General features: G+C 60.5%; 53 protein-coding genes and 1 riboswitch (2 of these 54 cut by a window edge). Of the genes, 47 read left to right on the forward strand and 6 right to left on the reverse strand.

Annotation, left to right across the window (positions count from 1 at the left end; genetic code table 11):
• On the forward strand, positions 1-182 hold the final stretch of the coding sequence (locus N2601_RS27925; protein WP_104827616.1) for an aspartate/glutamate racemase family protein. It extends 562 nt beyond the left edge of the window; only the last 182 of its 744 coding nucleotides appear in the window; the start codon falls outside the window, past its left edge; it ends in the stop codon at positions 180-182.
• 79 nt (positions 183-261) lie between these two features.
• Here the strand turns inward: N2601_RS27925 and N2601_RS27930 are convergent, their stop codons facing one another.
• Positions 262-1344, reverse strand: a complete 1083-nt coding sequence (locus tag N2601_RS27930) for a LacI family DNA-binding transcriptional regulator (RefSeq protein WP_104827617.1) — start codon at positions 1342-1344, stop codon at positions 262-264.
• A 219-nt stretch (positions 1345-1563) separates the two neighbouring features.
• On the opposite strand from N2601_RS27930, the gene N2601_RS27935 reads away from it, so the two are divergent.
• From N2601_RS27935 to N2601_RS27960, 6 genes are all read left to right on the forward strand, one after another.
• Positions 1564-2517, forward strand: coding sequence for a sugar phosphate isomerase/epimerase family protein (locus N2601_RS27935; protein WP_104827618.1), 954 nt, complete (start codon positions 1564-1566; stop codon positions 2515-2517).
• A 59-nt stretch (positions 2518-2576) separates the two neighbouring features.
• Positions 2577-3812, forward strand: a complete 1236-nt coding sequence (locus N2601_RS27940; protein WP_104827619.1) for an ABC transporter substrate-binding protein — start codon at positions 2577-2579, stop codon at positions 3810-3812.
• A gap of 82 nt (positions 3813-3894) precedes the next feature.
• On the forward strand, positions 3895-4782 hold the full coding sequence (locus tag N2601_RS27945; RefSeq protein WP_104827620.1) for a carbohydrate ABC transporter permease: 888 nt from the start codon (positions 3895-3897) through the stop codon (positions 4780-4782).
• Positions 4782-5666 (forward strand): carbohydrate ABC transporter permease, encoded by an 885-nt coding sequence (locus N2601_RS27950; RefSeq protein WP_104827621.1) that lies wholly within the window; start codon positions 4782-4784, stop codon positions 5664-5666. The genes N2601_RS27945 and N2601_RS27950 overlap by 1 nt, the downstream gene beginning before the upstream one ends.
• Before the next feature lie 4 nt (positions 5667-5670).
• Entirely contained in the window at positions 5671-6753 is a 1083-nt protein-coding gene (locus N2601_RS27955; protein ID WP_104827622.1) for an ABC transporter ATP-binding protein, read from the forward strand.
• Between the two features lie 30 nt (positions 6754-6783).
• On the forward strand, positions 6784-8436 hold the full coding sequence (locus N2601_RS27960; RefSeq protein ID WP_104827623.1) for a GMC oxidoreductase: 1653 nt from the start codon (positions 6784-6786) through the stop codon (positions 8434-8436).
• A 20-nt stretch (positions 8437-8456) separates the two neighbouring features.
• Here the strand turns inward: N2601_RS27960 and N2601_RS27965 are convergent, their stop codons facing one another.
• On the reverse strand, positions 8457-9356 hold the full coding sequence (locus N2601_RS27965; RefSeq protein ID WP_104827986.1) for a LysR family transcriptional regulator: 900 nt from the start codon (positions 9354-9356) through the stop codon (positions 8457-8459).
• 116 nt (positions 9357-9472) lie between these two features.
• Between N2601_RS27965 and N2601_RS27970 the strand changes: the two genes are divergently transcribed.
• The 11 genes from N2601_RS27970 to N2601_RS28020 all read left to right on the forward strand — a co-directional run bounded on the left by N2601_RS27970 (position 9473) and on the right by N2601_RS28020 (position 20422).
• Positions 9473-9982, forward strand: a complete 510-nt coding sequence (locus N2601_RS27970) for a polyketide cyclase (protein WP_104827987.1) — start codon at positions 9473-9475, stop codon at positions 9980-9982.
• A 26-nt stretch (positions 9983-10008) separates the two neighbouring features.
• Complete coding sequence (locus N2601_RS27975) at positions 10009-10140, forward strand: hypothetical protein (RefSeq protein WP_260304416.1); 132 nt, start codon at positions 10009-10011, stop codon at positions 10138-10140.
• Between the two features lie 187 nt (positions 10141-10327).
• Entirely contained in the window at positions 10328-11962 is a 1635-nt protein-coding gene (locus N2601_RS27980) for an arylsulfatase (RefSeq protein WP_104827624.1), read from the forward strand.
• Between the two features lie 67 nt (positions 11963-12029).
• Complete coding sequence (locus N2601_RS27985; protein WP_104827988.1) at positions 12030-13007, forward strand: AAA family ATPase; 978 nt, start codon at positions 12030-12032, stop codon at positions 13005-13007.
• A gap of 9 nt (positions 13008-13016) precedes the next feature.
• Positions 13017-13967, forward strand: a complete 951-nt coding sequence (locus N2601_RS27990; RefSeq protein WP_104827625.1) for a DUF58 domain-containing protein — start codon at positions 13017-13019, stop codon at positions 13965-13967.
• A gap of 2 nt (positions 13968-13969) precedes the next feature.
• The gene (locus N2601_RS27995; protein ID WP_104827626.1) at positions 13970-14485 is read left to right on the forward strand and encodes a DUF4381 domain-containing protein; all 516 of its coding nucleotides are present in this window, start codon (positions 13970-13972) and stop codon (positions 14483-14485) included.
• The gene (locus N2601_RS28000) at positions 14472-15461 is read left to right on the forward strand and encodes a vWA domain-containing protein (protein ID WP_260304417.1); all 990 of its coding nucleotides are present in this window, start codon (positions 14472-14474) and stop codon (positions 15459-15461) included. The genes N2601_RS27995 and N2601_RS28000 overlap by 14 nt, the downstream gene beginning before the upstream one ends.
• Entirely contained in the window at positions 15458-17014 is a 1557-nt protein-coding gene (locus tag N2601_RS28005; RefSeq protein ID WP_104827628.1) for a VWA domain-containing protein, read from the forward strand. The genes N2601_RS28000 and N2601_RS28005 overlap by 4 nt, the downstream gene beginning before the upstream one ends.
• Positions 17011-18348: a BatD family protein gene (locus N2601_RS28010; protein WP_104827629.1), complete on the forward strand. Its 1338-nt coding sequence runs from the start codon at positions 17011-17013 to the stop codon at positions 18346-18348. Before N2601_RS28005 ends, N2601_RS28010 begins: the two co-directional genes overlap by 4 nt.
• An 84-nt stretch (positions 18349-18432) precedes the next feature.
• Positions 18433-19398 (forward strand): formylglycine-generating enzyme family protein, encoded by a 966-nt coding sequence (locus N2601_RS28015; RefSeq protein WP_104827630.1) that lies wholly within the window; start codon positions 18433-18435, stop codon positions 19396-19398.
• Positions 19399-19411: 13 nt separating this feature from the next.
• Positions 19412-20422, forward strand: a complete 1011-nt coding sequence (locus N2601_RS28020; RefSeq protein WP_104827631.1) for an HAD family hydrolase — start codon at positions 19412-19414, stop codon at positions 20420-20422.
• Positions 20423-20671: 249 nt separating this feature from the next.
• Here the strand turns inward: N2601_RS28020 and N2601_RS28025 are convergent, their stop codons facing one another.
• Positions 20672-22414, reverse strand: a complete 1743-nt coding sequence (locus N2601_RS28025; protein WP_104827633.1) for a hypothetical protein — start codon at positions 22412-22414, stop codon at positions 20672-20674.
• 127 nt (positions 22415-22541) lie between these two features.
• Positions 22542-22841, reverse strand: a complete 300-nt coding sequence (locus N2601_RS28030; RefSeq protein WP_104827634.1) for a hypothetical protein — start codon at positions 22839-22841, stop codon at positions 22542-22544.
• A 187-nt stretch (positions 22842-23028) separates the two neighbouring features.
• On the opposite strand from N2601_RS28030, the gene N2601_RS28035 reads away from it, so the two are divergent.
• Both N2601_RS28035 and N2601_RS28040 read left to right on the forward strand, forming a co-directional pair.
• Positions 23029-24987, forward strand: coding sequence for a mechanosensitive ion channel family protein (locus N2601_RS28035; protein ID WP_245464129.1), 1959 nt, complete (start codon positions 23029-23031; stop codon positions 24985-24987).
• 436 nt (positions 24988-25423) lie between these two features.
• Complete coding sequence (locus N2601_RS28040; protein ID WP_104827635.1) at positions 25424-26053, forward strand: hypothetical protein; 630 nt, start codon at positions 25424-25426, stop codon at positions 26051-26053.
• Positions 26054-26060: 7 nt separating this feature from the next.
• On the opposite strand, the gene N2601_RS28045 is transcribed toward N2601_RS28040, so the two are convergent.
• The gene (locus tag N2601_RS28045; protein ID WP_104827636.1) at positions 26061-26768 is read right to left on the reverse strand and encodes a GntR family transcriptional regulator; all 708 of its coding nucleotides are present in this window, start codon (positions 26766-26768) and stop codon (positions 26061-26063) included.
• 310 nt (positions 26769-27078) lie between these two features.
• On the opposite strand from N2601_RS28045, the gene N2601_RS28050 reads away from it, so the two are divergent.
• From N2601_RS28050 to N2601_RS28160, 23 genes are all read left to right on the forward strand, one after another.
• On the forward strand, positions 27079-28206 hold the full coding sequence (locus N2601_RS28050; protein WP_104827637.1) for a BMP family ABC transporter substrate-binding protein: 1128 nt from the start codon (positions 27079-27081) through the stop codon (positions 28204-28206).
• A gap of 20 nt (positions 28207-28226) precedes the next feature.
• On the forward strand, positions 28227-29357 hold the full coding sequence (locus N2601_RS28055) for an ABC transporter permease (RefSeq protein ID WP_104827638.1): 1131 nt from the start codon (positions 28227-28229) through the stop codon (positions 29355-29357).
• Positions 29357-30283, forward strand: coding sequence for an ABC transporter permease (locus tag N2601_RS28060; RefSeq protein WP_104827990.1), 927 nt, complete (start codon positions 29357-29359; stop codon positions 30281-30283). Before N2601_RS28055 ends, N2601_RS28060 begins: the two co-directional genes overlap by 1 nt.
• Positions 30284-30295: 12 nt before the next feature.
• Complete coding sequence (gene biuH / locus N2601_RS28065) at positions 30296-31009, forward strand: biuret amidohydrolase (RefSeq protein WP_104827639.1); 714 nt, start codon at positions 30296-30298, stop codon at positions 31007-31009.
• A complete protein-coding gene (locus N2601_RS28070; RefSeq protein ID WP_104827640.1) occupies positions 31006-32556 on the forward strand; it encodes an ABC transporter ATP-binding protein in 1551 nt (516 codons plus the stop codon). Before biuH ends, N2601_RS28070 begins: the two co-directional genes overlap by 4 nt.
• Entirely contained in the window at positions 32556-33224 is a 669-nt protein-coding gene (locus tag N2601_RS28075) for a cysteine hydrolase family protein (RefSeq protein ID WP_104827641.1), read from the forward strand. The genes N2601_RS28070 and N2601_RS28075 overlap by 1 nt, the downstream gene beginning before the upstream one ends.
• Entirely contained in the window at positions 33217-33570 is a 354-nt protein-coding gene (locus N2601_RS28080; RefSeq protein ID WP_104827642.1) for a cupin domain-containing protein, read from the forward strand. The genes N2601_RS28075 and N2601_RS28080 overlap by 8 nt, the downstream gene beginning before the upstream one ends.
• A 246-nt stretch (positions 33571-33816) precedes the next feature.
• Positions 33817-33930, forward strand: a riboswitch (guanidine-I (ykkC/yxkD leader).
• 75 nt (positions 33931-34005) lie between these two features.
• Positions 34006-35079: a putative urea ABC transporter substrate-binding protein gene (locus N2601_RS28085; protein ID WP_104827991.1), complete on the forward strand. Its 1074-nt coding sequence runs from the start codon at positions 34006-34008 to the stop codon at positions 35077-35079.
• Between the two features lie 60 nt (positions 35080-35139).
• On the forward strand, positions 35140-35958 hold the full coding sequence (locus N2601_RS28090; protein ID WP_260304419.1) for an ABC transporter permease: 819 nt from the start codon (positions 35140-35142) through the stop codon (positions 35956-35958).
• The gene (locus N2601_RS28095) at positions 35955-36776 is read left to right on the forward strand and encodes an ABC transporter ATP-binding protein (protein WP_104827645.1); all 822 of its coding nucleotides are present in this window, start codon (positions 35955-35957) and stop codon (positions 36774-36776) included. Before N2601_RS28090 ends, N2601_RS28095 begins: the two co-directional genes overlap by 4 nt.
• Positions 36777-36778: 2 nt before the next feature.
• Positions 36779-37597 (forward strand): urea amidolyase associated protein UAAP1, encoded by an 819-nt coding sequence (locus N2601_RS28100; RefSeq protein ID WP_104827646.1) that lies wholly within the window; start codon positions 36779-36781, stop codon positions 37595-37597.
• Positions 37598-37614: 17 nt separating this feature from the next.
• Positions 37615-38265 carry an urea amidolyase associated protein UAAP2 gene (locus tag N2601_RS28105; protein ID WP_104827647.1) on the forward strand — a complete coding sequence of 217 codons (651 nt, stop codon included), beginning with the start codon at positions 37615-37617 and terminating at the stop codon, positions 38263-38265.
• Position 38266: 1 nt separating this feature from the next.
• Complete coding sequence (uca, locus tag N2601_RS28110) at positions 38267-41803, forward strand: urea carboxylase (protein ID WP_104827648.1); 3537 nt, start codon at positions 38267-38269, stop codon at positions 41801-41803.
• Positions 41803-43614 carry an allophanate hydrolase gene (atzF, locus tag N2601_RS28115; RefSeq protein WP_104827649.1) on the forward strand — a complete coding sequence of 604 codons (1812 nt, stop codon included), beginning with the start codon at positions 41803-41805 and terminating at the stop codon, positions 43612-43614. The genes uca and atzF overlap by 1 nt, the downstream gene beginning before the upstream one ends.
• A gap of 345 nt (positions 43615-43959) precedes the next feature.
• A complete protein-coding gene (locus N2601_RS28120; protein WP_445945021.1) occupies positions 43960-44211 on the forward strand; it encodes an acylphosphatase in 252 nt (83 codons plus the stop codon).
• Between the two features lie 138 nt (positions 44212-44349).
• Positions 44350-44994 carry a Rieske (2Fe-2S) protein gene (locus tag N2601_RS28125; protein WP_104827652.1) on the forward strand — a complete coding sequence of 215 codons (645 nt, stop codon included), beginning with the start codon at positions 44350-44352 and terminating at the stop codon, positions 44992-44994.
• A complete protein-coding gene (locus tag N2601_RS28130) occupies positions 44991-45836 on the forward strand; it encodes an aromatic ring-hydroxylating oxygenase subunit alpha (protein ID WP_104827653.1) in 846 nt (281 codons plus the stop codon). Before N2601_RS28125 ends, N2601_RS28130 begins: the two co-directional genes overlap by 4 nt.
• Complete coding sequence (locus N2601_RS28135) at positions 45833-46486, forward strand: glutathione S-transferase family protein (RefSeq protein WP_104827654.1); 654 nt, start codon at positions 45833-45835, stop codon at positions 46484-46486. Before N2601_RS28130 ends, N2601_RS28135 begins: the two co-directional genes overlap by 4 nt.
• Positions 46487-46493: 7 nt before the next feature.
• Positions 46494-47873, forward strand: a complete 1380-nt coding sequence (locus N2601_RS28140; RefSeq protein ID WP_104827655.1) for an amidohydrolase — start codon at positions 46494-46496, stop codon at positions 47871-47873.
• A 22-nt stretch (positions 47874-47895) separates the two neighbouring features.
• Positions 47896-48996, forward strand: a complete 1101-nt coding sequence (locus N2601_RS28145) for a BMP family ABC transporter substrate-binding protein (protein WP_104827656.1) — start codon at positions 47896-47898, stop codon at positions 48994-48996.
• Between the two features lie 7 nt (positions 48997-49003).
• Positions 49004-50527, forward strand: coding sequence for an ABC transporter ATP-binding protein (locus tag N2601_RS28150; protein ID WP_104827657.1), 1524 nt, complete (start codon positions 49004-49006; stop codon positions 50525-50527).
• A complete protein-coding gene (locus N2601_RS28155; RefSeq protein ID WP_104827658.1) occupies positions 50524-51624 on the forward strand; it encodes an ABC transporter permease in 1101 nt (366 codons plus the stop codon). Before N2601_RS28150 ends, N2601_RS28155 begins: the two co-directional genes overlap by 4 nt.
• Positions 51621-52532: an ABC transporter permease gene (locus N2601_RS28160; RefSeq protein WP_104827659.1), complete on the forward strand. Its 912-nt coding sequence runs from the start codon at positions 51621-51623 to the stop codon at positions 52530-52532. The genes N2601_RS28155 and N2601_RS28160 overlap by 4 nt, the downstream gene beginning before the upstream one ends.
• 303 nt (positions 52533-52835) lie before the next feature.
• Here N2601_RS28160 and N2601_RS28165 read toward each other — a convergent pair whose 3' ends face one another.
• Positions 52836-53765: a LysR family transcriptional regulator gene (locus tag N2601_RS28165; RefSeq protein ID WP_104827660.1), complete on the reverse strand. Its 930-nt coding sequence runs from the start codon at positions 53763-53765 to the stop codon at positions 52836-52838.
• A gap of 98 nt (positions 53766-53863) precedes the next feature.
• Here N2601_RS28165 and N2601_RS28170 point away from each other — a divergent pair, with 98 nt between their 5' ends.
• The 4 genes from N2601_RS28170 to N2601_RS28185 form a co-directional block, all read left to right on the forward strand.
• Positions 53864-55039 (forward strand): acyl-CoA dehydrogenase, encoded by a 1176-nt coding sequence (locus N2601_RS28170; protein ID WP_104827661.1) that lies wholly within the window; start codon positions 53864-53866, stop codon positions 55037-55039.
• A gap of 22 nt (positions 55040-55061) precedes the next feature.
• Positions 55062-56234, forward strand: coding sequence for a CaiB/BaiF CoA transferase family protein (locus tag N2601_RS28175; protein WP_104827662.1), 1173 nt, complete (start codon positions 55062-55064; stop codon positions 56232-56234).
• Entirely contained in the window at positions 56231-56980 is a 750-nt protein-coding gene (locus tag N2601_RS28180; RefSeq protein WP_260304421.1) for an electron transfer flavoprotein subunit beta/FixA family protein, read from the forward strand. Before N2601_RS28175 ends, N2601_RS28180 begins: the two co-directional genes overlap by 4 nt.
• Positions 56981-57058: 78 nt before the next feature.
• Positions 57059-57671, forward strand: partial view of an electron transfer flavoprotein subunit alpha/FixB family protein gene (locus N2601_RS28185; RefSeq protein WP_104827664.1) — the 5' portion only. The gene runs 323 nt beyond the window's last position; only the first 613 of its 936 coding nucleotides appear in the window; it begins with the start codon at positions 57059-57061; its stop codon lies off the right edge, out of view.

A 57671-nucleotide genomic window follows, 5' to 3' on the forward strand; every position in this document is an offset into this window, starting at 1 on the left:
ACGAGTTGCAGGCGATCTACGGCGTCCCGGTGATCGACGGCGTCGCGGCGGCGGTGAAACAGGCGGAAGCACTGGTGTCGCTCGGCCTCTCCACCAGCAAACGCGGCTCCTATGCCTCGCCGCTGCCGAAGCCCTTTAGCGGCGCGATGAGCGATTTCGCGCCAAGGAAACTAGCTGTCTGAAGGCCGGCACGAAGATCATGCCCTGCTCGCTCAATCAGTAAAGTAGAGCGGCAGTTTCTCACCAACAAAGCGCAATGCGTTATTTTCCGATGCAGCTCTTTGGCGGAGCCATACTCTCGCGCGGGATCAGCCTGCTGCGGATGACAACACGCCTGTCCCGCTCCTTCTTTTCCTGTCCGATGGCATCAAGCAGGCGCGCCACGGCAACCTGTCCCATCTCCTCGAATGGCTGTTCGATCGTCGAGAGCGGCGGAAAGCAAAACTCGCATACCGGTGCGCCATCGAAAGAAACCACCGACAGATCCTCGGGAATTCGCAACCCCGTGTGCTGTATGCGACTGATGAAAGAAATCGCCATGTCATCGCTTGTCGCAATCACCGCTGTCGGCTTGTCCGTCAGCCGCGCGAAGTCGGCCGCCGCCTGAATGCCGATCTTGAAGCCTTCCTGGTAGTCGAGGTTACCGCCGGATCGCGACACCGCCTCCTCAGAAAGCTCGGCATCGCGCAAGGCTTCGATCACGCCGCCATAACGTTCAACGTCGTGATAATTGCCCTCCGGACCGGCGATATAGAGAAACCGTTTATGGCCCAGTCTGATCAGCTCGGTTGTCACGTCCCGTACCGCCTCACGATCATTCGTCACGACACTCGGCACCCCGGCGTCGCTCATGTCGAGCAACATGGAGACGATCGGCAAGCCCGCATTGGCTAAGGAGCGTCCATCGACCTCAGGCAGTTTCGACGACAGGATGATGGCGCCGCGAATGGTGCCGCCGAAGGCCAGGTTGAGAATATGCCTTTCCGATTCCGCATCGCGGCCCAGATTGGCGATCATCAGATTGTAGCCATTCTGCAGCAAGGCCTTGTTGATGCTTTGCAGAACTTGGGGAATGACTTGGGAAACACCGTAATAGAGTGATCCGGGAAGGATGATCATGATGGTGCTGGATTTGCCGACCCTGAGGCCGCGGGCCATAGCATTCGGCGTGTAGCCCAGTTGCTTGGCGGCCGCATCGATCTTGACGCGAGTCTTCTCGTTGACGCGCCCGGGATTGGCAAGTGCGCGGCTGACCGTGGAAATTGCCACTCCAGCCAGCCGCGCGACATCCGCCATTAAAGGCCCTGATTGCTCCTCCACCGGCATATCTTTGTTTTTTTTCAATTTTTTCTTCCTTCCCGATGCCTGCTGCGCCGGATGCTACGGTAATCGCAGCCATATAGCAAACGATTGCCAAAAACCGCTTGCATAAAAAAACGACTTGTCTACTATCTGGGCATGGCAAACGATTGCCAATGACAGCGCATTGAAATCATTATGGATTATTCGTTGTGGACCTCAACTCCACAACCGATCCCCCATGCCCGGAGAACAGATAGCGTCATGACCTCAACCGAACGGCTTCGCTTTGGCGTCGATCTCGTCACCTTTTTCCACCCCGGTTTCTGGGGCGTGAAGGATTACGACAGCATCATTGCACTCTCCCGAAGCGAACCCCGCGTTTTTTGGGACAAGATCCTTGATGCCGTGCAGGCTTCCGGCGTTAGCGGCGTGGAGTTGACCTTTTCGCCGTTCAACTGGCAGGACGCGACGAAGACCTACGGCTCGGTGGAGGCTTTCGCCGCCGAGCTTTCCAGGCGCGGACTGACACTGGCGAGCGGCTTTTTCGCAGAGCTGGAAGCGGCGGGCGATTTTACGGAGGCGAACGCACAGGCTGCCATCATCGAAAAGGCGGAGAAATACGCTGAATTCCTCAAAGCCTGCGGCAGCGATATCATGGTCATCGGCGCGCCGCTGCGTCAGACGCTCGGCGCCCAGCCGGTGCGGTTCTTCGATTTCGAGCAGGCGCGCAAGATTGCCGATTTCCTCAATCGCCTTGGCGCAGTTCTTTATGCGAAGGGCGTGCGGCTGGCCCTTCACACCGAGGCGCACTCGATCTTCGCTGCTTCCCGCGATGTCGATCTGCTGATGCTGCTGACAGACCCGGCTTACGTGCATATGTGCCCGGACACAGCCCATATCATCGTCGCCGGCTCGGACCCGCTGCAGGTCGTCGAGCGTCATCACGAGCGCATGATCATCGCCCACTGGAAGGATGCACTCGGACCTATGCCGGCCGATACCCCGATCGACGAGCACATCCATGATCGCCATCACCCCTATTTCTGCGGCTTCGGACTCGGCCGCGTCGATTGGCCGGGCTGGATCAGGCTGTTGCGAGACCGCGGCTATGAGGGCTGGGCCATTCTCGAGCTCGATGCCGCACCGGATCCGGTCGCCGACATCGCAAATGGGCTCAAGCTCGTGCGGCAGGCGCTTTTGCCGACCTATCGCTGATTTTCATGACCCGAAAACCAAAAGCCCCGCCAAGAGGGCTTTCTTGAAGAGGTGGAACGATGAAAAATACAATGAAGCTCCTACTGGTGGGAGCCGCCGTGCTCTCGGCAGCCATTTCCTCGGCCCGTGCCGAAGACAAGCCGAAAGCCGAGGTGATGACCTCCTGGACCTCCGGCGGAGAAGCGGCAGCTCTGGACGTCATTAAACAGGAGTTTGAAAAACGCGGCGGGATCTGGAAGGATTCGTCCATTGCCGGTTTCGGCGCGGCCGATGCAGCGTTTCAGAACCGCTTGGTCGCTGGCGATCCGCCGGCCGCCAAGCAGACCGTGCTCGGTCTCGCCAATGCGGACTTCGTCAGTCAGGGCCTTCTGAGCCCCATCGATGGCATCGCGAAAGCCGGAAAATGGGCGGATGTCCTGCCGAAATCGATCGCCGACCTCATTTCATACAACGGCCAGGTCTATCTTGCGCCCACCGGCGCCCATGGCGAAAGCTGGGTATTTTATTCCAAGGAGACCTTCGCCAAGGCCGGCGTGAGCGAAGAGCCCAAGAGCTGGGACGAATTCTTCGCGGCTCTCGACAAGCTCAAGGCCGCCGGCGTACAGCCGGTCGCCTGGGGCGGCCAATCCTGGCAGGAATCCAAGGTCTTCAACATGATCCTGCTGACACAGGTCGGCATCGACGGCTTCCTGAAGATCTATGTCGGCAAGGACAAGGGCGAGGCATCGACGGAAGGCGTGAAAAAGACGCTCGATATTCTCGGCAAGCTGCGTGCCTATGTCGATGAAGGTGCCGCAGGGCGCAACTGGAATGACGCAACTGCCATGGTCATCACCGGAAAGGCCGGCGTGCAGTTCATGGGCGATTGGGCCAAGGGCGAATTCGTTGCCGCCGGCAAAGCGCTCGGCAAGGACTATGGCTGCATGCTCGCCCCGCAATCGCCGGGGATGGTCTATGTCGCCGATTCCTTCTCATTCCCGAAGATCGCCGATGCGGCTTCACAGAAGGGTCAGACACTGCTCGCGGAGGTCGCCATGGATCCTGCCATCCAGGTCGAATTCTCGCTCAAGAAGGGTTCCGTGCCGATGCGCACCGACGTCGATAAGTCGAAGCTCGATATATGCGCGCAGAAAGGACTGGAATTGATGAGCGCGGGCAAGATCGTGCCGGACCAGGCTCTGATCCTCTCCCCGCAGCAAGCCGGCGCACTCAACGACTTTGTAGACGAGTTCTGGACCAACCCTTCGGAAGATAGCGCCTCCGGCGCCGAGAAATTCTTCGCGATCTTCGAATAGGGCCTCGTCAGGCGCCGACCGGCAGGGACGCCGGTCGGCTCTGCCTATTCCTTTTGCGAGAATTTGTTGAGAGAGTTTGCCGATGCAAGCCAAGCGCAGACGTTCCCTTGCTGCGACCTGTGCGCTCCTGCCGACATGGCTCGCCGCGATTTTCGTCTATATCGGCACCATGGTCTGGTCGGTGCGGCTGTCCTTCACGGATTCGACGATCTTCCCGTCGTCCAACTATGTCGGCTTTGCCCAATATACCAGGCTGTTTAAGAATTCGCGCTGGCTCGCCTCATTGGAAAATGTGCTGATCTTCGGCGCGCTCTATGTCGCAGGCTGCCTCGCCCTCGGCTTCGTGCTGGCAGCCGCCCTTGACCGCAAGGTCCGCTTCGAAAGCATGTTCCGCACCATATTCCTCTATCCCTATGCCATGTCCTTCGTGGTCACGGGCCTCATCTGGCAGTGGATGCTGAACCCGACCCTCGGCATTCAGGCCACCGTCCGGGCGTTTGGCTGGCAAGGCTTCGTCTTCGACTGGATCGTCAATCGCGACATGGCGATCTATACCGTCGTCTTCGCTGGCGTCTGGCAGGGGGCTGGCCTTGTCATGGTCATCGCGCTCTCCGGCATGCGCGGCATCGGCGAAGAGCAATGGAAAGCCGCCCAGATCGACGGAATACCGATCTGGCGCATCTATCTCTCCATTATCCTGCCGCAACTTGGGCCGGCGCTTGCGGCATCGGGCATGCTGCTCTCCATGGGCGTGATCAAGACCTATGATCTGATCGTGGCGCAGACCGGCGGCGGACCCGGCTATTCGACGGAAGTGCCTGCAAAATTCATTATGGACAATCTGTTCGAACGCCAGAACCTCGGACTGGCGAGCGCGGGAGCCACGGTCCTGGTGCTCTCCGTCATCATCGCCGTTGCACCGTTTCGCTATGCGCTTGCCATGCGCGCCAGAAGAAGGGGAGCGCGTTGATGGCAGCCCTTCACGCCCGCGGCCCAAAACCTTCGCGACTGACAGCCGGCCAGATCGGGCTCTATGCCTTCCTGATCCTTTCGGCGCTGTTTTTCCTGTTGCCGCTCTACACGATGCTCGTCACCTCCTTGAAAACGATGGAGGAAATCCGTCAGGGCCGTATCTTCGCCTGGCCCAGCCCGGTCACTTTCGATGCATGGAAGACAGCGTGGTCTGGAGCCTGCATGGGCACGCAATGCCTTGGCGTGCGCATCGGGTTCTGGAATTCGGTGAAGATCACCGTACCGGCCGTGGCGATTTCCGTCTTCATCGGTGCGATCAACGGTTATGCCCTGTCCTTCTGGCGACCGAGGGGATCGGGCCTGCTCTTCGGACTTCTGATGGCCGGCGGCCTCATCCCCTATCAGATCTTCCTTTATCCGCTGGTGCGCCTGCTCGCCAATCTGAGCCTTTATAACTCGGTGGCAGGTGTCGTCCTGGTTCATGTCATTTTCGGCCTGCCGCTGGTGACGCTGCTGTTCCGCAATTATTTCGTCGCCATCCCCGAAGAGCTCTGCAAGGCCGCACGCGTCGACGGCGCCGGCTTCTGGCGGATCTTCGTCGAGATCATGCTGCCCATGTCGGTACCGATGGTCGTCGTCGCCTCCATCTTCCAGTTCACCGGGATCTGGAACGACTTCCTGATCGGCCTGGTCTTTGCCGGGAGGGACAACCTGCCGATGACCGTGCAGCTCAACAACATCGTCAACACCACAATGGGCGAGCGCGCCTACAACGTGAACATGGCGGCCACTATCCTGACAGCCGTCGTTCCACTCGCCATCTATTTCTTCTCCGGCCGCTGGTTCCTGCGTGGTGTCGCCGCCGGCGCCGTCAAGGGATAACGCCATGCAGCCTGCCGTATCCGTAAAAGACCTCAAGATTGCCTATGGCGACCATACCGTCATCGAGAAGCTGTCGATCGATATTGCGCCACGCGAATTTCTCGTCCTGCTGGGGCCGTCCGGCTGCGGAAAGTCGACCCTGCTCAACTCCATCGCGGGTCTTCAGGACATCAGCGATGGCGAGATCTGGATATCGGACAAGAACGTCACCTGGGCCGAACCGAAGGACCGCGGCATCGGCATGGTGTTCCAATCCTATGCCCTCTACCCGCGCATGTCGGTGCGCAAGAACCTGTCCTTCGGCTTGCGCGTGGCGGGCCTTCCCAAGGCCGAGATCGAGGCGCGCATTGCCCGAACCGCTTCGCTTCTCCATCTCGACACACTGCTCGATCGCCGCCCTTCGGAACTGTCTGGCGGCCAGCGCCAGCGCGTCGCAATCGGCCGCGCCCTGGTGCGCGAGGTCAACGTCTTCCTATTCGACGAGCCGCTTTCCAATCTCGATGCCAAGCTACGCAACGAATTGCGCGTCGAGATCAAAAAGCTGCATCAGAGCCTGGGCAACACGATGATCTATGTGACGCATGACCAGGTCGAAGCGCTGACCCTGGCCGACCGCATCGCCATCATGAAGGACGGTGTAATCCAGCAGCTTGCCAGCCCATCCGAGATCTACCATCGCCCCGCAAACCTTTTCGTTGCCGGTTTCATCGGCGCACCGGCGATGAACTTCATCAAGGGCGAGATCGCCATCAAGGCAGAGACCCCGGTCTTTGAAAGCAACGGCCTGACCATCGACCTGACCGATTATCCATTTCTGGCACCCGTCACGCCAGGTCCTGCTACGCTCGGCATCCGGCCGGAACACATCGCGCCGGATGGCGCTGCAAGCGGTTGGCCCACCATTCCCGGCATCGTCTCGGTCGTCGAGCCAATGGGAGCTGACACCGTGCTGTGGTTCGACTGGGCGGGACAAAGCCTCTCCTACCGCATCATGGGGGATGCCGCACTCCAGCCGGGCACGACGATCAACCCAGGGCTCGATGTCGCCAAAGCCTCCCTCTTCGACGCCGATGGCGCCCGCCTCTAAAGCCACTTTCATGTCATACGGAAGCTACCCATGTCTCAGACTGTCTACGACGCGCTGGTGATCGGTTCCGGCGCCGCCGGCTCCTTCGCCGCCAAAGAATTGACCGCTCAGGGGCTTTCAGTGCTTTTGCTCGAAGCTGGTCCCGCAGTAAGCCAGAAGGATTTTGATCCGACTCGCAAGAAACTGCCGGCCAGCAGCATCAACATATGGGAGCGCGCACGCGCGACGATAAAGGGCCAGCCCATCCAGGCGCGCGCCGCCTTCTTCACCGAGCGTTTCAGCCATTTCTTCGTCAATGACCGAAAGAACCCTTACACCACGCCAAAGGATGCGCCGTTCCTCTGGATCCGCGGCAGGCAGGGCGGCGGTCGCCTGCACAGTTTCGGTCGCGTGCTGCTGCGCTGGACGGATGACGACTTCAAGATCCAGTCGCGAACAGGTAAAGGCGTGGACTGGCCGGTCAGCTATGACGATCTCGTGCCTTATTACGAGGAGGTTGAAGCCGGCCTTGGGCTCTACGGCAATCCTGATGGTGTAGAGACCCTGCCGGACGGCATTTATGCGCGTCTGGCAAAACTCACACCCGCCGAACAAATCTTCAAGAGCGAAGTGGAAGGTCGCTGGCCGCAGCGGCATGTCGTGTCCTGGCGCTATATCGCGCCGGATGCAGAACGTACGCCAAAGCCCTTGAGGGAGGCGCTCGCGACCGGGCGGCTGACCATCCGCCACGATGCGATCGTCCGCCGCATCGCGACGGATGAGCAAGGCACCCGGGCAACCGGCGCCGAGTTCATCGATCGCGTCACCGGCAAGGTCGAGACCGCGTATGCCACCCTTGTGGTGCTGTCGGCTTCGCCGATCGAAAGCGTGCGGCTGCTTTTGAATTCGGCATCCGCCAGGCACCCAGAGGGACTGGGCAACAGCTCTGGTGCGCTCGGGCGTTATTTCATGGATCAGTTGCCATGCCTTGCCTTCGGCTCCTTCGGCAAGGCAAAAGGATGGGCGACCGACGATTCCGCCCCGACCGATCCTTTCTACAATCCCTCGGGCGGCATCTTCGTGCCGCGCTTTGGAACCGGCGATGCCGGTCGCGGCGATTTCGACTACCAGGGCAGCATCGGCCGGACGCCGACGCCCGATGACAAGCCGTCGCGGCTGGCATTCTTTGGCTTTGGTCGCATGCTGCCCTACGCGGACAATCGCATTACCCTCAACGCGCGACGCAAAGATGCCTGGGGGATCCCCGTTCCCCATATCCGCTGCCTCATGGGCCAAGAAGAGCACGCGCTTCTCCGCCAGCAGGAAGAGGTGCTCATCGACATGGTGCGAAGCGTCGGCGGCGATCTCGAGTTCATCGGCTCCCCCACCGGCCTCATGGAAATGGGACGCGGCGCCTTCCCCGACGCCGATCCGTTCAGCCGCTTCATGTTCCGAAAATGGTTCCGCAAGACTATGTGCATGGGAGCGGCAATCCATGAAACCGGCGGAGCGCGGATGGGGAGCGACCGGGGGAGTTCGGTGCTGAACCCTTACAACCAGCTTTGGGATGTTCCTAATGTCATCGTCACCGACGCCAGTGCCTTTCCCGGCAGTGGCATCGCGGGCACGACACTTACCGTCATGGCGTTGACGGTCCGCGCCTGCCGGAATCTTGTCAGCCGACACTCAGCAAATGATACGTGAGCCCCGTACGTCAGATCGGGTCAGGTGACCGCAAGCGTCTCGAATATCATCGAGCGGATCCACCGATGGCGCGGATCGCTATGCGTTCGTTCATGCCAAACCGCGATCTTCGAGAATCCAGGAATGCTGACTGGCGACTCCTTCACCAAAATGCCCTCGACGCCTTCAACAAGACGTCGAGGAACAACGGCGATCAGGTCAGTACTGCGTAAGATTTCGGCAAGGATAAGGAAGCTGGTTACGGAAAGCGCGACCCGCCGTCGGCGGCCAAGGGAGGCCAAAGCGTCGTCGGTGACGCCCCAGAAGCGCTCGCCGGAATAAGATACGAGCGCGTGGTCCAGTGCGCAAAACCGGTCGAGATCGATCGGCCCACAAGCGTCTGGATGTCCCTCGCGCATGGCGCACACGTAGGTCTCGTCGAAGAGATGGCGCGCATGCAGGTCCGGCGGCGCAGTTTCCGGCGTCACGAGCGCCAGATCGAGATCGCCACGCTCGAACTGCATCTGTGCCCTATCGTGCTCCAAGGGCCGCACGGCCACGCGTACACCTGAGGAGACTGCCCTTAGCTTCGGCAGGAAAGGGAGGACAACAGCATGCAGCGCGTAGTCTGTCGCCGCGATAGACATTGTGAACTCCGCCGTAGCAGGATCGAATGTCGGCGGCTGAAGCAATGCTTCTACGTCGCCCAGGACTTGTTTAACCGGCCCAGCGAGTTCCATCGCTCTCAGCGTCGGCACAACCCCGCGCTGGGTTCGGACAAAGAGCGGATCATCGAAGCTCACTCGCATTCTCGTGAGCATACCGCTGACCGCAGGCTGAGTAAGGCCGAGCCGTTCGGCGGCGCGAGTAACACTGCGTTCGTCCAATAGGGCGTCAAGCGCCTTGAGGAGATTGAGGTCCAGGGATCTGATATCTCGCATTCTTATATCCATCATCATGAATGCCAATTTCCCTTATGTCTGCATATTTGGCATTACGGAGCAATACGAAACGAGCACGACCTCCAGCAGGCTGCAGTATGAGGAATTTCCGAATGATGAATGCAATTCAATGGCCGGAAGGCTACCTTCCAGGCTTCACCGAAAACTTCTCCTCCAACGAGGTCATCGCCGCCGATCTTCAGGTTGCTGATGTCTGGCCACAGCTCAGTCAAGCCACGCTCTGGCCAAGCTACTATCCCAATTCCGCGAATGTCCGCTTCTACGACAGCAAAGGGCCGGAACTGGAAGAAGGCGTGCGCTTTTATTTTGAGACCTTTGGATTTCCCGTCGAAGCTGAGGTCGTCGAATACGTGCCTCCAACGAAAGGAAAGCCGGGTCGTGTCGCCTGGCATGGCTGGGCTGGTGAAGGCGAGACCCGTCTTGACGTTCATCACGCATGGCTGATCGAGGAACTGCCGGGCGGGCGGGTTCGCGTTCTCACCCAGGAGACACAAAAGGGCAAGCCTGCCGAAGATCTGGCAAAGACCAAGCCCAACCCCATGATCAACGGCCACCAAGACTGGCTGGATGGTTTGATTGCTGCCGCTCGCACGGCCACGAGATAGTGGCAAGACGCGCCTATAAGAAGCGAATGCCAAGATCCACCCCCCGCTCGATGGCGCGGATCGATTCATCGTCATCGCTGACGGCCGCCGAGCAACAGGCGGCCGACGTCGACGATGCGCTCAAGACCAATCCAAAGTCGCAGCCGCTGACCCAGTAGCCCATCCCGATTTACGTCTTCTGTTACGTCCGCAACGTCCGCGTTTACCGTAACGTACTTCCACGGGAACCTTATCGGGAGAAGTGTGGCGTGGTCGAATACGACATCCAGTTTCGGCAGCGCCAGACACTGCCCGACCAAAGGAGACCGTAATGTTGAACGACCACGACATGGCGAGGAGGACGTGATGAACACGGCCTTCTCTCGACGCCTCCTCGGTGCCACCGCGGCTCTCGCTATAACGCTCGGCGCAATTTCGCTTGCGTCATTCCCGGTCCATGCACAGCAGGCTGCACCGTCTGCAACAACGCCGGCGACGGACAATGCCGGCTCGAAGCCCAACATTCTCGTCATCTTCGGCGACGATATCGGCCAGACGAACATCAGCGCCTATTCCTTTGGCGTCATGGGCTACCGGACGCCGAACATCGACCGCCTCGCCAAGGAAGGGACGATGTTTACGGACTACTACGCCGAAAACAGTTGCACGGCAGGGCGCTCGACCTTCATCACCGGTCAGGTCTGCCTGCGCACCGGCCTTTGCAAGGTTGGTATCCCGGGCGCAACGGTCGGCCTCCAGCCCCGCGATATCACGATCGCACAAGCCCTGAAGCCGCTCGGCTATGCAACGGGCCAGTTCGGCAAGAACCATCTCGGCGATCGGGACGAATTCCTACCGACCAACCACGGGTTCGACGAGTTCTATGGCAATCTTTACCATCTCAATGCCGAGGAGGAGCCGGAACGGCCCTACTATCCGAAAGATGACCAGGAATTCGTCCGCACGAACTCTCCGCGCGGCGTTCTCAAGGCGTCATCGGACGGCAAGATCGAAGACACTGGCGCTTTGAACCGGAAACGCATGGAGACGGTCGATGACGAAACGACGGCCGCCGCCATCGATTTCATGCAAAGGAAGGCAAAGGAGGGTAAGCCCTTCTTCACCTGGATGAACACGACCCGAATGCATGCTTTCACCCACGTCCGGCAATCCATGCAGGGCCAAAGCGGCATGCCCGGCAACGACTATGCCGACGGTATGATCGAGCACGACGGCGACGTCGGCAAACTGCTGAAAGCACTGGACGATCTCAACATCGCCGACAATACGATCGTGCTATACACGACCGACAACGGCCCGAACCAATGGTCATGGCCGGATGCCGCAACGACGCCGTTCCGAAGTGAAAAGGATACAAACTGGGAAGGCGCTTTCCGGGTACCCGCGATCATCCGTTGGCCCGGCCATGTAAAGGCGGGTGAAACATCCAATGAGATGGTATCCGGACTTGACTGGTTCCCGACGTTGCTCGCGGCTGCCGGCGACCCCGACATCAAGGACCGCCTTCTCAAGGGAACGGCGATTAGCGGCAACCAGTTCAAGGTCCATCTCGACGGCTATAATCAGCTTCCATATCTGACAGGGCAACAGCCGAAATCGGCCCGTACCGAATTCTTCTACTTCGATGACGACGGCCAGCTTGTCGCCTATCGCTTCGGCGACTGGAAGCTCGTCTTCTGCGAACAGCGTCAGCCGGGCGGTTTTCAGGTTTGGGCCAATCCGTTCACATGCCTTCGCGCTCCGAAGACCTTCAATCTTCGAATGGACCCTTATGAGCGGGCGGATATCGTTTCCGACCAGTATTATGACTGGTACGCAAAGAACGCCTATCTCGTGCAGTATGGCGTCTGGCGGGTGGCTCCATTCCTGCAAACTTTCCGCGAGTATCCGCCCAGCCAGCGGCCGGCCAGCTTCAGCGTGGACCAGATGATCGACGCACTGATGAAATCGCTGGAACAAAGTCCGGCGACAGCCAAGTAGTTCGGCGAACCCCATCGACGGGCGTGGCCTGAAGGCCTCGCCCGCTTCCAATATGGACGGGACGAGCATGACCGCACGTGACGACATTATCGCGCTGAGCGCACGGATTGGCCGTTCGATCATCGGCCAGGAGGCGATGGTCGAGCGGCTTCTCCTTGGGCTGCTCGCCAATGGCCATCTTCTGGTCGAGGGCCTGCCGGGGTTGGCGAAGACGCGCGCCATCAAGAGCCTGGCGAGGAATCTCGACGCCGAGCTCTCGCGCATCCAGTTCACACCGGACCTGCTGCCGGCCGATATCACCGGCTCGGAGATCTATTTCAGCGAGGGCGGCAGGGGCGAGTTCAAGTTTCAGCAGGGACCGATTTTCGCCAGCCTGATCCTCGCCGACGAGATTAATCGCGCGCCCGCAAAGGTGCAGTCGGCCTTGCTGGAAGCGATGGAGGAGCGGCAGGTAACCGTCGGGGGCAAGAGCTATCCTCTGCCCGCGCTTTTCATGGTGATGGCGACGCAGAATCCGATCGAGCAGGAGGGTACCTATCCCCTCCCCGAAGCGCAGCTCGACCGCTTCCTGATGCATGTGGAGGTCGGCTATCCCAACGAAACATCCGAAGGAGCAATCATGCGGCTCAATCGCGATGAGGAAAAAGAAGCACATGGAGAGGGCAAGGCCACGCCGCAGCAAAGGCTTGATCCGCAAGCAATATTCGAGGCACGCAAGGAGATAGGAGCGGTTGCCGTCTCCGATCCCATAGAGAAATACATCGTCGCTTTGGTCTTCGCCACGCGATACCCCGACAGATATGACAAGGACCTCGCCAAATTGCTGCAGGTCGGTGTCAGCCCGCGCGGCGTCATCGGTCTCGACAAAGTTTCCCGCTCCTATGCCTGGCTGAGGGGTCGCGACTATGTCATCCCCGACGACGTCAAGGCTGTTGTCAGCGACGTTTTCCGCCATCGCCTGATCCTCTCCTACGAGGCTCATGCCTCCAACACCGCGCCAGATCAGGTCATCGACCGCATCGTCGAACTCGTGGCGGTTTCATGAGGAACGGCCATGGCTCGCAACGAAGGCAGCACAGGCGTCCATGTCAGCACCGAGCAGCTCGTCGCTCTCGAGCGCCAGGCTCGCGACCTGACCTTCGTCCAAAAGGCGCGGAGCCATCGTCAACTTTCCGGCCGGATGCGCTCGTCGATGCGTGGCCGGGGCCTGAGTTTTGAGGAACTGCGCGACTATCTGCCGGGGGACGACATCCGCACAATCGACTGGCGGGTCACGGCACGCACCAGCAGGCCGGCAGTCCGCGTCTACACGGAAGAGAAGGAACGGCCAGCGCTGATCGTCGTCGACCAGCGCATCAACATGTTCTTCGGCAGCCGACGGTCGATGAAATCGGTGACCGCAGCGGAGGCGGCCATGCTCTGCGCCTGGCGGATTCTCGGCTCCGGCGACCGGGTCGGCGGCTTCGTGTTCAACGACAGCGAGATTGTCGAGCTCAGGCCGCACCGCAGCCGGGAAGCCGTCATGGGCCTTGCCGACAGGATTGCCCGCCAGAATACAGGGTTGAGCGCTGCCTATGCCGGAACGCCCGGTCTCGCCGCGCTCGACGCCGTTGCTGCCCGCGTCGCGAACATCGCTCATCATGATCATCTCGTCGTCTTCATCAGCGACTTCGATGGTCATACGGCGGCGACACGCAACACGCTGCTGCGCCTCTCGGCACATAACGACGTGATCTGCCTCCTCGTTTACGATCCCTTCCTTCTGCAGTTGCCGCAATCGGGCAACATCGTGATCAGCGGGGGCAGTCTTCAGGCAGAACTGATGCTCAGACAAGGCGACGTCCGGCAAGCGATCGATCGCTTCGCACGTGAGCGCGGCCGGGAACTACGGTCCTGGCAACGAGAGCTTGGCCTTCCAATGCTGCCGATTTCAACCGCGGAAGAAACCGCGCCGCAGCTCCGCCGCCTGCTGGAGCAATCCGCCTGGCGGCAACGGAGGCGATGACCATGGGACCAGCCACTCCGACGACCGATCCGATGACCGAGATCGCCCTGCGATCCCTCAGGGACATCGCCGTGCCACCGCCGGTCTCGTGGATGCCGCAGACCTGGGGATGGGCCGTATTGGCGGCAATTCTCCTTGTCGTTCTCTTGGTCGTCTTTCTGCGCTGGCTGAAGGCCTATCGCGCAAACGCCTATCGACGCGAGGCGCTCGCCCAACTCGCCGAGATTGAAGAGAAAATCCGCGATCCGGTCGCGCGAGGAGACGGGCTGCGCGAACTCGCCGCCCTTCTGAAGCGCGTCATGCTGGCCGGCTGGGGCCGGCCGGCCGTGGCAGAGATCGCCGGCGCGGCCTGGGTTCGCTTCCTGAGCGAACATGGCGACGAGAAAGCGAGTACCGCCCTGGAAAGACTGCTCGACGATCTTGAATACCACGGCAATGCAGAGCCGCCGCCGGATGTCGTCGACCAAGCGGTCCCGGCCGCACGAAGCTGGATCGGACACCATCATGTATCAGCTTGACCATCCATGGCTGCTGTTTCTTCTTCCCGTGCCGCTGTTCGTCTGGTGGCTTCTTCCAGCGCATCGGCAAACGTTGGAGGCCGTTCGCATCCCCTTCTTCGAGCAGGTTGCAGACGCCGCCGGCATCCGTCCGACGGAAGGTTCGGTCATCCCGCGCCGGACTTGGCTACAGTTGATCGTCGAGACGCTCGCTTGGTGCCTGATGCTGCTCGCCCTCGCGCGTCCGCAATTCGTCGAGCCGCCGATCGAGAAGGTCGAGCCGCAGCGAGACATCATGCTCGCACTCGACCTATCGCAGTCGATGGATACGAAGGATTTCCACGCCGCGGACGGAAGCACTGAGGCACGCGTCGATGCCGTTAAGAAGGTCGTCTCCGATTTCGTATCGAAGCGACCCGGCGACAGGATCGGCCTCGTCGCCTTCGGCGATGCGCCATATCCGCTGGTCCCCTTTACCATGGACCATGCCACCTTGCAGAAGATGATCGCCGAGATCGTGCCTGGCATCGCAGGTCCCCGCACGTCGCTCGGCGACGCAATAGGGCTGGCGATCAAGATGTTCGAAAAGACGACCGTTCCGGAGAAGGAATTGATACTGCTGACCGACGGCAACGACACCGCCAGCAAGATGCCGCCTGCCAAGGCTGCCGGAATCGCCAAGACCAAGGGGATCGTTGTTCATACCGTCGGAATCGGTGATCCGGCGGCGACCGGCGAGGACAAGCTCGATACGGAAATGCTTCGAAAGATCGCCACAGGCACCGGTGGGCGCTACTTCTTTGGCGAAGATCAAACTGCGCTCGCCGCCATCTACGACGTGCTCGATCGGATCACGCCGGTGAACCAGAAGACGCTCTCCTGGCAACCGCGCATAGAACTCTTCTATTGGCCTCTTGGTGCATCGATCGCGCTCATCGTGGTCTATTACGGACTGTGCGGCATCCGCAGCCTCCTGCATAGAGAGGTGGCGGCATGATAGAGGACTTCCATTTCCTGCGTCCATGGTGGCTGCTGGCGCTTGCGCTTCCGGTCGCGTTGCTCTGGCTGTCCTCCCGCTCCGGCGATGCCCGCAACCGATGGAAAGGGATCATCGCGCCGCACCTGCTCGACAGCCTCGTCGTCAGGGGAAGCGGCGGCTCCCGGTTCCGACCTTCCTGGCTCCTTGCCGCCGCGATGGCGGCGGCAGCGATCGCGACATCAGGACCAACCTGGGAGCGGGAGGTTCCACCGTTCGTCGAAAATACGGCGCCACTCGTCATCGCCGTCGATCTGTCGGTGACGATGAATGCGATCGACGTTACGCCTTCGCGGCTTGAGCGCACCAAGCTGAAAATCAGGGATGTCATCGCGGAGCGGCAAGGTGCGAGGACGGCTGTCGTCGCTTATGCGGGAACGGCGCATCTCGTCCTTCCTTTCACAGAGGACGCCTCTCTCACCGAAACCTACACGGATGCCCTGGCGACGCGCATCATGCCCGTCCCCGGCAAGGATTCGACCAGGCCGCTCCAGCTTGCCGAAGAGCTCCTCTCGAAGGAGGAGACGACCGGCACGATCCTGTTCATGACAGACGGTATCGAGGAGAGAGCATTTGAAGCTTTCAAGCGCGGAGCGGGCAGCAGCATTGTCGTACTCGGCGTCGGCACGGCAGCAGGCGGTCCCGTCAAGACACCGGACGGTGGCTTCGAGACGGATGCGGGCGGCGGACGCATCTTCGCCAAGCTCGATATCGAGGGTCTGAAGCGCCTGCATACGCAGACGGGCACGGAGGTCGCGACGATCACCGACGACGACACGGACGTGCGCTGGATAATGCAGCGCATCCGGACGAATTTCGAACAGAAGCAGGCTAAGGAAGGCGATCGCTGGCGCGATATGGGATGGTGGGCGGTCATCCCCCTCGTCATTCTCTACGCGGCGTCGTTCCGGCGCGGCTGGGTCGTACGCCTTGCCGGCATCGTTCTTGCTGCGAGAATGGTGATGCCCACCGAGGTCGATGCCGGCAGCCTTGCGGACATGTGGTTGACATCAGACCAGCAGGGTCGGCTTGCCTACGAGCACAGCGATTATGCAGCGGCATCGGCGCATTTTCTCGATCCGATGTGGGAGGGCGCCGCGCTCTATCGCGCCGGCAAATACGCGGAAGCCGTCGACGCCTTCGCCGCCGTCGACACTGCGGAGAGCTGGTATGATCAGGGAAACGCGCTGCTTCACCTGGAAAGGTTCGACGAGGCGGTCGCTGCTTACAAGAGGGCGCTGGATGGGCGAAAGGGCTGGCCGGACGCGCAGGCGAATCTCGCAATCGCCGAAGCGCTGCTAAAGGCGAAACAGGAGAAGGAACAGGACGAGCAAGGGGAACCGAACGAGAAACCCGATCAGGTGCAATTCGACGACAAGGGCAAACAGGGCAAGCAAGGAAGGATCGACATCGCCGAACAAACGTCGGAGATGTGGATGAAGAATATCCAGGTGAGCCCGGCGGATCTCATGGCACGGAAGTTCTCCCTCGAAACGCGGGAGAAGACGCCATGAGATCGGCAGCCATGGGCCTTGCCCTCTCTCTGTTGGCCGCCACTTCCTGCTTGGCGGCGGAACCTTTCGCCCGTGCAAGCGTCGATGACGACGGTCAGATCGTGCCTGGCCAGCAGGTGCACGTCATCGTCGACGTCTTCGTTCCGGATTTCTTTACCTCGCCTCCTCAGTTCCCGCTGTTCGACCTTCCCAACGCCGTCGTCACGCTCGCGAACGAGCGCCCGCAAAATCTGCTGCAGACCATCGATGGCGTTCAATATTCCGGAATTCGCAGGACCTATGCCGTCGTTCCGGAGGTATCGGGAACGTTCACCCTGCCGTCGGTGCCGATCGAGCTCGGCTATTCGGAAGACGGGAGACGGGTCAAGGGAACGGTGCAACTTCCATCCATCGGCTTCAATGTCATCGGTTCGGCATCCGGACAACGGACACCGGTCTTCGCCGCCCGCCAGATCGCGCTCACCCAGTCCTTCGACCGGAATCCCTCACAGCTCAAGGTCGGCGATGCGGTCGTGCGGACCGTGACCGTCTTCGGCGAGGATACACAGGCCATGATGATACCGCAGGTCGTCATCGGCGAGGCTGCCGGTCTCAGGCAATATCAAAAGCCACCGCAGATCGCGGATAACATCGTGAGCGGAAATACGACGGGAAGCAGGCGTATAGAGACCATCGTCTACACGGCGGACAAGGCCGGCACCTTCCGCATCCCCGCGATTTCCTATCCATGGTTCGATGTCGACGCGCATCAGGCCAGGACCGCCACGTTACCGACTGTGGCCGTCACCGTCATCGATGCTCCGGCATCGTCCGACATCATCGCGCCCGAGCTTCGGCAGGAGACGGCGCCGAGCCGTTCCCGAACCCTGACGGCCGCAGCGCTGGCCTCGGGCTGCGCTCTTTGCGTTGCCGTCCTATGGGCGGGTCGGCGCTTCCTGCCACGGTTTTCAAACGGAATGCGAGCCTGGCGTCGCCCGCGCCCAAACTCGGAACACGTGGAATTCAAGCGGCTGATGAACTCAATCGCCGGTGATGAAGAGAGTGCCGTCTATCAGGCTTTGATGCGCTGGACACGAGTGGTCGGCTATTCCTCGATTTCGACATGGATGACCGCCTCGTCCGATCCCGACTTGGGATCGCAGATAGAGGCCATAGAAAAAGCCCTCTTCGGTTCCGGAACCGATGGCGCTCCATTCGACCGGCAGGCGTTGGCGGATGCTGTTCGCAGGTCGCACATCGCAAAACCTGCTCCAGGCAGCTTGCGGGGCGGTGCCCTGCCACCGCTCAATCCAGGCGCGGCTTCGCCCACTTCCGTAAATTTACGCCGGTGGTAACATTTGCCGCCGGGCATTTACCGTAACGTACTTCCGAACAGCCGCATCGAAGGCAAAGCTGTTCTTTCAATTTCGGAGGCAAGGATGGCTTTGGCATTCGAAAACGAGCGGACAGCGGACGGCGGCCCCGAGGGCATGGTCTGGATCCCCGGCAGGACCTTCACGATGGGATCGGACAACCACTATCCGGAGGAGGCCCCTACCCATCCGGTAAGGGTCGACGGCTTCTGGATCGAGGAAACGCCGGTGACGAACCGGAAGTTCGTGGCATTCGTCGACGCCACCGGCTACGTGACTTTCGCCGAGAAGGCTCCCGATCCCAAAGACTATCCGGGCGCACGCCCCGAAATGCTGAAGGCAGGATCGCTCGTCTTCTTCCAGCCGAAGAATGTTGCTGGCCCGGACATAACGCAGTGGTGGAAATTCAAGTTCGGCGCGAACTGGCGCCGTCCGCTCGGCGGACTGAGTGACCTGCGTGGAAAGCTGGACCATCCTGTTGTCCATATCGCCTGGTGCGATGCCAAGGCCTATGCGGACTGGGCGGGCCTCAATTTGCCGACCGAGGCGGAGTGGGAACTTGCCGCCCGCGGTGGCCTGGACGACGCCGAATTCGCCTGGGGGGATGAACTCATGCCCGACGGTCGCCCGATGGCCAATACGTGGCAGGGAACATTTCCGACGCTCAGCACCAAGCCTGCGGGAAAAGAACGGACCTCGCCCGTGCGCTCTTTCCCACCGAACGGCTACGGCCTTTACGACATGATCGGCAATGTGTGGGAGTGGACCTCCGATTATTGGTCAGCACGGCACACCGAACCTGCCGCCAAATCCTGCTGCATCCCGAGCAATCCCCACGGCGGACCGGCAGATGCGAGCTACGACCCCATGCAACCACAAATCCGCATCCCGCGGAGGGTGCTGAAGGGCGGCTCGCATCTCTGCGCCCCGAACTATTGCCGTCGTTATCGCCCGGCCGCCCGCCATGCCGAGCCGGAGGATACGTCCACAAGCCATGTCGGCTTCCGCTGCGTGAAAAGAACGACCGCGTGACAGGAGATATCCGATGAGACCGATCCGGAACACCGAAACGATCCTCGCCTCGCTGATTGTTGCCGTGTTTACGCTGGCGGCGGGCTTCGTCAGTCCCGCCTTCTCGCAGGAGCCGCTGCCGTCATGGAACGACACGGCCGCGAAGAGCCACATCATGGCCTTTGTCAAGGCAACGGTGACGGATGGCGGCGAAGGCTACGTCGCGCCTGAAGATCGCATCGCAGTCTTCGACAATGACGGCACGCTCTGGTCCGAACAGCCCTATTACGTCCAACTCGGCTTCATGCTGGACCGGGTGAAGACATTGGCGCCGCAACACCCGGAATGGAAGGAGAAGGAACCGTTCAAATCCATCCTTGCCGGCGATCTGAAAGGGATCGCAAAGAGCGGCGAGAAGGGCATCGTCGAACTCGGCATGGCAACGCATGCCGGAATGACGACTGACCAGTTCGCCTCGATCGTCACGGACTGGTTCGCAACGGCAAAACATCCGAAGACGGGCAAGCCGTATACGGAGATGACGTATCTGCCGATGCGCGAACTGCTCGACTATCTGCGCGCCAACGGCTTCAAGACCTACATCGTCTCCGGCGGCGGCGTGGAGTTCATGCGGCCGATTACGGAAAAGGCCTATGGCATCCCGCCGGAACAGGTGGTGGGAAGCACAATCACCACCGAATTTGCGATCGTCGACGACGTACCTGTCCTGAACCGTCTACCGGAAATCGACTTCATCGACGATGGCCCTGGCAAGCCTGCCGGTATCAACAAGTTCATCGGGCGCAAGCCGATCTTCGTTGCAGGCAATTCCGACGGCGATTACGAGATGATGCGGTGGACGACCGCGGCGAAGAGCCCGGGCTTTGCGATGCTGATCCACCATACGGACGGCGATCGCGAATATGCCTACGACCGCCAGTCCGCGTTTGGGAAGCTGGACAAGGCGCTCGACGAAGCCGGACGCCGCAACTGGCTGGTCGTTGACATGAAGAATGACTGGAAGAAGATCTTCGCTTTCGAATAGTCAGGGCTGATGGCGGCAAGCCGGGGGCCGGGCCTGCCTGCCCTCCCCCGGTCAGAAGTGGAATACCGCACCCACCATCGGGCCGTGCTCCACGATATCCTCGGTGAGGCTGCCATTGCTGTAGTTGACGCCAAGCGCTCTGTAACCGGCAATCGCGGAGCCATGGCTGGCGCCAGGTCGGCGGCGTGAGAAGCCACCGGAGCGGCAAGAGCCACTGCCGACAGGCGGCCTTCTCCGACATCCCCGCCTCTAGGATGCGCTGGCAAGCCGGTCGGCGGCTTTGAAGTCCGCACCGGCCTTCGTCAGGCCGTCCTTGAGCTTTGCAGTAATGGACGGGTGATAATGTCTCTGCTCCATTCTTTGATGAAACAGGCGAATGAAATCCGGATCCTGATTCTGCATGGCTGCGAGCCGCGGGGCAGCCTGGCTCGATCCGAGCTGAGCCAGTGCGGCGATCCTCAGCACCTTCAGCACATAGTCGCCGCGATGCACCTGCTCGGCCAGCAACGAGGCCTCGGACCAGTCGGACCTGCGATAGGCGTCGAGAGCGAGAACGATAACCGCATCGCCTGGCACGGCGTCGACATTGCGCCCGGCATCCCGTGCCAGCGAGACGCCTGCGTCGAAATAGCCGGAGGCAAAAAGAACCGTGGCGAGCGTTGCGCCAACATCCGGATTGTTCGGATTGAGGGACATGGCCCTGTTGCCTGTGTCTATTGCTGCCGTGTTCCAGCCCGCGGCAAACTGCGTCATCATCAGGGCGACTTGCGCCCGGTCGGAACGCGGCGCAAGCGATACGGAGCGGCTTGCGAGTTTATAGGATCTGGCGAGCGTCGCCTGGTCGATCACACCCTCTTCTCCTGTCAGCAGCGCCCTTGCGAGCGTTGCGCCGGCGTCTGCATCGTCCGGACTTTTCGCTATTGTCCGCTCCAGACAGTTCATCGATCTCGCAATCACCGCTGAGTCTCGGTCCTCGAGCGCGCGCTCTGCGCGGAGCACGCAAGCGTTTCCAAGCGAACCTGCAGCGCTTCCATAGGTCTCCGCGTTATTGATCACGCTATCGCTCGAGGCAAACCTTCGGGCTAGAGACGCCGCGAGATTCATGCTAACGGCCGCGGGGCTCTTGCCTGCCGTATCCTCCCTTTCGACCCCGGACCGAAGCACTTCGCCGGTCGCGAGGTTCGCTATCTGCCACCAGATGCTTCTATCGTTCCCATCGCCATAATACTTCATCTCGATCCGATAGGTGTTTGCGTCGGAAGAACGGTGGGCCGCAAACTGCAGTCTGTCCGGGGGCAAAGCCTCGGTGACAGTCAGCGTCCGAAACTGGGTCAGGGCGGTCAGCAGCATCTCACGCGTCGCGTTTGCCTCTCCGCTCCATGCGGCGTCGGCAGCCACCATCTCGACCGAGACCGCCGGGCGGACAGTGATTGCCGGAGCAATCTCAGACATTCCCCACATGAGCGCCGTCCCCATGCCAAGGACTGCCGCAATCGCTGCCCATGCCTGCCACCCTGCAACCGGAGAACGTTTCGAACGCGAAGTTTGGAGGGGGCCGATGTATTCCTCCAGCTCCCTCCTCGCTGTTTCGGCCTCTGCCGCTTCACCGCCGATCTCATATTCCGGCAAGGATGATGCGGAAAAAATCGTGACATAGCGCCCCTTTGGCAGGTCGATCATGATTCCGCGCGGCGAGCCGTATGCTTCGTAATACTGGCTGAGCGCAGTACGAAGCCGGCTAACCTCGATACGGACGATAGGATCGAGGGAGGCATCGAAACTGCTGGTGCGTCCAAGCACATCGATTGCTATGGAATAGGCTTTGACCCCTTCCGCACGCCCGCTTAATCCCTGCTCGGCAATATATCCGAGAATTGCCTTCGCCCGATCCGTCGCATGAAACCTTGGGTCGGAGAGCAGCCTGTCGAGCTCGGCTCTGGCGTCTGCTTCGGAAACTTCGCAAGCCCTCGTGTCGTGTTCTTCAGCGTCCATGGCGGCCCCCGCACACATTGGTCCAGCTAAAGTAGAACAGACGAATTTATCGCTCAGAAAACAAACGGTTGCAATACAAGTCTCTAACAAAACCAAAACGTGATTGATTTTGACGCGAGTTCGCGGGTTATTTCGGCACGCTCGAACCGCGTTCGAGACAATATTGTATGACTTCGGATTCAATTTCCGCGCAGATGCCCGTGTACTCTTCGATCATGGGCGAGCGGTCGCCGGTGGATTCGCTACGAAGCCGGTCCAGCGTGGAGCACGCGTCGTCATAGGCTTCGAACAGATTTCCAAGCGAAGAGGGCTTCGTGGCAAGAATCTGAAGGCGGCCGCGAATTGACGGCAGCTTCAACATCAACCGCCACATGCCGCGTTCCCGTGTACCTACCGGGGCTCTTTCGTTGCCGCTCCCCTTGTCCATCAGACCATTCAGACTCCCGCCGGCACCTTTTTCAGGAGTATGATCCGGCGCCCACTTTCAGGAAGTACGTTACCGTAACAAGGACCGTAAATGCCCTGCACGATAGTTGTTACGCCGAGTTTACCGTAACGTACTCCCCTGTAGGGAACTTGTATGCTCCATTTGAGGACCGACAGAGGAGCATTCCATGAAGCCTGCATATCTTGCCGTCGCCACGGTCTTCATTCTCGGCCTGCTTCTCCTCGCACCCATGGCGCATGCCCAGCAGCAAACCTCGGATGCCAAGGTCGATGAACTCGTCCGCTTGCTGCAAGATCCCGACGTCAAAGCCTGGCTTGACAGCCGCAAGGCCGGCTCCGCAGCCGGGCCGGCTGCGGAGCAGGATGCTTCTGCGCTTGCCGACTGGGACAAGCGAGCGCGCTCGCGGTACGGTGGCATTATCGCCGCCATACCGACGATTCCCGGTGAAATCGCCGCGGCCATGCGCCGAGGGCGGGCCGATGCAATCGACCACGGATATGCTCCGATCGTCGTGCTGCTGGGAGGGCTCGTACTGCTCGGCGCGGCGGTCGAAGCCGTATTCCGGCGACAATGGTCGCATCGCGCCTCGTCGTCTCCGGTCGCCGCGGAATTCCTGCCGATTGCCGTTTTTACCGCAGCCATGGCGATCGTTTTCTTCGTGGTCGACTGGCCGCCTCTCGTGCGCATCGTGCTGTTGACCTATCTCATCGCTTTCGTGGCCTATCGTTGCCTCTCGGCGGCAGTGGCGCTTGCAACCCCGGACATAGGCCTGCGTCGGCGAATCAAGGCGTTCGCAGGCCTGCTTTTCTTTGCAATAGCGACCGCAACCCTTGGGCCTCCACTCGGCGTCCCGCCACCTGTCAACCAGGCGATTTCCTTCTGCTTCTCGATCTTCCTGTTCGCGCTCGCCCTGGAAGCCGTCTGGACCCGCAATTCATCGTCGCGTTCGCGAAAACTTGCGCTATCGCTCTGCCTCTTTGCCGTCTGGCTGCTTTGGCTGCTGAACTTCAAGGGTCTTGCCTGGCTCGGGATCTTTGCCATGATCCTGCCGCCCCTGCTTCGCCTCGTCGGGCGCGCCGTCGAGCGTGCAATGGGAGACAACCGGAAAGATCTCAAGGCCGTTATCGCTGCCAGGGGTAGCCGGGCCGTCGTCATCGCGATCGCGGTCGCATGGCTTGCAATGGTGTGGCACCTCAATCCAGATTCGCTGGCGCATCAGGATCCCACCTTGAGCGCCATTACGTACGGCCTGCTGAAGAGCGCCGTCGTTCTTCTCGTTGCCGATCTCGTTTGGCATATCGCCAAAGCCTTCATCGACAGCAAGCTGCAGACTTTCTCCGCCGATCCTTCCGCGCATGGCGGCGAAGCCGCGAGCGAGCACCGCATCGCCACGCTGCTTCCGATCTTCCGCAATGCGCTGGCCGTCTTCGTGCTCGCCGCGACGGCACTGACCGTGCTCGCCGAACTGGGAGTTCAGATCGGCCCCCTCATTGCAGGCGCGGGTATCTTCGGCGTCGCCCTCGGCTTCGGCTCGCAGACGCTTGTGAAGGATGTCATCAGCGGCATCTTCTACATGCTCGACGACGCATTCCGCGTCGGCGAATACATCCAGAGCGGCAGTTACAAGGGCACTGTCGAATCCTTCAGCCTTCGTTCGGTACGCCTGCGCCATCACCGCGGGCCGATCTTTACCGTGCCCTTCGGGGCGCTAGGTGCGGTGCAGAACATGAGCCGGGACTGGGTGATCGACAAGTTCATGCTGCGTGTTGCATTCGACACCGACATCGCCATGGTGAAAAAGCTGGTAAAAGCCATTGGCGCAGAGATGAAAGAAGATCCTGAGCTTGCCCCATTCATCATAGAGCCGGTGAAGATGAAAGGCGTCGAGCAGATCGGCGAATTCGGGATCGAGCTCAGCTTCGCATTCAGTACCGTGCCCGGCCATCAGTCCGCCGTGCGCCGTCGGGCCTATACGATGATCCGCGATGCGTTCCGATCGAACGGGATCGAGTTCGCCCAGCCGACCGTGCAGGTCGGCGGCGAAGAAAAAGCCGAGGGCAGCGCAGCGGTGGCGGCGCTCCGGTCGGTCCAGCTCAAGCAGCAGGCCACCGAGGCCCCGAAGTAACGGCCATGTCATCGTATTAGGAAGAGCTGTGGCTACGGATCATGCGTGGCGGTCTTTTCGATACGCTGATGACTGGATTGAGACTCACAAAACGACGTGGCGCCCTCGTCTTGGGCAGTCCTGTGTTGGGGAACCCTGATCCTGTTGCTCCTGGGCTCCGGGCGACTACAGCGAACTGGAATTTTCCAGGCTTTTTAGGTGGTTACGCACCAATCAATAGCCTCATTCCGCCTTCTCGGAACCCGCAAACATCGAGCCCGGAGGTCGGCTCGAGCGCAATGCGCTGCTTTGCGCAAAATGCACCACATTCTGTTTATTGGTTGGTAGTGCTTTTGATTTATCGGGATAATCAGAGGTTGATAGCCGCCATGCATGGCACAAGCGAAGCCGTCAGCCACGATATGAGTCTTATCCATTTGCCAGCGAGGCGCGTCACTTGAACCACCGCCTCCTCCAATTTTTAGGCTATATGATGAAAACAAAAATCCGTTCTTGCGCCATTTCCGTAGTCACTGTTGCGGCATTGGCAGGGTGCCAAACTGCAAAGCCTATCGCGATGAGCGTTGTGGCCACACCGACCGCGAAAGGCGTACAGTACGGCGATGTGCTGTCACCACAGCGCGCTGCCGGTCAAGACATCCCGGCGCTCAAAGGCCAGAAGATTGTTACGGTGCGAACCTACGAGGATGTCCGGAAGAAGGACGCACAATTTTCCACCAGAACCGAATTGGAAGGCATCGACTGCGCGTTGGACAGCGAGGGGTATCGTGCCTCTGTGAAGACTCCCGCAGAAATTAGAGTGCCTGACTACGGCTACGCCTCACGCCCGGTTTCCGTCCACTGCCAAGCCCCGGGCTACAGGACCGGTTATGCAAGCGCTCAGCCTTTCGATGAAACATCCCATGACCGCATGGCGGCAGCAAGCAACAACGGTCTTGTAACAATGGTGGCAGTCGCCTTAGTCGATGCCGCGACAGACAAGAAAAAGCATGACTACAGCTATCCGCCCGTATTCGTGACGATGAACCGGATTGGATGTGAAAAGGACAAATCAGGATGCCACTAGCGCATAGCTAGCTTTCACTTGCTTTGGCAAAGACCGCGCTAACGTCGCTGACAATTTCCACATGGGAATATGCGGCCTGCGCAGCGCCGGCGCCATCCGCTCGCATGATCGCCGTTACGATTACGTCGTGCTCGTCATAGGATTTCGCCAACCGGCCGGGTAACCGAAACTGCGCGCGACGGAACGGCGCAAGCCGCGCTCGGCTTTGCGTGACCAGTTCGTAGATGTGTTCGTTGTGCGCGCCGCGATAAAGCCGAGTATGAAACTCGGTATTATGGGCGGCATAGTCTTCCTCCGCACCCAGATGCACAAGGCGTGCGGAAGCGTGATGCTCGATTTCCAGCATGCGCCGTTCTTCGACTGTCATTCGCTCGGCCGCAAGCCGCGCGCAGATTGCCTCAAGCTCCGCCATCGCCTCGAACATAGAATGCAGATAGGTCTCGGTCACATTGGTAACGAGGGCGCTGCGGTTCGGCTCGCGTTCGACAAGCCCCATTGCCCCGAGTTCGCGCAGCGCCTCGCGCACCGGCGTGCGCGATACTTCGAAACGGGCGGCCAGCGAAATTTCGTCAAGCTTCTCGCCCGGTAGCATCTGCCCGGTCACGATCATGTCGGCTATTGCCCGCACCATCTGTTCGACGGTCGTTCCTGCCCGGATGATCTCTCTGCGCCTGACCTGTTTCAAGGATCGATTCTGTTTTGTTGCGTGTTGCATACACATGTAGCGCCGGCTGATCAAAGTCAAACACTGGCAATATTATATTGTTTATATTGAATAATATATCGCGCGAATCCAAGCCAGCGTGCACTCAATCGCTATTGCTCATATGATTATACGGCTATTTTATAGGCTATGCACAATCTTTGGCCTGATTGAGATTAAAATTGCATACACTTTAACATCTTCCCTAAACAACCCCGGAAATTTTTATGTAAAATCAACGCAATAAAATCTGGCACGGGCATTGCATACACTTTTCTGCAATCAGTTGAACCGGCAAAACCGCCGCACGGGGAGCATTCCGATGACCAGACTCCTTTCCATGAACCGCCGCCGTTTCCTTCAGGCTTCCACCACCACCCTCTTCGTCGGCACAGCACCCGGCTTTTTCTCCTCCCAGGCCCTTGCGCAGACAGCCCTCACCGTCGGCTTCATCTATGTCGGCCCGAAGGATGACTATGGCTATAACCAGTCGCATGCCGAGGGCGCAGCCGCCGTCAAAGCGCTGCCGGGCATCACAGTTGTCGAAGAAGAGAACGTGCCCGAGACGGTCGACGTCCAGAAGACGATGGAATCGATGATCAATCTCGATGGCGCGACCCTGCTTTTCCCAACCTCCTTCGGCTATTTCGACCCCCACATGCTGGCCATGGCCGCCAAATACCCCGATGTCCAGTTCCGCCACTGCGGCGGCCTCTGGCAGGAGGGCAAGCATCCGGCCAATACGGGTTCCTATTTCGGCTATATCTTCCAAGGTCAGTATCTGAACGGCATCGCAGCTGGCCATGCAACGAAGAGCAAGAAAATCGGCTTCGTTGCCGCCAAGCCGATCCCGCAGGTCCTGCAAAACATCAATGCCTTCCTGCTTGGGGCTCGGTCCGTGGATCCCACCATCACCTGCCAGGTGATCTTCACCGGAGAATGGTCGCTCGCGGTCAAGGAGGCCGAAGCGACCAACGCACTGATCGATCAGGGCGCCGACGTCATCACTTGCCACGTCGACAGCCCCAAAGTGGTGGTCGAGACGGCCAGTGGCCGCGGCGCCTTCATTTGCGGCTACCACGCCAACCAGAGCCCGCTTGCTCCTGAAAAATATCTCACCGGTGCCGAATGGGCCTGGGGCAACGTCTACAGCAATTTCGTCAAGAAGGCGCAGGCAGGCGAAAAGCTCGGCAACTTCGTACGCGGCGGCCTGAAGGACGGCTTCGTAAAGATGAGCGCACTCGGCCCAGGCGTTTCCGAGGCGGGCCGCAAGGCCTTCGAGGCCACGCATGCTGAGATGATGAAGGGTGGGTTCTCGGTCTTCAAGGGGCCGCTGAAGGACAACAAGGGCAACATAGTCGTGACCGCCGACAAGAGCTACGCCGAAGACGCGATCGAGCTCGAAAGCATGAATTACCTGGTGGAAGGCGTCGTCGGGTCCACAGCGTAAACCGCAAAGGGAGAAGCGCCATGACTGTCCAGGCCAACGATCCCGCAATATCAGTCGCTTCCGAAAAACCGGCTTCGTTGCGCCCAACCCTTGAATGGATCGCGCGGCGGGCCGAGCCGATTGTCATCGGCCTTGCGGCTATCGTGATCGGTCTTGCGCTCTTCTCCCTCTTCATCCTGGCGATCGGCAAATCGCCCGCAATGCTCTTCCAACTCATGTACACCGGCGGCTTCGGCAGTTGGTTTTCCGTGCAGAACAGCCTCAGCCGTGCCGCACCCCTTCTCCTGACGGCACTCTGCGTTGCCCTACCTGCCCGTCTCGGCCTCGTCATCATCGGCGGAGAGGGCGCGGTCGTGCTGGGTGGCGTAGCCGCCGCGGCGATGGCTCTGCCACTCGTCGGCTCGGCACCGGTCTTCCTGACCTTCATTCTCATGGCGATCGCTGCCATGCTGGTTGGCGGCGTCTGGATCGGCCTCGCCGGCTTCCTGCGCCATTACCGCGGCGTCAATGAGACCATCTCGTCGCTGCTGCTTTCCTATATCGCCATCGCCCTGATGAACCAATTCGTCGAAGGGCCGCTGCGTGATCCTGCAAGCCTCAACAAGCCCTCGACCAAGCCGTTGCCGCAAGACTACATGCTTGGCCATATCCCGGGCATGGACGTGCATTGGGGTCTCGTCATTGGCGTCGTCGCCTGCATCGTTTCATGGGTATTGATCGAGGTGACGAGCTACGGCTTTGCGGCCCGCATCGCCGGTGGCAATGTCCGCGCCGCGCAGATCCAGGGCCTGCCGGTCGGCCGGCTGATTGCCGGCTTCACGGCGATCGCCGGCAGTTTCGCCGGGCTTGCCGGCATGATCGAGGTCACAGCCGTGCAGGGCAGCGCCAACGCGTCGCTTGCCGCTGGCTACGGCTACACCGGCATTCTCGTTGCCTTCCTCGCTCGGCACAATCCGCTGGCCATTATCCCGGTCGCGATCCTGCTTGGCGGCATCAATGCCGCGGGCGGCCTCATCCAGCGCCGCATGGGCCTGCCGGATGCCACGGTGCTGGTGCTGCAGGGCACGCTCTTCATCGTCATCCTCTTCTGCGAGACCTTTTACGGCCGCTTCAAGATCTTCAATCCCGACCTCTGGAAAAGGAGCGAATGATGGACGACACCGCAATCGGCCTCTGGGGAGTGCCCCTCGCCATCTTCGCCGGCGCGATCCGCGTCTCGACGCCCTTCATCTTCGTCAGCCTCGGCGAGACGATCACCGAGCGTTCGGGCCGCATCAATCTCGGCCTTGAAGGCACGCTCGTCTTCGGTGCCATGACCGCTTACGCTGTCGCCGTCATGAGCGGCTCCCCCTGGCTCGGCGTACTCGCTGCAATGGCGACCGGCGCAATTTTCGGCGCCGTGCATGGCTGGATCTGCAAATGGCCGAAGGTCAACGATATCGCGATCGGCATCGCCATGATGCAGTTTGGCCTGGGCCTCGCCTTCTTCCTCGGAAAACCGTTCATCCAGCCGGCGGCGCCACACCTGCCGGCAATTCCGTTAGGATTCTGGTCCAGCCTGCCGCAGATCCAAGCGGCGCTGAGCATCAACGTGCTGTTCATCCTCGGCGCGATGCTCGCCTTCGCCCTCCGGTGGGCGTTCAAGAATACGCGTGTCGGCCTCATTTTGCGTGTCGTCGGCGATAGCACGGATGCTGCACGCGCCATGGGCGTCAATCCGGATCGCGTGCGCCTGATGGCCACCGCCGTCGGCGGCTCGCTGGCGGCGATCGGCGGCGCCTATCTCTCGCTCTACTATCCAGGCTCGTGGAACGAACGCATCTCCTCCGGCCAAGGCTTGATGGCCGTGGCGCTCGTCATCTTTGCGCGGTGGAATCCGATCGGCTGCTTCCTCGCAGCATTGCTCTTCGGCGGCGCTGGGGCGCTCGGCCCGGCGTTGCAGTCGGTCGGAGTGACCGAAGGCTACTATCTTTTCTATGCCGCCCCTTACGTGCTCACGCTCGTCATCATGATCATTACCTCGTCGCCCACGCGCTCGCTCGCCGGTGCGCCGGGTGCACTCTCGCTCACCAAATAGGAGAGATCATCCATGAACAGTCTGGCAACAGCCGTCATCCCCGGGAAGCCGACCTATGTCGACGCCGACCCCTATCCCTGGCCCTATAATGGCGCGCTCCGGCCGGACAACACCGCCCTCATCATCATCGACATGCAGACTGATTTCTGCGGCAAGGGCGGCTATGTCGATCACATGGGTTATGATCTGTCACTGGTCCAGGCGCCTATCGAGCCAATCAAGGCAGTGCTGGCGGACATGCGCGCCAAGGGCTACCACATCATCCACACCCGTGAAGGTCATCGGCCCGACCTTGCGGACCTTCCGGCCAACAAGCGCTGGCGCTCGCGTCGCATCAATGCCGGCATCGGCGATCCCGGACCTTGTGGGCGCATCCTCGTGCGCGGCGAACCCGGCTGGGACATCATTCCCGAACTTTATCCCCTTGCGGGCGAGACCATCATTGACAAGCCCGGCAAGGGCTCCTTCTGCGCCACCGATCTGGAACTGATCCTCAACCAGAAGCGCATCGACAATATCATCCTGACTGGCATCACCACTGACGTCTGCGTGTCCACCACGATGCGCGAGGCCAACGATCGCGGGTTCGAATGCCTGCTATTGGAAGACTGCTGCGGCGCGACCGACTACGGCAATCACCTCGCCGCCATCAAGATGGTGAAGATGCAGGGCGGCGTCTTCGGTTCTGTCTCCAATTCTAAGACGCTGATCGAGGCTTTGCCATGAGCACGGTCCGCGATACGCCCCTTCCGAGAGCTGGCAAGGCCGTCGGCATCGACACGATCGACATGACGATGTGCTTCGGCAGTTTCACCGCCCTTGACCGTGTCTCGATCAAGGTGCCTGCCGGCAGCTTCCATGCGCTGCTCGGCGAAAACGGTGCCGGCAAGTCGACGCTCGTCAAATGCATCATGGGCTTCTATCACGCCACGTCGGGGTCGCTTTCCGTCGACGGCCGCGAAGTGGCAATCACCTCGCCCAAAGACGCCGCTACCTACGGTCTCGGCATGGTCTACCAGCACTTTACGCTGGTCCCCTCGCTGACGGGGGCTGAAAACCTCGTCATCAGCCGCGCGCAAGTGCCTGGTATCATCAACTGGGCGAAAGAGCGGAAGGATCTGGCCACCTTCATGGAGCGCATGCCGTTCAAGATCCAGCTTGATCGACCGGTGAGCGAGCTTGCCGCCGGCGAAAAGCAGAAGCTGGAGATCGTCAAACAGCTCTATCTCGGCCGCTCCTTCCTGGTGCTGGATGAGCCAACGTCGGTGCTGACGCCGGCCGAAGCCGATGAGATGCTTGGCCTCGTGCGCGGTATGACCGAGCGCGGTGAACTGACCGTGCTGATGATTTCGCACAAGTTTCATGAGGTCACGAAGTTCGCCGATGCTGTCTCGATCCTGCGGCGTGGTAAGCTGGTCGGCGCCGGCAAGGTCGGTGAACTCTCCACCGCTGACATGGCGGCGATGATGATTGGCGACGTCAAGCTTGCCGAACTCGATACACGCGTTCCCGTTTCAGAAAACGCCAAGCCAGTGCTGACGATCGAGCAGGTCAAGGCACCGGACCGCTCCGGTCTCAAGAGCATCGAGATCGATAAGCTCCTGGTGCGCTCGGGCGAGATCGTCGGCATCGCCGGCATATCCGGAAACGGCCAGAAAGAGCTGACGGAAATCCTCGCCGGACAGCGGCCGACGGATAGCGGCCATGTGAGCGTCAACAGCGAGGCTTATGGCGCAACCCGCCCCGAGACACGCAAGAACAATGTTCGTTTCATCCCCGAAGAACCGCTGCAGAACGCGTGCGCCCCTCGTATGACCGTTAGCGAAAACCTCGCTTTCCGCACATTCGATCTGAAAGCGGACGGCAAGGATGCGATCTGGCTGAACAAGGGCAAGATGAAGAAGCGCGCCAGCGCGCTGATCTCCGACTTCAAGGTGAAAACGGCATCCGCCTCCTCACCGATTGCAGCGCTTTCAGGCGGCAATGTGCAGCGCGCGGTACTCGCCCGCGAGCTGACGGGCAAGGTGGACCTGCTCATCGTCTCGAACCCCTGTTTCGGCCTCGATTTCTCCGCTGTCGCCGAGATCCGTGCCCGCATCATGAAGGCGCGCAATTCCGGTACGGCCGTTTTGCTGCTGTCCGAAGATCTCGACGAGCTGCTCGAAATGTCGGACCGCATCGTGGTGATTTCCGAAGGCAAGCTGGTTTACGAGACACCGGCGCGTTCGGCGGATATCGGTGTGATCGGCGCGCATATGGCGGGGCATCACTGATGGCGGAGATCAAGGCAGAACCCTTCGCCTTTCCGGTGAAACACGACCAGCTTGCCCTTATCGTCATCGACATGCAGCGCGACTTCGCCGAACCCGGTGGCTTTGGTGCTAGCCTTGGCAATGATGTCAGTCGCATCGTCAGAATCGTCCCCGATGTCAAACGCCTCATCCAGGGCTTCCGCAACGCCGGCCTGCCGGTCATCCACACTATGGAATGCCACAAGCGCGATCTCTCCGACCTGCCGCCGGCAAAACGCGACCGCGGCAATCCGATGTTTAGGATCGGCGACAAGGGTCCCATGGGTCGCATCCTCATCTCCGGTGAGCCTGGCACGGCGATCCTACCGGAGCTTGCGCCGATCAAGGGCGAGGTCGTCATTGAAAAACCCGGCAAGGGCGCCTTTTACGCCACGAAACTTGGCGATGTCCTGCATGAGAAGGGTATCAAGCAGCTCGTCTTTGCGGGTGTAACGACAGAAGTCTGCGTGCAGACGACGATGCGCGAGGCAAACGACCGCGGCTATGAATGCCTGCTCGCCGAGGAGGCGACGGAAAGCTACTTCCCCGAATTCAAGGCCGCCGCCATTGCCATGATCCGCGCCCAGGGCGCCATCGTCGGCTGGACGGCTCGTGTCGACGATATCCTGGAAAGCATCGCCCATGCCTGAAACGACCCGCGAACTGCTCACATCAGGCGGCTGGAAGGATCTGGAATTCGGGCCGTTCCGTGAAGAGGTGACAATCCATTGGATTCGCCCCTTCGAAGGCGACCAACCGGGCGTGGCGCTCCTGAAATACGAAGCCGGCGCGTCCGTTCCCCGCCATCGCCATGAGGGGTTGGAAACCATTTTCGTTCTCGATGGGGTGCAGTCCGACGAGGCCGGCGACTACGGCCGCGGCAGTTACATCGTCAATGCCCCCGGCACAGAACATTCGGTCTGGAGCGATACCGGCTGTGTCGTGCTTATTCAGTGGGACCGGCCAGTGAAAATACTCGGAGAGGAAACGGCATGAAAGCACGGTCAGCTTTCGAGGTCGCCCTACACGAATTCTACCGCAATGGCGGCAGCGCCAAGATGAACGATCCGGGCATCTTTATTCAACTGACGAAGAAGGACTCCGCGGGAACGCCGGCAGAAATTCTGGGCAGCATGATCAAAATAGCGGCATTGAATGACGTCGCTGCCGTTCGCGATTATGCTTCAGACCGCATCTATCATACATATTTGGGAGTGGCATGGACCTTGCTTCTTTATCCGCAGAGTTGGTGGCTAGGGTTCCGGCGCTCCTCTTCGGAGCGTGCTGGTCCGAGAGCCACCACCGGCTGGGGGAGAAATCCCACCGGATGCACGGCGGGATAAAAGCCCGGGAGACCTCGTAAGCCAAGGGATTGGCGGCGCGATGGTCTTTGCCGATCCCTTTTTGAAAAAAAGCAAAAGGGGAATTTCTATGCAGACTTTTTCGAAGATCCTTTCCGTAACGGCTCTTTCGGTATCGCTGGCTTTCGGGCTTGGCTCTGCCGCAAGCGCCGCGCCGAAAACCAGTTTCAAGGTCGCCTGGTCCATCTATGTCGGCTGGATGCCCTGGGGTTATGCCGCCGATCACGGTATCGTCAAGAAATGGGCCGACAAATACGGCATCAACATCGAGGTCACCCAGTTCAACGATTACGTCGAGTCGATGAACCAGTATACGGCCGGCGCCTTCGATGCCGTGACGCTGACCAACATGGACGGCCTCTCGATCCCGGCAGCCGGCGGCGTCGACACGACAGCCGTTATCGTTGGTGACTTTTCGAATGGCAATGACGCCGTCATTCTCAAGGACAAGGCAAGCCTCGCAGACCTCAAGGGCCAGAACGTCAATCTGGTTCAGTATTCGGTTTCGCATTATCTGCTCGCCCGCGCGCTCGACAGCATCAAGCTTACCGAACGCGACGTGAAGGTGGTTAACACCTCCGACGCCGATATGGTTGCGGCCTACAAGACGCCGGATGTCTCCGCCGTCGTCACCTGGAATCCGCTGGTCTCGACCATTCTCGAGGAGCCTTCCGCCAAGAAGGTCTTCGATAGCTCGCAGGTGCCGGGCGAGATCATCGACCTGATGGCCGCCAACAGCAACATCCTGAAGGACAATCCGAATTTCGGTAAGGCGTTGGCCGGCATCTGGTATGAAACGGCGGCGCTGCTGAGGGCAGACACACCGGAAGGCAAGGCTGCCCGCGAGGCGATGGGGGCCGCATCGGGCACAGACCTGAAGGGTTTCGAGGCGCAGCTCGCCGCAACCAAACTCTTCGATAAGCCTGCCGACGCGGTTGCCTTCACCACCTCGCCGAACCTGCCGAAGACGATGGATCTGGTGCGCAGCTTCCTGTTCCAGAAGGGTCTGCTCGGCAATGGAGCGCCTTCGGCTGACGTCATCGGCATCGAAATGCCCGATGGCAAGGTTCTCGGCGACAGTGCGAATGTCAAGTTGCGCTTCACGGAGACCTATATGAAGGCGGCCGCCGACGGTTCGCTCTGAGCGATACCTTCACTGGCGGCGCCGGCGCGCCGCCCGATCCCTTCATCCGCGGAGCCTTTCATGCGTTGGATCAATACCAGGCCTAGCCGGGGTGCGCAGCTTGCCTTGACGCTGTTGCCCTTTTTGCTGCTGATCGTCGCGTATGCCGTCGGTTCAGCCGCACGGCTTGCCGAAAACGCCAATGACAAGTTGCTGCCCAATCTTGCCGGCTTTGCCGACGCCATCAACCGTATGGCCTTCATCGCCGATCCGCGCACGGGAGAATACCTGCTGTGGTCGGACACCTGGGCGAGCCTGGTACGGCTCCTGTCGGGCCTCAGCATATCCACGGCTATCGCGCTTTGCATCGGCATGCTCATCGGCATGCTGCCCTATCTCAGGGCTCTGCTGTCGCCCTTCGTCGCAGTCATTTCGATGGTGCCGCCGCTCGCGTTGCTGCCGATACTGTTCATCGTCATGGGCCTTGGCGAGACCTCCAAGATCGCCCTTATCGTGATCGGCGTTGCACCGACGATGATCCGCGACCTGGCGCTGAAGGCGCTGGAATTGCCGCGCGAGCAGATCGTCAAGGCCGAGACGCTCGGCGGCTCCTCCTGGCAGATCGCGCTTCGCGTCGTGTTGCCACAGATCCTGCCGCGGCTGATCACCTGCCTGAGGCTCCAGCTCGGGCCGGCCTGGCTGTTCCTGATTGCCGCCGAGGCGATCTCCTCCGATTCCGGCCTTGGCTACCGTATTTTCCTCGTTCGCCGATATCTGTCGATGGATGTGATCTTTCCCTACGTCGTCTGGATCACACTGCTCGCCGTGCTCATGAATTATCTTCTCGATCGCCTCCGCATCGCCGTCTTCCCCTGGTCCGAACTGGAGAAGCAGGCATGAGCGAACTCAGGATAGAAAAGGTCTGGAAGGAATACGGTGACCAGATCGTGCTCGAGGATGTGTCGCTGACGGTCGCCTCCCGCGCCTTTGTCGCACTCGTCGGTCCCTCCGGCTGCGGTAAGTCGACCTTCCTGCGTATGCTTTTGGGACAGGAACAGCCCACCAGAGGCGCGATCTCTCTCGATGGCGCGCCGCTGCCTAGCGAGCCCGACGCCGACCGCGGCGTGGTCTTTCAGCGCTACTCGGTCTTTCCGCATCTGACCGCACTCAACAACGTGCTGCTCGGCAAGGAGCTTGCCGGCTCGCGCTACAAGGCCAGGCTTTTCGGCGCGGCGCGGCGCAACGCGATCGACGAGGCGCGGCAACTCCTCGCGGAGGTCGGCCTTGCCGGCGCCGAAAACAAGTATCCAGCCCAGCTTTCCGGCGGCATGCAGCAGCGCCTGGCGCTGGCGCAGGCGCTCATCATGCGCCCCAAAGTGCTATTGCTCGACGAGCCTTTCGGCGCGCTCGACCCTGGTATCCGCGCCGAGATCCACACGCTGATGAAACGGCTTTGGCACGAAACGCAGATGACCGTCGTCATGGTCACGCATGACATGCGCGAAGCCTTCACGCTTGCCACAAGGGTAGTCGCCTTCGAGCGCCGCCGCGACCGGCCGGAAGAGAAGGAGCGCTACGGCGCGACGATTACCAAGGACATTTCCATCTGGCCGCCGCGTACTGCCGGCGCAGCCTCGATCTTCAGCTCCGACCGGGACGGCCCGATCGCTTCAAAGGGGCACCGCCGGGACGACCTGGCACCGTCGGGAGACATCTAGCCATGCAGCACGTCAGACGTTCGTCAGAAGAAATCGCCGTCAACCGCGCCCGTTATGAAGAACATCAGAGAAAGGGTCTGGAATTCGCACCCAAGGCCTTGCCGACACCGAGCCCCCTACCCGCCCCGCCGATCGATGCGGCTTTGATTGTCCATCAGGAAGTCATACCCAGCGGCTGGTACTGGTCGACACGCGTCAAGCACGGCGAGACGCTACACATTGCCCAGGAACAGGGCTTCTCGACCATCTCGCTCGCCGCCTGGAATGCGGCCGATACGAGCGAGCGGCTGAATCTGCCCGATACGGTGAAGATGCAATGGACCACCGCCCTTTCGAAAGGCCGGGTGATCTTCTCCGACATGGGACGCGTGATGTTCTCCGTCACCGAGGATTCTTCCGGCGCACATGATTGCCTGATGGGCAGCTCGACTGCCGCCTCAAACCTGGCGAAATACGGCGAAGGCACCCGCAACAGCCGCGACAATTTCATCAAGCTTGCGACCAAGGCCGGATTGGACAAGCGCGACATTCCCGCCGTGCTCGCGCTCTTTGCTCCCGTTCGCGTTGATGTGGACGGCAAGTTCGCATGGCAGTCGGAGCTGCCGCATGACGGTGACTATGTTGAGCTGCGCGCCGAGATGGACATGATTGTCGGCTTTTCCAATTGCCCGCATCCGCTCGATCCAAGCCCGACATACGCACCGAAGCCGGTGACCGTGACGCGGCTGGCTGTCCGGCCCACCAGCTCCGACGACCTGTGCCTCACAGCCACCGCAGAGGCAGTACGCGGCTTCGAGAACAACGCATCCGCCGACCTGTGAGCAGTGGAGAGACTATCATGACCGACTTTATCCAGACCGCTCCGTTCCGCACGCTCAAGAACGCCGTGCAGGATCACTTCATTGCCGCAGAAGCGCCGTTCTCGACGGTGGTTCGGAAAGGCCAGACATTGCGCATCGAGGATAGCTATGGCCAGCAGGCGATCGACACGCTGTTCTACAACGCAGAAGATCATTCCGAACGCTATTCCAGCCAGGACACCATGCGCGAGCAGGGTGCGGCCTATATCACAACGGGCACCGAGATTATGTCCAACGAGGGTCGCGTCATGTTGAGGATGACGGCCGACAGTTGCGGACGTCACGACACTTCAGCCGGCGCATGCTCCTGCGAGAGCAACACGGTGCGCTTCGGCCACGGCACCAGATATCTCCATGCCTGCCGGGACAATTTCGTTCTGGAGGTCGCAAAACATGGCATGGGCAAGCGCGACGTCGTGCCCAACATCAACTTCTTCATGAATGTGCCGATCGAGCCGACCGGCGAGATGACCATCGTCGACGGCATCTCCGCACCGGGCGATTATGTTGAGCTCAAGGCCGAGATGGACGTGCTGATCGTCATTTCCAATTGCCCGCAAATCAACAATCCCTGCAACGGCTTCGATCCGACGCCGATCCGCGTCCTCGTCTGGGACGGTGAGGCTTGAGATGTTCAGGAAGATATTGATCGCCAATCGCGGCGAAATCGCTGTCCGGATCATCCGGACGCTGAGGCGCATGGGCATCGCCTCCGTCGTCGTCTATTCGGACGCCGATCGCTTCGCCAAGGCATCGCTGATGGCCGACGAGGCCGTCAGGCTCGGTCCGGCGCCGGCCGCCGAAAGCTATCTCGATGTCGACGCCGTCATTGCGGCTTGCAAGGCTACCGGCGCAGAAGCCGTGCATCCCGGCTACGGTTTCCTTTCGGAAAACATCGGCTTTGCCAAGCGGCTGGCGCAGGAGGGCATCGCCTTCATCGGCCCGACGCCGGATAATATCGCCGCCTTCGGGCTCAAGCACACGGCCCGCGAATTGGCGCGCGCAAGCGGCGTACCGCTGCTACCGGGCAGTGGTCTCGTCGAGACGGGCGACGCAGCGCTCGCTGCGGCGGTTGAGATCGGATATCCGGTCATGCTGAAATCGACGGCCGGCGGCGGCGGCATCGGCATGCAGCTTTGTGAGGATGCCGATAGTCTTAAGGCCGCCTTCGAAAGCGTGCAGCGCACGGCCAAGGCCAGTTTCGGCGATGCGCGCGTCTATCTCGAACGCTTCGTATCGAAGGCACGGCACGTCGAAGTCCAGATCTTCGGCGACGGCAAGGGCCGCGTGATCGCGCTCGGCGAACGCGATTGCTCGTTGCAGCGCCGGAATCAGAAGGTGATTGAGGAGACGCCCGCTCCCGGTCTTTCGCCTGAGATACGCGAGCGCCTGCATGCCGCGGCCATGGCGCTGGGCTCTTCCGCGCGCTACCAGTCCGCCGGAACCGTGGAGTTCATCTATGATCCTGCCCGCGAGGAATTCTATTTCCTCGAGGTCAATACCCGCCTGCAGGTCGAGCACCCGGTTACGGAAGCCGTCTACGGCATCGATCTTGTCGAATGGATGATCCGTCAAGCCGCCGGCGAGGATGTCATTTCCGGCAGCGAAATCCTCGTCCCTAAAGGCGTGGCGATCGAAGCGCGCCTCTACGCCGAGATGCCGCATGCCGGCTTCCGGCCGAGCGCCGGCCTGCTGACGGAGGTCGTCTTTCCGGCGGGCACGCGCGTCGACGGCTGGATTGAGACGGGCACCGAAGTCACCCCTTTCTACGATCCGATGCTTGCCAAGGTGATCGTGGCAGCCGAGGACCGGCCGGCCGCGATCGAGAAGCTGAAGCGCGCGCTGGCGGAAAGCTCCATCTCCGGCATCGAGACCAATCTGCAATATCTCCAGGCCATAGCAGGATCCAAGCTGCTGGCGAGCGGCGACGTGGCGACGACGGCGCTCAGGGACTTTCCTTTCGTGCCCGATGTGATCGAGGTGCTGGCGCCGGGTGCGCAGTCGAGCATTCAGGAGCTGCCCGGCCGGCTCGGCCTCTGGCATGTCGGCGTGCCGCCGAGCGGCCCGATGGACGAGCGCTCGTTTCGTCATGCAAACAGGCTCGTCGGCAATGCTGACGAAACCGCGGCGCTGGAACTTACTGTTTCCGGGCCGGTGCTTAAAATCTTTTCCGACATTACGATCGCGCTCGCAGGCGCCTGCATGCCGATGACCCTCGACGGCGTACTGCTGCCACATGGCGAAGCCGTCAGTGCGAGGGCGGGGCAGACACTGGCCATTGGTGCGATAGAGGGGCCGGGCCAGCGGTCTTACCTCGCCGTTGCCGGAGGCCTTTCCGCGCCGGTCATGCTCGGCTCCAGGGCGACCTTCGGTCTCGGACGGTTCGGGGGCCATGCCATCGGCACGCTCCAGACCGGCCATGTTCTGAGGCTGGCACGCACGCCACAGCAGCAAACGACGGCGGCAGGCCGGCCCGCCCCTTTGACCCGAGCCTGGGAGGTCGGTGTCCTCTACGGCCCGCACGGTGCGCCCGACTTCTTTCTCGAAAGCGATATCGAGACGTTGTTCTCGACCGAATACGAGGTGCACTTCAACAGCGCCCGCACCGGCGTGCGCCTGATCGGTCCTGCGCCAAAATGGGCACGCAGCGACGGTGGTGAAGCCGGCCTTCATCCCTCCAACCTGCATGACAATGCCTATGCGATCGGCGCGATCGACTTTACCGGCGACATGCCGATCATTCTCGGGCCCGATGGTCCGAGCCTCGGCGGGTTCGTCTGCCCCGCCGTCATTGCTCGCGACGAGCAATGGAAGATGGGCCAGTTCAAGCCCGGTGACAAAATCCGGTTTCGTCCTGCTGAACGTGCCGAAGACCCCGTCGCCGGTCCGAGGCTGCAGCACCTCGGCAATGCAGCAGGGTCGGGGATCGTCGGCCAGGGCCAAGAAGGACCCGTGCCCGTCGTCTATCGCCGCCAGGGCGACGACAATCTGCTGGTCGAATATGGGGCGATGACGCTTGATATCGCGCTGCGTCTGCGCGTGCAGCTTTTGATGCAGGCGATCGTCCAAGCTCGCCTGCCGGGCATCATCGATCTGACGCCCGGCATCCGCTCGCTGCAGATCCATTACGATGGCACGACCTTGACCCGCAAACGCCTGCTCGGCCTGCTCACCGAGATCGAGGCGGGCTTGCCGGCCGCGCAGGATATCAAGGTCCCCAGCCGCATCGTGCACCTGCCGCTGTCCTGGAACGATCCGGATGCCGAGCTTGCCATGCGCAAATATCAGGAACTGGTGCGCCCGAACGCGCCCTGGTGCCCTTCCAATATCGAGTTCATCCGTCGTATCAACGGCCTGCCGGATGAACAGGCGGTGCGCGACGTCGTCTTCAATGCCAGCTATCTGGTGCTCGGCCTCGGCGATGTCTATCTCGGCGCGCCGGTCGCAACCCCGGTCGACCCGCGCCATCGGCTGGTGACGACGAAATACAATCCAGCTCGTACCTGGACGCCGGAAAACGCCGTCGGCATCGGCGGCGCCTATATGTGCATCTACGGCATGGAGGGGCCTGGCGGCTACCAGCTTTTCGGCCGCACCATCCAGGTCTGGAACAGTTGGCGGCAGACTGCGGTCTTCGCCAAGGACAAGCCATGGCTGCTCGACTTCTTCGATCAGATCCGCTTCTTCCCCGTCAGTCACAAAGAGCTGACAGAAGCCCGCGCCGCCTTCCCACACGGGGGTTATCCGGTCAGGATAGAGGAGACCGAATTCTCCTATGCCGCCTATGAAGCCGGGCTTGCCCGCGAAGTCGCCGCGATAGGCGCCTTCAAATCAGGGCAGCAGGCGGCTTTCGAAGCGGAACGGCAACGGTGGAAGGAACTCGGTCTCGACAGCTTCACCGTCGAGGAAGGCGCAGGCGCCGGCCTCGACGGCGACATACCGGAGGGTTGCTTCGGGATAGAAAGCGCCGTGCCCGGCAACGTCTGGAAGATACTGGTCGAAGAAGGCCAGCCAGTGGCTGCCGGCGATACATTGGCGATCATCGAATCCATGAAGATGGAAATCAACGTAACCGCACATGCCGCCGGACGCGTCCGCGATCTGCGCGCCGGCCCTGGGCGCAATGTCAAAGCCGGCGATGTGCTGGTCATTCTGGAGGAAATCTGATGCTTCCCACCATTCTCGATCTTGCTTCGCTGAGGCACGCTTATGCGGCCGGCCTGTCGCCGCTCCAGCTAATGGAAGAGATCATCGCAAGATGCAGGGCATCGGACGATCCGGCCATCTTCATCACGATGACGCCCGAGGACGACTTGCGAGCTGCGGCCCGTGAACTGGTGGCGCGTGCGCCAGAATCCAACAGCCTGCCGCTCTGGGGCATTCCCTTCGCGGTCAAGGACAATATCGACGTAGCGGGCTTGCCGACAACGGCCGCCTGCCCGGCCTTCGCCTATCACCCGCAGGCGGATGCGACGACAGTCGCGCGATTGAGGGCTGCCGGCGCCATCGTGATCGGCAAGACCAATCTCGATCAGTTCGCGACCGGACTGAACGGCACGCGCTCGCCGCATGGCGCGCCGCGCTCGGTGTTTGATCGTAATTACGTCTCCGGCGGCTCCAGCTCAGGCTCGGCGGTCGCCGTTGCGGCAGGTCTCGCGAGCTTTTCGCTCGGCACCGACACCGCCGGTTCGGGGCGCGTGCCGGCAGCATTCAACAATCTTGTCGGCATCAAGCCAACGCCGGGGTTAGTGCCCAATGTCGGCGTGGTGCCCGCCTGCCGCAGCGTCGACGTCGTCACTATCTTTGCCGCGACGGTGGGCGACGGCATTGCCATCCGCAAGATCATGGAAGGCTACGACGCCCGCGATCCGTTCTCGCGGCAAGCCGCTCCAGCAAGCTTGCCGTCGACACGCCCGCGTATCGGCGTTCTCGACGCTGCGGAACGGGAGTTCTACGGCAACAAGGATGTGGAGGCGCTTTATGACGCCGCCATCGAACGGGCGCGATCGCTGGGCGCTGTGATCGTGCCCTTCGACTACGCTCCTTTCCGGCAAGCGGCCGAACTGCTCTATAACGGCCCCTGGGTCGCCGAGCGGCTGGCGGCGGTCAAGGAGTTCCTGGCGACGAATGGCGACGACTTCGATCCGACGGTGCGGGCCATCATCGAAGGGGCAAAAGCCTACGATGCCGTGGACGCCTTCGAAGGCCGGTACAAGCTGGAAGCATTGCGGCAGAAAACCAGGACCGAATGGGAGAAGGTGGATTTCCTGATGCTGCCGACGTCCCCGACCACCTACACGGTCGAAGAAATGCAAGCGGACCCGATCGTCAGGAACAGCCACTTTGGCCGCTATACCAACTTCGCCAACCTGCTCGATTGCGCGGCGATTGCCATTCCCGCCGGATTTGACGCCGACGGCCATCTGCCCGCAGGTGTGATGCTGGTGGGACCCGCCTTCACCGACGATGCGCTGGCCCCCTTCGCCGATGCCATGCATCGAGCGCTGGATACCGGAATGGGCAAGGACCGCAAAGCCGCGCTGCCGGAGGCAAGCCGCGTGGCGCCTTCGGCCGACGACTTCGTGCCGATCGTGGTGGTCGGCGCGCATCTGACGGATATGCCTCTGAACCACGAGCTGACGCGACCGGGCGGATATAGAGTGCGAACCGGACGGACGGACGGCAGCTACCGGCTCTTTGCCCTCCCCGGCACGATCCCGCCCAAGCCGGGGCTGCTGCGCGATCCCGGCTTTACGGGTAACGGCGTGGAGGTCGAAGTCTGGGCCTTGCCACCTGCGGCATTCGCCCGTTTCGTCCAGAACATTCCGGCGCCGCTTGGCGTCGGCAAAGTCACGCTTGACGACGGCAGTTACGTCACTGGTTTTCTCTGCGAGGCCCACGCGGTCACCGGCGGTCGAGAGATTACCGAGTTCGGCGGCTGGCGCAATTATATCCGCGCCTCCGGCCCGACAGTGTGAACAAGGAGGGGCGGAATGCGAAAACTTCTGTCAATGGCAGCGCAGCTCGTTCTCAGAGGCCTGATCGCCAGGACCTGGGCGATTGGCGGCCGCTGCGCAGCCAGACATGGTGCTCGCTTGCGAGAGGCTCGCACGGGAGATCCTTGACCGTCTGTCGCCATATTTGCTGCAAGCTGCCTTGAAAGGATACGAGCTGGCGCACAGCCCGACGGTTGACGAGGTCATGCCTCGAACGCGCCAGACGTTCCTCTTTTCGCAAACTCTTCAAGCAGCTATTCTATCAGCCTGATATCAAGCGAGGGCCATTTGCAGATGCAGCCACGACAGGGTGAGTTTCGAGAACACATGACCATCCTTGGCGACGTCAACTCGACCTCATTCGTCCCGTGGATCCAACGCCACGCCGATAAACTCGGACTTTCGCAGACATTCTTCCATTCTGGCGCAGATAGGATCGAGCTTGAGGTTGCCGGCCCCGTGGAATTGATCGATATGCTGGAAATGGGCTGTTCACTCGGTCCTTTCGACGTCTGGGTCGAGGAGATCCAGCGCAGAGTCATTGAGCGCCCCGAAATATCGCGTCTTAGCAATCCCTGATTTTCTGCCTTTTATTTAATCAATGTTGCCAATGCGAATCATTTATGCAAGCTTCCGAGTGCTGAGGGGATGCAGGGATCGGCGCCTGCCTATGACCGGTGGCGCTAAGTCATTGGTGAAATTAAGAGAGTTAAGGCTATGCCATTTGATGGGGCCGGATCTTGGGCGCCAGTTGCCCTTTCCTCTGATCTGCCACCAGGAACGGTCATACCGGCCTGGACAGCGGCCGGCCCAATTGCCCTGTGGCGCAGCCAGTCGGGCCGCGTAACCGCATCCGCGGATCGCTGTCCACATCGCGGAATGCGATTGTCGCATGGTTTTGTCCGTGGTGAGGCGCTGTCCTGCATTTATCATGGATGGAGCTATTCCCCATCGGGCGGATGCATTCGCATTCCGGCTCATCCCGATCTGGTCCCTCCGGAAACCATCCGTGTCGCTGTCCAGCGGGTCGAAGAATCGGGCGGTATTTTATGGATAGCCGCCGGACAACCGGCGACACAGCCCCCACGCTTCGACAAGCTCATACCGTTGCGCTCGCTAACAATGGAAGCGGATGTTGCGGCAATCGAGATCGTAGCAGGAGCAAAGACCGACGCAAACGGGCTGATCCACCTGCCTGATTTCCCCTGGATCATGCTGCTGCTCGCGCCCCAGGGTAAGCATACGCTCCTTCATCTCATGATCGAACAGGACCGCAGCCCGACAAACCGTCTGACGGCTTCCCGTATTGCCGAATCTCTCCGCCGCCGGGCGGAAGAACGCCAAAGGGAGGGTGCGGAATGACAGGCGGCGCGATGATCGACGAATGGTATCCGGTCGCCCTTTTCAGCCAGCTCAGCGAAAAGGGAAGCAAGACCTGTCTGATGGGCGAGGCGATCGAAGTCGCGCGCGATCGCGACGGGAATGCGCGGGTGACGACCGACAATGGACGCTCCCTTCCCGTCCGCGTCCGGTATGGCCATGTCTGGTCCTCCCTCGGAAAGCCGGACAAGGAGCTATTCGCCATTCCGGAAGCCGATCAGCCAGGCCGCCGCTTCGTCGATGTCGGTGTGGTCCGCGTGCGCTGTTCACCGCTTCGTGCCGTCGAGAACTTTCTCGACATCGCGCATTTTCCCTTCGTTCACACCGATATCCTCGGTGCGGAACCGCATACAGAGGTCGAAAATTACAAGGTCGAGATCCGCGAGAGTGAGGATGAAGTCTGGGCAACGCAGGTGAAATTCTACCAGCCGCAGGCAGCAAAATCGGCGTCCGGCGGCATTACGACCGAATATATGTACCGCGTGCCGGCACCGACCTGTTCGGTGCTCTACAAGACGTGTCCTCCGCGACCGAACGAATGGGACGTCATTACCTTGTTCGTGCAGCCTCTTGCGGAAGACCTTTGCGACGTATGGCCATGGATGGCTCTCTTCGACGACGATACACCGATGACCGATCTTATCCACTTTCAGCAGACGATCTTCCTGCAGGATCGCTCGATCCTCGAAAACCAGATACCCACGCTTCTTCCGCTTGATCCGGGCATGGAAATTCCGACAAGGGCCGACCTCACCTCGGTCGCCTATAGGCGATGGCTCAAGCGCCATAATTATACCTACGGCGCACAGTTGGTCGCACAATGAAGCTCTACGACTATATTTTATCGCCGAGCTGCTACAAAGTACGGCTGATGGCCGCCCTCTTGGGCATCAAGCTCGAAATCCGGCCAGTCGATTTCCATCCCGGTGCGGAGCATCGCGGACCGGAGCTTCTGGCGCTCAATGCGGCGGGGTCTATTCCAATCCTCGAGGATGGCGATCTTGTGCTCACCGAGTCCACAGCAATGCTCGCCTATCTCGCTGCCAGTGGTGCGCCGGAATGGCTGGGCCATAGTTCGCCGCAGGAGACGGCGCGCGTGCAGCAATGGCTCTCCTTTTCGCATCGCCTGACCGCAAACCTTGGAGGCGCGCGGCTCCACGAAATGCTGCTGCGACCGGGAGATATCAAGGCATTGCAGGCTCAGGGGATTGCGGCCCTGCGCGAGCTGGAGGCCGGCCTCTTCGAACAGGGCGAGCGCGGCATGCGGTTCCTTGCGGCAAGCCAGCCAACGATCGCAGACATCGCCTGCTTTCCCTATGTGGCGCTTGCACCCGACGGCGGCATCTCGCTCGATCCCTATCCCTTGATCCGGCTCTGGTTGCGCGCCATCCGCAGCCTGCCCGGTTTCATCGAAATGCCCGGCATTCACCGCCTGCACGAGCTGAAACCCGATCCGCATCCGGCTGGGGAGTAATGATGGAATGACTGGCTATCTTCTGAAGAATTGTGCGGCTGTTATCATCGACGAGGGCAACGGGCCGAGCGTGCGCCGGAATGTCGACCTGCTCACCAGGGGTCCAGCGATCCAGGCGATCGGGGAGAACCTGTCGCTGAACGCCCTGCCCGAGGGCATCGTTGCGCAGGACGCCTCCGGCTGGTTCGTCTATCCGGGGCTCGTCAATACGCATCACCACTTCTTTCAGTGCTTCGTGCGCAATCGGGCCGACCTCGACTGGACGAAGCTTTCCGTCATCGAATGGCTCGACCGGATCTATCCGATCTTCTCTCGACTGACGGAGGACTGCTTCTATCACGCTTCGGTCACTGCAATGGCCGAGATGATCAAGCATGGGTGCACCACCGCATTCGACCATCAATATTGCTTTCCCCGCCATGCGGGAAAGCGCCTGATCGATCGTCAGTTCGAGGCGGCCGAACTTCTGGGCATGCGCTTTCACGCAGGCCGCGGCGGCAATACCCTGCCGAAATCCGAGGGGTCGACGATCCCGGATGCCATGCTCGAAACCACCGATGAATTCATCTCCGATTGCGCGCGGCTGATCGATAGCTATCACGATGCCAGCCCCTTCAGCATGCGCCAGGTGGTGGTCGCCCCCTGCCAGCCAGTCAATTGCTATCGCGAAACCTTCGTCGAGTCGGTCGCGCTGGCGCGAGATCGCGGCGTGCAGTTGCACACGCATGTCGGCGAGGGCGAAAGCCCCGTCATCAAAGCGCGGCATGGAATGCGCACGGTCGACTACTGCGCCGAATTGGGTTTTGCAGGCCCCGACACATTCTATGCTCATTGCTGGGAATTGACGCACGACGAATTACGCAAAATGGCAGCGAGCGGCACGGGCGTCTCCCATTGCCCCGAGCCGGTTTACCTGGTCGGCGCCGAAGTGACCGACATCCCAGCGATGCAGGCCTTCGGATTGCGTATCGGTCTTGGTTGCGACGGAGCGGCATCGAACGACAACTCGAACCTGATGCATTGCGTCCATTCCGCCTACATGCTGCAGTGCCTGACAGCCTCGACGCGTCAGCATGCCGTCCCCGCCCCGCTTGACTTTCTCCAGTACGCGACAGGCGGAGGCGCGAGCCTGCTGGGGCGCACGGATATCGGGCGTCTTGCCCCGGGCATGGCGGCCGACCTTTTCGCAATCGATACGCGACGGATGGACTATGTCGGGACGCGGCATGACCCGCTGAGCCTCATTGCCAAGGTCGGGATCGGTATGCCGACGGATATGACCATGATCAACGGACGCATTGTCTGGCAGGGCGGTGAATTCACCGGACTGGATGAGGCCGCACTGTTTGCGGCAGCCGAGGCAACACTTGCAACAGTAGAATTCTGAAAAACCAAAAAGGGGAACTGGGATGCAGAAGAATCTGACCCGCAGAACATTGATGAAGAGCGCGGCCGTCGCAGGCCTCGCAACGGCCTTCACCGGTCGCTCCGCCTTTGCCGCCGACGAACCGCTCGGCATCACGCTCGTCGTGCCCTCGCCGATCGGCGATGTCGGCTGGGGGCATGCGCTGGCTGCCGGCCTTGATCCGATCAAGGCCGCCTATGGCGACAAGGTCAAGGTGACCGTGATTGAGAACATCGCGGAAGGCCCGGATGCCGACCGCATCATGAACAAGACGGTCGCCGACGGAAATCACTTCCTGATCGCCGGCTCGTTCGGCTATCAGAACGGCGCGCTTCAGATTGCCCGCCGCAACCCCAAGGTTACCGTCCTGCATGCCTCCGGCTTCCAGGTCGCACCGAATTTCTCACCCTTTGCCGCCAAGTATTTTCAAGGGACCTACCTGCTTGGCATGGCGGCGGCCGCTGTCTCCAAGACGGGCAAGCTTGGTTCTGTTTCCGCCTTTGCCATTCCCGAATTGATCACCTCCATCAACGCTTTCACGCTGGGAGCGCAGGCCGTGAAGCCGGACATCGAGGTATCGGTCGTTTGGGTCAATTCCTGGTTCGATCCGGCCAAGGAGCAGGAAGCAGCCAAGGCATTGATCTCGCAGGGCTGCGACGTGATCTTCTCGAACGCTCAGGATACGCCCTCGGTCATTTCTGCCTGCGAGCAAGCGGGTGTCTACGCCTTCAATCTGAACTCCTCGATGAAGAAATATGCGCCGAAAACCTATCTCGGCTGCATCTCCACGGACTGGTCGCCGTTCTTCAAGGCATCGGTCGATGCCCATCTCGCCGGTACCTTCAAAGGCGCCAACGCGTTTCTCGGCGTCGCCGACAAGGTCGTCGAAGTCGTCGACTGGAGCCCGGCGATCCCGGCAGACACCATGGCGAAGATCAGGGAGATTGAAGCGAAGATCGCCAGCGGCGGCTTTTCGCCGTTCGCCGGTCCGATCGCCAAGGCAGACGGCAGCGAAGGAGCGGCCTCGGGCACAATCTTGACGGATGCCCAGATCGTCGCGATGGACTGGCATGTCAAAGGTGTGAAGACGCCTTTGCCGAAGTAAGTCAATCATGACCATCCCGCTGCTGTCGCTGCGCGGCATCTCCAAAAGCTACGGCCAGGTCCATGCCAACCAGCATATTGATCTGGACGTAGTCCCCGGCTCGATCCATGCCATCCTTGGAGAGAATGGCGCCGGCAAATCGACCCTGATGAAGTTGATCTACGGCGTCGAACAACCGGACGACGGGACTGTTGCCTGGTATGGACAGCCCCTCAGCCTTGCCTCCCCCGCGGAGGCGAGGCGTGCCGGCATCGGGATGGTCTTTCAGCATTTCTCGCTGTTCGAGAGTCTCACGGTTGTCGAAAACATCCGGCTGATCGTGTCAGGCCGAACGGCCGAACTTGCGAAGCGCATCCGCACATTGGGGGATGAATTCGGACTTGAAGTCGATCCGCTGGCCCACGTGCATGAACTGTCGGTCGGCGAGCGGCAGCGGGTGGAAATCATCCGATGCTTGTTGACCGATCCGAAACTGCTGATCCTCGACGAGCCGACATCGGTCCTGCCGCCGCAAGCCGTCGGGAAGCTGTTCGACACGCTGCGCCGACTTCGCGACGGCGGCGTGTCGATCCTCTTCATCTCGCACAAGCTGGAGGAGATCCAGTCCCTGTGCGACCGTGCCACTATCCTGCGCGGCGGACGCGTGACCGGACATGTGGATCCGCGCGAGCATGACGCCCATGATCTCGCCCGCATGATGATTGGCCGCGATATGCCGGAGCCGATGGCCGCATTGCCTATGGCCGAGGGCGAAAAGCGCCTAGAAATCATTGGCCTCGATTACCGGCCAGGCGATCCTTTCGCAGTGCCGCTCTCCGCTGTCAGCCTGAGCGTGCGCCGCGGCGAGATTCTCGGCATTGCCGGTATTTCCGGCAATGGACAAAAGGAACTTGCCGCGCTGATTTCGGGGGAAACGACCCTGCCACGGGACAAGCGCGACCAGATCTTCATGATGGGACGGGATGTGGGTAGCCTCGACGCCGCCAGCCGTAGAAAACTGGGCTTTGCCTTCGTCCCGGAAGACCGGCTCGGTCACGGCGCAGTTCCCGAGATGTCGCTGACGCTCAACAGCCTGCTGACGGCTCATCCCTTGAAGCTCGTGCGGCATGGTCTCCTCGACAGCGCCAGGGCCACCGCCTTCGCAAACGAGTGCATCCGGGATTATGACGTGCGCACGCCAGGCCCGGATGCGGAAGCCGGCTCACTTTCCGGGGGAAACCTGCAGAAGTTCATCGTCGGACGCGAAATCATGCTGGCGCCGAAACTGCTCTTCCTTGCGCAGCCAACCTGGGGCGTAGACGTCGGCGCGGCCTCTGCCATTCGCAAGCGGCTGATCGAGCTGCGCAATCAAGGCATGGCCATTCTCGTCATATCCGAAGAGCTCGAGGAATTGTTCGAGCTCAGCGACTTCATCCAGGTCCTGTATCATGGCACGCTGAGCCCGCCGCTCGTCACACGCGATACAAAACCGGAAGAGATCGGTCGATACATGATCGGCGCACAGCCCCAACGGGAAAAGCTATCCGCATGAGCAGTTCCTTCTCCGCCGCCCTACCCACCTTCGTTCGCCGGGAACGGGCCTCGTTCACCGCGAAGTTGCTTGCGCCGCCGATCGCCCTCATCGTCACTATCGCTCTTAATTTGGGCCTCTATGTCGCCATGGGTCGTGATCCGGCAGCGGTGATCTACGCCATGTTGATCGAGCCATTTTTCTCCTGGGCGTCATTCTCCGAAGTATTGCTGAAAACCGGCCCACTGCTTCTCATCGCACAGGGTCTGGCGATCGGCTTTCGGGCGAAGGTCTTCAACATTGGTGCCGAGGGTCAATTCATTCTCGGCGCAATCTTCGCCTCCGCCATACCCATCTGGATGCCGCAGGCAACGGGCCAATGGATCTGGCCGGCAATGCTGCTGCTCGGCACCATCGGGGGTGCGGTATGGGCCTCCCTCACCGCCTTCTGGCGCGTCAGGCTCAATGCCAACGAAATTCTCGTCTCGCTGATGCTGAGCTTCGTCGCCGCACAATTGCTCAATTATCTGCTTCTCGGGCCATGGAAAGATCCGAACGGTTTCAATTTCCCGCAGTCGGTCATGTTCCAGTACGATGCCATGGTGCCGATCCTGTTCGAAGGGACGCGCGTCAATGTCTCGCTTCTCCTCGCGGTCGGCCTATCGATCGCGGCATGGATCTTCATGCAGAAAAGCTTCGCCGGATACAAATTGCAGGTTGGCGGACTGGCTCCCCGCGCGGCAAGCTATGCCGGCTTCAAGGAGAGTTGGGCAATTTGGCTCTCGCTGATCATCGGCGGTGCGGCGGCCGGTCTTGCCGGCGCTGCCGAAGTTGCCGGCCCCCTTGGTCAGCTACAGCGCTCCATCTCGACAGGGTATGGCTACGCGGCCATCATCGTTGCCTATCTCGGCGGTCTCAATCCGATCGGCATCGTTATTTCCTCGATCATCATGGCCGCGCTCTACATCGGCGGCGACAATGCCATGGTTTCCGCCAATCTACCCATCGCGGCCGTCCGCGTCTTCCAGGGCAGTCTGCTCCTCATCTATCTCATCGCCGTGGCTTTCGTGCGCTATCGCATCGTATGGCGCCCCGTGTCCGCCCGGAGCGCATCATGAGCGCTGTCGAGTTCATTCTCGCGGGCATGCTGGCGGCCGCAACCCCGTTTCTGCTGGCGGCTTTAGGTGAGCTTGTCGTCGAGCGCGCCGGCGTCCTCAATCTCGGCGTCGAGGGACTAATGGCGCTTGGTGCCGTCATCGCGTTCATTGTTGTTTATCACGGGGGCGGTCATTTTCTGGCTTTCCTCGCGGCCGGTCTCGGAAGCGCTCTCCTCTCGATGATTTTTGCCGGTATCATTCTGGGGTTTAACGCAAACCAGGTCGCGGCCGGTCTTGCGCTCGGGATTCTCGGTCAGGGCCTCTCGGCGCTGTTTGGCAAAAGCTATGAAAGCCTGACCGTCACCACGCTGCCGAAGATCGCGATCCCCGGGCTTTCGGAGATTCCCGTCGTCGGCGGGCTCTTCAATCAGGATATCGTCGTCTGGATCTCCCTTGTCTTGACCTTAGGCATCTGGGCGCTGTTTGCCTACGGCAAGATTGGCCTGGTCCTGCGCGCTGTCGGTGAAAATCCGAAAGCCGCCCATGCTATCGGCTATCCCATCGTCGCGATCCGTTTCGCCGCAGTTGCGTTCGGCGGCATGATGGCAGGCTTTGCCGGTGCCTACGCCGCGACGATCTACACGCCGCTCTGGGCGGACGGCATGATCGCCGGTCGTGGCTGGATTGCCATTGCTCTTGTTGTCTTTGGCACCTGGCTGACATCAAGGATTTTCTTAGGCGCCTGCCTGTTTGGCGCGGTATCGCTGATGGGTCTTGCCGCCCAGGCAAGCGGGCTTGCCGTTCCCTCACAACTGCTGGCATGCCTGCCCTATCTCGTGACGATCATCGTCCTCGGCATCATCTCGGCAGATCGCCGCCTACTGAAGCTCAACGGCGTCGCCTCACTCGGCGAGCCGTTCGAGCGGTGACTGTATTTGCGCCGAGGGTTACAGGACTCGGTGTTTGCATAAGCCATGACGTTCGCCTCGCAGCGCTCTGAAGGGCGTCGTCGTCGATGCCATCGCAAAAGTCTTCGAGACTCGCCGGAATTTCCTACATGGATAGACAGGCTTAAAAAGTGCAAATCTATAACCTTGGTCGTTTGCTTCGGACGCTCCCCTGGCGCGGCAAGGACAGAACGACGGCAAGCTACCGCCGTGCGGTCCATCCACTTGTGTAGGCCGAGTGCTCCCCCTCCGGTCGACGGAGTCCATTTGGTTCGGGCAATGTCACTATTGGCTAGGCAATGAAGCCGATTCCAATTCACGGAATTCCGCTGTCTCTCGCAGAAGCCATTCTCGAAATGCTTTGACAGGCTTGGGAGGCTCCAGCCCTTCCGGTGACACAAGATAGTAATTGCTTCTGCTTCGCACCCGATGATGTGAGGCAACAATGAGTTGCCCGCTGTCCAATTCAGGTTTGATGAGAAAAAGAGGCATCAAGGCTACGCCGAGACCCGCGATGCAAGCTTGAGCAACACCGAGAAATTGCTCGAAACCCATATTTGCTAGCGGCTTGCCTTCAATTCCCAGGCTCGAAAACCAGTCTTCCCAAGCAAGGGGTCTCGAGCGCATTTGGAGAAGCGGTAAGCGTAGAAGATCCTGCTCCGAGACAATTGCACTGTCTTTCAAGAACGCAGGGCTGCAAACCGGTGCGACGATCTCTTCCATAAGAAACGTACACTCGCCGTTCGGCCAGTCATCGCCGCCGATGTGGATCGCCGCGTCAATGCCTTCGCTTGCGAAATCAAAGACTCCGATACGCGTTGCAAAATTGAGTGTCACTTCGGGATGCTCAGAAACGAAATTTGGAATGCGAGGTAGAAGCCACCGCGTTCCGAACGTCGGTAGAATGGCAAGGTTCAGCGTTGCCGATGGCGAGCCCGTTATAGCGTGCAACGAGGCAGTTCGGATCAACGCAAGAGCCTCTTGAATCGATTTGTGGTAGACGACGCCTTGAGGCGTCAACGCCACGCCGCGCCCGCCGCGTATGAAAAGCGTCGTGTTAAGCCGCTCCTCGAGCGTCAGAATCTGGCGGCTTATCGCCGCCTGAGTCAGCGTCAGCTCAACGGCAGCGGCGGAAAAGCTTCCGAGGCGGACGACGGAATCGAATGCCGCCAGAGCGGTTGTCGAGGGCAGCAGACGACGTTGTAGCGGATCCATCAGCTATAACTATACCTCATACCTCGATGAGTAAACATCGTTTCTCGCTGCGCAGATTTGCTGACATCCTAGAGGAAGTCCAAATGTGAGATACGACGATGACGTTCGCCTGGAACGACCCTTTTCTCCTTGATGAACAGCTTGCGGAAGACGAGCGGATGATCCGCGACACAGCAGCGGCTTTCGCCAAAATAGAATTGCTGCCTCGCATTCAGGAGGCCTATCTTGATGAAGTTACGGATCCCGAGCTGTTTCGCCTCATGGGTCGAGCCGGGCTTCTTGGAATAACATTGCCAGAGGAATACGGCGCCGCGAATGCGAGTTATGTGGCATACGGCCTTGTTGCCCGTGAGGTCGAACGCATCGATTCCGGATACCGCTCTATGATGAGCGTGCAGTCCTCACTGGTCATATATCCAATCTTTGCCTACGGCTCGAGCGATCAGAAAAAGAAATACCTTCCGGGCCTTGTTTCCGGCGACTTGATTGGCTGCTTCGGCCTGACGGAGCCGGATGCGGGCTCAGACCCGGGCAGCATGAAAACCCGCGCGGAAAAGATCGAAGGCGGCTATCGTCTTCGCGGTGCGAAAATGTGGATTTCCAATTCGCCAATCGCCGATGTTTTCGTCGTGTGGGCGAAATCCGAGGCCCATAACAATGAGATCCGCGGCTTCGTGCTCGAAAAAGGCATGAAGGGCCTTTCGGCTCCGAAGATCGGCGGCAAACTGAGCCTGCGTGCCTCGATCACCGGCGAGATCGTTATGGACGGCGTCGAGGTCACAGAGGACGCACTGCTTCCGAATGTCTCAGGCCTCAAAGGCCCCTTCGGGTGCCTTAACCGAGCGCGATATGGCATCTCATGGGGCGTCATGGGTGCGGCGGAGGACTGCTGGATTCGCACCGTGCAATACGGCCTTGATCGCAAGCAGTTTGGCAAGCCGCTTGCAGGTATGCAGCTCTATCAGAAGAAGCTCGCCGATATGCAAACGGAGATCGCACTCGGGCTTCAGGCATCGCTGCGTGTCGGACGGCTCCTCGACGATCATAAGATGGCGCCGGAAATGATTTCCATCGTCAAGCGTAACAATTGCGGCAAGGCCCTCGATATCGCTCGGCAAGCCCGCGACATGCACGGCGGCAACGGCATTCAGATCGAGTATCATGTCATGCGTCATGCGCAGAACCTTGAGACCGTCAATACGTACGAGGGGACACATGATGTCCATGCTCTCATCCTCGGCCGCGCTCAGACCGGCATTCAAGCCTTCTTCTGATCCCCATCATCGAGGACATATAATGTCGCAAGCACCCCTCGCCGGACTGAAGGTTGTGGAACTTGCTCGCATCCTGGCAGGTCCGTGGATCGGCCAAACGCTGGCAGAACTGGGGGCCGATGTCATCAAAATCGAAAGTCCGGACGGTGACGACACCCGCCATTGGGGTCCGCCGTACATCGACGAAGGCGAAGGCAAGCGCTCGGCCGCCTATTTTCACGCGTGCAATCGCGGCAAAAGATCGATGATCGCAGATTTCAACTCAAGCGATGACATGAGAGCCGTCCGGGCGCTGATCGCCTCCGCTGATATAGTCATTGAGAACTTCAAGGTCGGGGGGTTGAAGAAGTTCGCCCTCGACTACCAGAGCCTCCAAGCGACACATCCGCGCTTGATCTATTGCTCCGTGACCGGCTTCGGCCAAACTGGCCCATATGCGCACCGGCCAGGCTATGACTTCATGATCCAAGGCATGAGCGGCATCATGGATTTGACGGGAGAGCCCGATGGGTCGCCGCAAAAAGTGGGCGTCGCGTTCGCCGATATCTTCACAGGCCTTTACGGCGTCATTGCTATTCAGGCCGCTCTGAAAGCACGCGAAGACAGCGGTTGCGGCCAGCACATCGACATGGCGCTTTTCGACTGCATGGCTGCGGTGTTGGCCAACCAAAGCATGAATTTCCTGGCTTCGGGAGTTACGCCGAAGCGCATGGGCAATGCCCATCCGAATATTGCGCCGTATCAGACCTTTCCTGTTGCTGATGGCTATATCATCGTCGCCTGCGGAAACGACGGCCAATTTTCCCGTTTGTGTGAGGTGTTGGCCATGCCTGAGCTGCCTGTCAGCGAGGCGTTCGCGACAAACGCTCAACGTGTCCAGAACCGGCTTGTTCTTGAACAAACGTTGGCCGCGAAGACGGCTTTATGGACCCGAGACAGTCTTTTAGAAGCACTCGAAAAAGCCACCGTGCCGGCGGGGCCGATCAATACGGTTGGCGACTTGTTTGCCGACGAGCAGTTCCATCATCGCCAAATGCTCGTCGAACTCGATGGTGTGCCGGGCTTACGAACGCCGATCAGATTTTCGGGGGCCTCGTTCAACCCATCCCGCCGCTCGCCCCGATTGGGTGAGCACACTGCGGAGATCCTGGCCGAAATCGGTCTTGGCGATCATGTTGAAGGAAGGTTTCCATGAAGATTCTCGTCCCGGTGAAGCGGGTGGTTGATTACAACGTGAAGATCCGTGTGAAGGCGGATGGCACGGGTGTCGAGCTTGCGAATGTGAAGATGTCGATGAACCCGTTCGACGAGATCTCGGTCGAGGAAGCGCTGCGGCTGAAGGAAGCCGGCAAGGCCGAAGAGGTGGTGGTGGTATCGATTGGCCCGGCCAAGGCCGAGGAGACGCTGCGGACGGCGCTCGCCATGGGGGCCGATCGTGCGGTGCTGGTCGAGACCGACGATCAGGTCGAGCCGCTGGCAGTGGCGAAGATCCTGAAAGGGGTCGCCGCGGCCGAACAGCCCGGCCTGATCATCGTCGGCAAGCAGGCGATCGATGATGACTCGAACCAGACCGGCCAGATGCTGGCGGCCCTCTTGGGCTCGGCGCAGGCAACCTTCGCCTCGAAGATCGAGATCGGTGAGGGAAGCGCCAAGGTCACCCGCGAAGTGGATGGCGGCCTGCAGACGATCGAGGTCAAGCTGCCGGCGGTGGTCACGACGGACCTGCGCCTCAACGAGCCGCGTTATGCCTCGCTGCCGAACATCATGAAGGCAAAGAAGAAGCCGCTCGACAAGAAGGCACCTGCCGACTTCGGCGTCTCCACCGAGCCGCGCCTGAAGGTGTTGAAGACCGAGGAACCGTCGGGCCGCAAGGCGGGCGTCAAGGTCAAGTCGGTGGCCGAGCTGGTCGAAAAACTCAAGACCGAAGCCGGCGTGCTCTGAGGCCGTTCATGCTCCCGAAAAGTGGGTACCGGTTTTCGGTCAAGAGCATGGACTCAGCAAATGTAAAGGATAAGACCCATGGCCATTCTTCTTCTGGCTGATCATGACAGCAACCACCTTTCCGACCAGACCGCCAAGGCGCTCACGGCGGCGACACAGATCGGCGGCGAAGTCCATGTGCTTGTCGCCGGCAAGGACGCGAGGCCGGCTGCCGAGCAGGCAGCCAAGCTTGCCGGCGTCTCCAAGGTGCTGCTGGCCGAAAGTGACGCGCTTGCCAACAATCTCGCCGAACCGCTTGCCGATCTGATCGTGTCGCTGGCGGCGAGTTATCACACCATCGTCGCGGCGGCCACTTCCGTCGGCAAAAACGTCATGCCGCGGGTCGCCGCCCTGCTCGATGTCGCTCAGGTCTCTGAGATCATCGAGGTTCTTTCGCCCTATATGTTCAAGCGACCGATCTATGCCGGCAACGCCATCCAGACGGTGCAGTCGACCGATGCCAAGAGGGTGATCACCATTCGTACCTCTTCTTTCGCCGCCTCAGGCGAAGAGGGATCGGCCGTTATTGTGAAAAGCGACTCGGTTACGGCCGGTCCCAATCTTTCCAGCTTCGTTGCCGATGCGCTGTCGACCTCGGATCGTCCGGAACTCACCTCCGCGAAGATCATCATCTCCGGTGGCCGCGCCCTCG

The organism is Rhizobium sp. CB3060 (assembly GCF_025200735.1).
Lineage (GTDB): Bacteria > Pseudomonadota > Alphaproteobacteria > Rhizobiales > Rhizobiaceae > Rhizobium.

Excerpts from the sequence above, each read along its gene's own strand:
- N2601_RS27935 (WP_104827618.1), top strand. The coding sequence starts at position 1,564 with ATGACCTCAACCGAACGGCTTCGCTTTGGCGTCGATCTCGTCACCTTT.
- N2601_RS27940 (WP_104827619.1), top strand. The coding sequence starts at position 2,577 with ATGAAAAATACAATGAAGCTCCTACTGGTGGGAGCCGCCGTGCTCTCG.
- N2601_RS27945 (WP_104827620.1), top strand. The coding sequence starts at position 3,895 with ATGCAAGCCAAGCGCAGACGTTCCCTTGCTGCGACCTGTGCGCTCCTG.
- N2601_RS27950 (WP_104827621.1), top strand. The coding sequence starts at position 4,782 with ATGGCAGCCCTTCACGCCCGCGGCCCAAAACCTTCGCGACTGACAGCC.
- N2601_RS27955 (WP_104827622.1), top strand. The coding sequence starts at position 5,671 with ATGCAGCCTGCCGTATCCGTAAAAGACCTCAAGATTGCCTATGGCGAC.
- N2601_RS27960 (WP_104827623.1), top strand. The coding sequence starts at position 6,784 with ATGTCTCAGACTGTCTACGACGCGCTGGTGATCGGTTCCGGCGCCGCC.
- N2601_RS27965 (WP_104827986.1), bottom strand. The coding sequence starts at position 9,356 with ATGCGAGATATCAGATCCCTGGACCTCAATCTCCTCAAGGCGCTTGAC.
- N2601_RS27970 (WP_104827987.1), top strand. The coding sequence starts at position 9,473 with ATGAATGCAATTCAATGGCCGGAAGGCTACCTTCCAGGCTTCACCGAA.
- N2601_RS27975 (WP_260304416.1), top strand. The coding sequence starts at position 10,009 with ATGCCAAGATCCACCCCCCGCTCGATGGCGCGGATCGATTCATCGTCA.
- N2601_RS27980 (WP_104827624.1), top strand. The coding sequence starts at position 10,328 with ATGAACACGGCCTTCTCTCGACGCCTCCTCGGTGCCACCGCGGCTCTC.
- N2601_RS27985 (WP_104827988.1), top strand. The coding sequence starts at position 12,030 with ATGACCGCACGTGACGACATTATCGCGCTGAGCGCACGGATTGGCCGT.
- N2601_RS27990 (WP_104827625.1), top strand. The coding sequence starts at position 13,017 with ATGGCTCGCAACGAAGGCAGCACAGGCGTCCATGTCAGCACCGAGCAG.
- N2601_RS27995 (WP_104827626.1), top strand. The coding sequence starts at position 13,970 with ATGGGACCAGCCACTCCGACGACCGATCCGATGACCGAGATCGCCCTG.
- N2601_RS28000 (WP_260304417.1), top strand. The coding sequence starts at position 14,472 with ATGTATCAGCTTGACCATCCATGGCTGCTGTTTCTTCTTCCCGTGCCG.
- N2601_RS28005 (WP_104827628.1), top strand. The coding sequence starts at position 15,458 with ATGATAGAGGACTTCCATTTCCTGCGTCCATGGTGGCTGCTGGCGCTT.
- N2601_RS28010 (WP_104827629.1), top strand. The coding sequence starts at position 17,011 with ATGAGATCGGCAGCCATGGGCCTTGCCCTCTCTCTGTTGGCCGCCACT.
- N2601_RS28015 (WP_104827630.1), top strand. The coding sequence starts at position 18,433 with ATGGCTTTGGCATTCGAAAACGAGCGGACAGCGGACGGCGGCCCCGAG.
- N2601_RS28020 (WP_104827631.1), top strand. The coding sequence starts at position 19,412 with ATGAGACCGATCCGGAACACCGAAACGATCCTCGCCTCGCTGATTGTT.
- N2601_RS28025 (WP_104827633.1), bottom strand. The coding sequence starts at position 22,414 with ATGGACGCTGAAGAACACGACACGAGGGCTTGCGAAGTTTCCGAAGCA.
- N2601_RS28030 (WP_104827634.1), bottom strand. The coding sequence starts at position 22,841 with ATGGACAAGGGGAGCGGCAACGAAAGAGCCCCGGTAGGTACACGGGAA.
- N2601_RS28035 (WP_245464129.1), top strand. The coding sequence starts at position 23,029 with ATGAAGCCTGCATATCTTGCCGTCGCCACGGTCTTCATTCTCGGCCTG.
- N2601_RS28045 (WP_104827636.1), bottom strand. The coding sequence starts at position 26,768 with ATGCAACACGCAACAAAACAGAATCGATCCTTGAAACAGGTCAGGCGC.
- N2601_RS28050 (WP_104827637.1), top strand. The coding sequence starts at position 27,079 with ATGACCAGACTCCTTTCCATGAACCGCCGCCGTTTCCTTCAGGCTTCC.
- N2601_RS28055 (WP_104827638.1), top strand. The coding sequence starts at position 28,227 with ATGACTGTCCAGGCCAACGATCCCGCAATATCAGTCGCTTCCGAAAAA.
- N2601_RS28060 (WP_104827990.1), top strand. The coding sequence starts at position 29,357 with ATGGACGACACCGCAATCGGCCTCTGGGGAGTGCCCCTCGCCATCTTC.
- biuH (WP_104827639.1), top strand. The coding sequence starts at position 30,296 with ATGAACAGTCTGGCAACAGCCGTCATCCCCGGGAAGCCGACCTATGTC.
- N2601_RS28070 (WP_104827640.1), top strand. The coding sequence starts at position 31,006 with ATGAGCACGGTCCGCGATACGCCCCTTCCGAGAGCTGGCAAGGCCGTC.
- N2601_RS28075 (WP_104827641.1), top strand. The coding sequence starts at position 32,556 with ATGGCGGAGATCAAGGCAGAACCCTTCGCCTTTCCGGTGAAACACGAC.
- N2601_RS28080 (WP_104827642.1), top strand. The coding sequence starts at position 33,217 with ATGCCTGAAACGACCCGCGAACTGCTCACATCAGGCGGCTGGAAGGAT.
- N2601_RS28085 (WP_104827991.1), top strand. The coding sequence starts at position 34,006 with ATGCAGACTTTTTCGAAGATCCTTTCCGTAACGGCTCTTTCGGTATCG.
- N2601_RS28090 (WP_260304419.1), top strand. The coding sequence starts at position 35,140 with ATGCGTTGGATCAATACCAGGCCTAGCCGGGGTGCGCAGCTTGCCTTG.
- N2601_RS28095 (WP_104827645.1), top strand. The coding sequence starts at position 35,955 with ATGAGCGAACTCAGGATAGAAAAGGTCTGGAAGGAATACGGTGACCAG.
- N2601_RS28100 (WP_104827646.1), top strand. The coding sequence starts at position 36,779 with ATGCAGCACGTCAGACGTTCGTCAGAAGAAATCGCCGTCAACCGCGCC.
- N2601_RS28105 (WP_104827647.1), top strand. The coding sequence starts at position 37,615 with ATGACCGACTTTATCCAGACCGCTCCGTTCCGCACGCTCAAGAACGCC.
- uca (WP_104827648.1), top strand. The coding sequence starts at position 38,267 with ATGTTCAGGAAGATATTGATCGCCAATCGCGGCGAAATCGCTGTCCGG.
- atzF (WP_104827649.1), top strand. The coding sequence starts at position 41,803 with ATGCTTCCCACCATTCTCGATCTTGCTTCGCTGAGGCACGCTTATGCG.
- N2601_RS28120 (WP_445945021.1), top strand. The coding sequence starts at position 43,960 with ATGACCATCCTTGGCGACGTCAACTCGACCTCATTCGTCCCGTGGATC.
- N2601_RS28125 (WP_104827652.1), top strand. The coding sequence starts at position 44,350 with ATGCCATTTGATGGGGCCGGATCTTGGGCGCCAGTTGCCCTTTCCTCT.
- N2601_RS28130 (WP_104827653.1), top strand. The coding sequence starts at position 44,991 with ATGACAGGCGGCGCGATGATCGACGAATGGTATCCGGTCGCCCTTTTC.
- N2601_RS28135 (WP_104827654.1), top strand. The coding sequence starts at position 45,833 with ATGAAGCTCTACGACTATATTTTATCGCCGAGCTGCTACAAAGTACGG.
- N2601_RS28140 (WP_104827655.1), top strand. The coding sequence starts at position 46,494 with ATGACTGGCTATCTTCTGAAGAATTGTGCGGCTGTTATCATCGACGAG.
- N2601_RS28145 (WP_104827656.1), top strand. The coding sequence starts at position 47,896 with ATGCAGAAGAATCTGACCCGCAGAACATTGATGAAGAGCGCGGCCGTC.
- N2601_RS28150 (WP_104827657.1), top strand. The coding sequence starts at position 49,004 with ATGACCATCCCGCTGCTGTCGCTGCGCGGCATCTCCAAAAGCTACGGC.
- N2601_RS28155 (WP_104827658.1), top strand. The coding sequence starts at position 50,524 with ATGAGCAGTTCCTTCTCCGCCGCCCTACCCACCTTCGTTCGCCGGGAA.
- N2601_RS28160 (WP_104827659.1), top strand. The coding sequence starts at position 51,621 with ATGAGCGCTGTCGAGTTCATTCTCGCGGGCATGCTGGCGGCCGCAACC.
- N2601_RS28165 (WP_104827660.1), bottom strand. The coding sequence starts at position 53,765 with ATGGATCCGCTACAACGTCGTCTGCTGCCCTCGACAACCGCTCTGGCG.
- N2601_RS28170 (WP_104827661.1), top strand. The coding sequence starts at position 53,864 with ATGACGTTCGCCTGGAACGACCCTTTTCTCCTTGATGAACAGCTTGCG.
- N2601_RS28175 (WP_104827662.1), top strand. The coding sequence starts at position 55,062 with ATGTCGCAAGCACCCCTCGCCGGACTGAAGGTTGTGGAACTTGCTCGC.
- N2601_RS28180 (WP_260304421.1), top strand. The coding sequence starts at position 56,231 with ATGAAGATTCTCGTCCCGGTGAAGCGGGTGGTTGATTACAACGTGAAG.